Raw genomic sequence first — 57671 nt, 5'->3', positions numbered from 1 at the left:
TCGTCCTGTTGAATCCAACCCCTGTCAATTAAACTGGTAAACGCTGCCCATGTTGCTGCGCCCTCTGGAGATGATGAGATCCCTTGCTTGCCAAGAGACGTTTGCGCTTCTTTAATGTCTTCTTCGGATACCGCGACCGCGGTCCCTCCCGATTCACGAAGAATGGAAAGGATCAGTTCGCCATCCGGGGGATTTGGCACCCGCATACCAGTAGGATTGGAACTGATATCCTGAGTTTGTGCATTAAACGCTGTTCCATTTTCAATCGCATCAACAAGAGGCTGACACCCTTCTTCCTGAACACTGACGATACGCGGCAGGTCTCCTTCGATGAACCCAAGTTCCTTCAATTGGTTCAAGGCATTCCATATTCCGATAACACCAGAACCCCCTCCGGTAGGATATATGATGACATCAGGAAGGGTCCAGTTGAACTGTTCAGCTAATTCCAGCCCCATCGTTTTCTTGCCCTCTGATCTCCCAGGTTCTTTAAGTGTACCGACATTGTACCAGTCTTGTTCTAATTCCCCGTCTTCAATAACTTTTCCGGCGTTATGGATCAGTCCGTCAACTAAATATGTTTGTGCACCATATTGAATACACTCTTCAATAATTAAACCAGGACAATCCTTTGGGACAAAAACATAACTATCCATCCCGGAATTGCTTGCATATGCAGCTAAAGCTGAAGCAGCGTTTCCATTTGAATTGACAGCTACCTTTTTAATGCCATACGCGTTAGCAATTGAAAGGGCCGACGAAAATCCTCGTGCCTTAAAGCTTCCTGTGGGATTTTGCTCCTCTCGTTTTACCCATAGTCTCTTCACAGGATATTTCTGTTCCGCCCTGTGCATCCGAACGAGAGGAGTCCATCCCTCACCTAAGGAAATAATATTTTGCGGATTTTCCACCGGCAGCAGTTCTTTGTATCGCCACATGCTGGTCACTCGATTCTTTAACGATTCCTTCGTGAAGGTATGACCGACGCGTTCCAGATCATATTCAACCTGTAACGTCCCGCCACATGTACATTTGCTTTGCTTTAATTGAAACTCGGTTGCCTTAGCGCACGCTTTACAAACAAACCAAAAGTTCATCCCAAAACCTCCCCGTGCTTAATTTTTAAATGGCACAATCACGTATTAAAAGGTGGCTATGAAAGTTTGCCCTTACACATCAATCGCTGCATGACATCCCCCCAATAATGAGCCTAATTAGAGTATAAGTATTAAGGAAATGTCATATCAATCGGGTAGGAATGTCCGTACCGGTCGTTAAGCATGGACGTATAGGCTATGACATCAGCATCCCATCTAATACTAACTCCCTTAATCGTGGCGAGATACCGTATCTTTCCCCAACAGCATGAAGTTCATCAGCTAGTTCCTTAGTCAAAGGGATTCCGCTCATTCGCCGTTCCTTCTCCCTTTCGTCTTCGATTTCACCGGGCAGGTAAACTCTATCAAAACCTTTGGCTGCCGGTATTTGTTTCATTTCCTTTGCCATGGTATCCATTCGCTTTTTGAACGTATCCATTTCCTCAAATATATCAGCACGTATTACAAAGAAAAATTGGCCCACGTCCTGCACGTCATCCAAATTCTCTGGCCTCCCGACACTCGGCCCGAATGAAGCACCTGTCAGCAATCCGGATAACACATCAGCCAGCAATGCCAGCCCGTATCCTTTGGGGCCGCCAACCGGCAAAACCATCCCGTCCATTGCTTCCTGTGCATCTGTTGTCGGTTCACCATCTTTAGTGATCGCCCAGCCAACGGGAATATCCTCATGATTTTGAATAGCAAGTTTTATTTTGCCTCTAGCGACAATACTTGTTGCCATATCAAAGACAATATTTCCCGCTTCCCCGCCTGGTATGCCATAGGAGATCGGATTTGTGCCGAAGTACCTTTCCTTTCCTCCCCATGGCGCCATATAGGACGGTGCATTTGTTGTGGCTATACAAACACAATCATGCTTAGCAGCATACCCGGTATAATCGGCCAGCATACCGCAATGGTTGGAATGATTAATACCCGCAATGGCGACTCCCGTATTTTTTGCCTTATTAACGGCGAGCTTTATCCCTTCCGTTGCTGGTATAATACCCAATTCATTGGAACCATCGATAAACACGGATGAAGGTGTTTCCTTCGTTACCGACATACTGTGTTCCCAATTGACGACGCCTTGTTCCAGCCGGTCGATATAATTTTTCACACGCGTGACGCCGTGTGAATCAACACCTCTTAAATTGGCAAACACAAGATGTTTTGCAACCGTTGCACTGTGATCCTCCTTCAATCCTGCCTTTTGAAAAATAGCCTTAACATAACTTTCCAAATCTGTATGGTTTATATAAAATGTCATTGTTTCTATCCTTTCTAAAAAAAGCATTTAATTTTCGGGGCTGAATCTATATCCACTAACCAAACAGTAGACCTGTGGGCAACGGAACAAGAAAAACATAACGGAAAAGCACGAAGAATAAGACACTCACACTGATGGAGCCAATGGCGGCATCGGCGATTTTCGCTCTGCCGCTTTTCCCCTGATTATCCCGCTGCAGGTACCAGGTAAGAAATCCGATAAACATCATACTGGCAATTAAAAATCCGACGAGGCCGATTAAAATGACATAACTTATCATGCCCGCACTCATGACTGCCACTTTTCGTTTATCAATACCCTCAAGCAACTTGTTATGTTTAGGCTTGATCAAACTATTAATCAAATAAGCTATACTCAGCAGCAACAGGATAATCCCAATTGTACGGGGGAAAATATAACTCATCTCGGACAAGTCTCTGGTTTCCCATATCGCAATACCCGCGACGATTACTAAAATAAATGCTGAAATGGTGTTATAATTCACTCTTTGCATGTTATGCCCCCATCCTTTCCTGACTGTCTTCATTCTTAGCTGCAAAAAGGTTCCCTAAGACGGGCAGCAATATGGATAGGGCACAAAGTATGATTAACACAATGGAAATCGGCCGGGAAAAGAAGTATCCCCATACATTCCCGGCAGCTTCTCCCAAAAGCATGGATTGAGCCAGACCTCTTTCAGCAATTGGCCCCAGGATAAGACCCAGTACTATCGGAGCAGGGTTGAACCCGGCATTTTTCATTACATATGCCAAAAGACCAAAGCCAATCAGCAATGCAATGTCAAGGAAGTTATTCCGAATCGCGTAAGATCCGATGATCGTCAGAAAGACTATTGAAGGCGCCAGATAAGAAACCGGTATGGAAAGGACTTTTCCAATATACCTGGAACCCATCAGACCAAAAATGATCAGGACTACATTCGCAATAACAAATGCAATTAAAAATGTGTAGACCAAACCGGACTGCTGGCTCATGAGATTAGGCCCGGGAGTAATCCCCTGCATCATTAATGCCCCAAGAATAATAGCAGCAGGCGGAGCACCCGGGATTCCGAGTGACAAAAGCGGAACCAATGACCCGCCAACTTCGGCATTATTAGATGTCTCCGCAGCCACAACACCATCAACATTGCCTTTCCCGAATGACTTTTTATCTTTTGAAAAACGGACCGCAGCATCATATGACAATAGTGATGCAACATTGCCCCCTGCTCCGGGAATAATGCCTGTTATGATGCCAATGAAGGATGAGCGGATGATGAAAAATGGCTTTTTAATAATATTAAAGAAGAGGGTCTTCACGATGCCTTTTTCTCTTCTGACGCTTTTTTGGGATTTGACCTTGTTTTCAATCATCGAAATGACTTCCGGAATACAGAAGAATGCTATTAAAATGACGATTAATTCCAATCCGGATTGCAGTTGGGAGAAACCGAATGTGTACCGCGATTCACCGCCAACCGGAGATATTCCGACAGTTCCCAGCAGCAGGCCGATACATCCGCCAATCAACCCTTTTAACATGGATCCGGAAGATAATGTCGAAATCATGGTCAGCCCTAGTACGGCAACCCAGAAATATTCCGGCGGCCCAAAATTTAACGCCCAACCCGCCAGAACCGGTGTCAGAAACAGAAGCGCCAGACCGCCGATAATACCGCCGATTCCTGAACTGATGGCAGCAGCGGTTAGTGCCTTTGAAGCTTGCCCTTTTTTCGTCATCGGATAACCGTCGAACGTTGTGGCAATCGCTGACGGTGTACCGGGTGTGTTGATAAGTATAGCTGATATGCATCCGCCATAAATGCCGCCAATATATAAGCCACCCATCGTAATCAGTGACGTATCTGATTCCATCGTAAACGTAAATGGAAGCAATAATGCCAATGCCATTGTCGCCGTCAATCCGGGCAACGCGCCCACAATGATCCCGGCCAGTACACCGGTGCATAATAAAATTATATTCAAGGGCTGTGTTAATGAATTCAGTACTTCCGGTAAAGTCTCAAGCATTCCTGTACCCTCCAGGTGCGACACCCTTTTTGGTAATTCCAAAGCAGGGGTATCTTATCTAGTGGTGTTTCATTTGATTGGTTCAAATCGTTACAAGTTACTTTCAACATTTCAAAAATTCTGCTGTACTCTTTCGTTTTCTTTTCAATGTATTCCATGGATTCTTCATGCCCCATTTGCTTGGGTTGAAATCCTTCATTATACATTTCTTCCTTGACTCCCTCTTCATCCAGGATGTCCAAAAATGACTTTTCGAGTGTTTTAATTACTTCCTGGTTTGTCCCGGGCGGTACCGCAACACCACGATCAATCGCTGGCGTCATATCGTAGCCCAACTCCTTGAACGTCGGAACATCCGGCATCGGCTTAAACGTCTCTTCTGATCCAATGGCAAGTATTTTCATGTCATCTTGATACTTAATCAAATCACTGGAGTTTCCAAAAATAACATCTGTTGTCCCGCCAAGAAATGCTTGTATGGATGGTGCAGCGCCATCAAATGGCACATATTGCATGTCAATACCCGCCAAATGCTCCAGCTGCAGCGATGCAATATGGTGGCCTGAGTACGTTCCGGAACCAGCTACAGTTATAGAGCCCGGCGATTCTTTAGCCTTCTTAACGAGGTCTTCGAGTGATTCAATATTACTATCCTCGGAAACCGCTATCCCGATTGGTGTCGCCTGGAAAATAGCCACCGGTACGATATCCTCTGTCTGATACCCTGTATCATCGTTGGCCAGTGGCTGCAGAATAATATGCGGGATATTGATGCCGGAAATAAAATGCCCATCAGGATCCTTATTAATCAATTCACTCCAGCCAACGGATCCGCCTCCACCGGGCTTATATTGAATGAGAATATCCTGTCCTAATGATTCCTCCAAATAAGGCTGCTGTCTTCTAGCTTCGACATCGGATTGACCACCCGGATCAAATGGAATACTGTATGTAATGGATTCCGATGGATAATCTTCCGCACTCCCCGATCCACTGGCATTTGTACCGCAAGAAGCCAATAGGATTACAGACACCATACTTGAAAAAATCAATGCCAACTTTTTCATGGTTTTCCTCCTGATTTAAAAGTCAGACCGGTTGAATTCCGGTACCTTAAAGTGGTCGTTCAAAAGGGAGGATGAAAAGGACCAAGAAGTTCGAGGCAGCGAAGCTTTGAGCAGCGGAAAAGCAAGCTAACGATGAAATTCGATGTGTCATTTTCACCAGACTTTTTGAACAACCTTGTAAAGGCCGATAAGCCCAACCGATCGACTGATCAATTGGACTTAAACTTTTACGTCACCGGGCCAATGCAGGTCATGTTCTTCGATGCCTGTAATCTCATTGTTCTCATCAAAAAACACAACTTTTGGTTTCAGGTTTTCAATTTCCTCCTCTGACATTTGTGCCATGCTTAAGATAATCACGATATCACCAGGTGAAAACAGGTGTGCAGGCGGTCCGTTCAGACAGATTTTTTTCGAACCCTCCGGCGCAGGAAGAGCGTATGTCTTCCATCTAGTGGCATTTTTCAGATTTGTTATTTGCACCATTTCATATGGCTTTATATCCGCTTCTTTCATGAATTTCGAATCAATCGTCACACTGCCGACATAATCAAGATCTGCTTCTGTGACTCTTACTCTGTGAAGTTTGCCTTTGCACATCAATCGTTGCATAAAAAAATTCCTCCTCTGTAATGAACCCTCTCTAAATTATAAGTATTAGAGAATTGCGGATTCAATGAGGTAGGAATGTTCGTACCAGTACATATAAAATTAGTTCATTCTAAAGGCTTTACTATCAATTCTTATAAATTGGCATTTCTAAATATAGATCATATGATTTCAATTGTTGGTATATATTATATATTGAATCTAATTGTTTTACTGGCCAAGTGATATCTACCGGCGATCGTTCATCTTGACATTTGGAATAGGCCATTTGCTTTGGATTCCAGCGAATATTATAAAAGGTATTCCAATTGTTAGTAATCTGATTACCTATAAAAGCGGCACCATTAATTATCGACTTTTCTACGGTATCCCACCCCTCATCGAATGCCATTTTCGCAGCTTTTGAAATTGATTCGGAGCCTTGAATACCATAAACGTTATAAACAAATTTTATAGTCTTTGGAGTCCTTACAGGTATCTCCAGTATCTCATCATTAACTGCTTTTGTTTGTGCATAGGTTATATTTCCATATTTATCGACAGGGATTGCTGAAGCAAATATTGTATTATCATCCATTGCTAATAACGACTGACTAACCAAATACACTTCATTTATATCACAATTATTGCCTGCTCTTATAAATGAATCAGCTTGGTTCATCAAAATTCCTTTGTCACTAAGGTATTGATCAAGAACCAACGAATTGGTAACATTTGGCCGAGTTAAATCCAAAAACTGAAATTTCTTCATCTTGTTATTTAATGCGTTTACTGGATCGAAAGCTGCTTCGACGTCGTTTCTGCTTACATTTTTGTCTAATTGGGATAGATAATTCATTTGAATGCTTATGGCTTCTTCTAAACTTAAATCATAATTAACATATGTTACTTTCTCAGAAAATTTAGCCGCATCATCAATTTCCTTCAGTGTTATTTCATCAACGATACCACTAGTTGGAAGGCCATGATCTTTTTGAAATTGCATTACCTTTTTCTCCAATAATTTTCCGAATTTTTCTGTAACCTTTATGTGCCCATAACCTAGCTTATTAAGTTTCTTTTTTAATTCCTTAATTTTACTGCTGTGGCTATTTAGTTGGAGAGAAGTGGATAACAGCTCATTCATTTTATTTATTGTTTTTGAATCAACTTCCCCAGTAACAGACAATGAATAGAATTGCTGGAATTCCTTTATCCGATTAGTTGTAAAGGAACCAAAATTTTTGGTAACTTCTATACCACCAAAACCAAGTCGATTTAAATTCTTTTTTAACGTAATAATTCGTCTATGACTTGCACCTTGTTTATAAAAATCATTGAACACTTCATTTAATTTGTTCTTTGTCGGTTCATCAATTTTGCCATCAGCAGGCAAACCATATTCCCGTTGAAATTCTTTTACGCGTTCCATGGTGTAATTGCCAAAATAGGTAGTAACTTTAATGCCGTCGTACCCCAGCCAATTTAACATCTGCTTATTAGCAATTAATTCATCATAACGATTCCCCTGCATAAGTACGGGCTGTTGGTTTTTAACAGGAAAAATATTTTTTATTTTTCCTTGAGTTTTCTTAATAACCGTATAATTTACTTTTTCACTGTTTTGCCCAGTATCATCAACAATATTTTCTTGTTTAAGCGCTTCAAGTGACTCCTTCATGATACTCCCCCTTAATATCTGAACATCAAGTCTGTGAATATAATAGTGCTGCTCTCTCTATTTCGTGTTGACACAAAGGTGGCTTAGAAGGTTTGATAAGGGCAGCCAGTATGTTAGTATCGATTCGTGGTCGTTCCCAATTGATCTGCAGTTTATGATTGTTTGCTTTACGTCAAACAAACCCACTATTTTTTTAGGCAGCAAAAGCCTCAAAGTTCAACATCTTCCAACAAAATCTATTATTATATAAACTAACCTTAATTTCAATACCGAGTAATACTTTTTTACTACATAAACAAATATAATAGGTCTAAATCACTATTAATTTTTAAATACTTTGATTATTCATCTATTCAGTTAGCTATCACTTAAACTCTACCGTCTGATTGCATTCTTCACAAACTTGCCCACAGCACGAACCGGCGCAGTCGCCTTCCATGCCCTGCTGTTTTTAATGGCAGTGTATCTTTTCTCATACAGTGCTTTGTCCCGTTTGACTTGCTCCAATTCACGCTTAAGTTGACCTAAATTCGATCCTAAACTGTCCTGAAATTCAGTTGCCGAAGCTTTGTCTATTTTGTTTTCAAGTAAATACAAATAATAATCTGTTCTCAGCATCGCCGCTTTTGCCATGAGGGGAATAGTCGTTGGGGCGCCATTTGATTCAAACAGGTACAGCTTACCATCCTTATCAATCGCTACATCGAATCCGATAGACATAATTGGTGTTTTTTTGATCTCTTCTAATTTATACGGCAATGTTAGCGCCACTTGGTTTATCTTGTCATTAATTTCTTCCCATTTCTCCCCAAAATTCGCCTTCAGGAAGGGGGTCAGATCACTGATGCCGCCGCCCTGATTGACATTTGAGATGACTTTCTGACCAATACCAATCCTGATGAAGTTGCGCGCTACCTGCCACTTCCCCTGTCTATTCTTTTCTACATGTATTCGGCAATCGAAAGGATTTCCATCTTTCGTTCTAGAGGATATATATTTCTGCAAAATATACCGTTTGTTTTCAATGAATTTTTGATAATGCTCGACTAACGCATCCCTGTTAATTCTTCGTTCTTCCTTCTCATATCCCAGAATATAGTCATCTACATCCTTTTTTAGAATATATATCCCTTTGCCCCGTTCACCCGCAACTGGTTTCATAACTATACATGAATACTTTAATAAAAATTCCTCAATATCATCAAAGCTTTTCGCCCTGGTAGTCGGTATGACAAGGTGCTCAAAATTTTCATCTTTTAGTAATTCACGCTGCAGCCGTTCTTTATTTACGGCATTTTTCTTATCATAGGTTAATGTTGCATTCTTTCTAAGATGTTCCATTATTTCCTTATACTTTCTATTAAAGCAGTAAGGTGATATGTCAATTAAAACCGGTAATTCGGTGTGGATTTTTTTCCATCTGTTGTTTACCAGTATTTTACCGGCAACCGTGTTATTCGTTATATTCACATCCCATGGTCTTATATAGATGATATCTATTCCACGAGACTGACAAAACATCGCTGTCACTTTCGCTATAGTTGGTGGATTTATAAAATTTCGCATTAAGCCGACAATCATTATTTTCCCCTCTATTCCCATAGAAGTTTGGATAAATATACCTACAGTATGCCACATTTTGAGGATTCGTATATCCTATGTTAATAATTAATTTACTGTTGATTTACTAGTGGATAAAAAAAAAGCTTGCACAACCTGTCAAGAGGTCATGCAAGCAAAACAAAAATTAATTGTACTGTGGAATTTCCAGGTTTAGTGTTGTAATCCCTAATTGATTATAAAGGTTAAAAATTGTTGATACCTGTTTGGATGCCCAGCCAATATCGGTTGCATACTGGGGCCCAAAACCACCAGTATTATCCATTATCAGAGGATTCCACCGCATTTTATAAAGTGTATTTTGTCCGTCTTTGATATAACTGGTACCAATAAAAGCAGCACCGCCCACGATTGCTTTCTCAGGTGTTGTCCACCCTTCCTGATATGCCCTTTTTGCTCCGCAGGAAAGAGCACAACTATCGTTGGCACCAATACCGAACATATTGTACACCGTAGTGACAGTCTTATTCGTGCTGGCAATTTGGCCGTTTGAATTTCTGGTTATATTGCCATTTTTATCAACAGGAACGCCAGTGGCAAGTGTTGATGTTCCATTACTTGTCTCAAGTCCAGCATGTGAAGCCAGGTAAACATCATTAATGCCATTGATATTGGCAGCTTTAATGAAGGCCTGTCCCTTACCGGCGAGAATGCCTTTATTCTGCAGATAACTATTCAGTTCAGCTGCTGAAGCATTGCTTGGTTTGGCCAAATCCAAAAATTGAAATCGCTGAACCGCATTATCAATGAAATTATCCGGGTTCAGATAATAGCGTACATCATTTGGAGTGGCATTAACCCATTGCTGCCGGTCATTATGTCTTATTACATACCAGCCTTCCACTTCATCAAGAACATCGACTCTTTCTCCGCTGTATAGCGTTCCAATATCCTTATGATGAGTGCCAGGACCCGTTCGTACATTAAGTGCACTCGCTGTTACAACGCCGTCCTCCACCCATGTTTTGGATATATATGCATATGCCTGGTCGGTTTGAGGATTGGCTCTCATTTGTATGTTTAGCGCTTCATTCAGCGATAAGTCATATGATGTGTAACTTGTTCCTTGCAGTGCATTTTTTATAGTGTTCATAGTGACTTCATCGACAATTCCAGTGACATTCAGGTTGTAACTCCTCTGAAGATCCTTTACATTTTTTTCAGTAGCGTCACCATAATAATGTGTCAGCTTCATGCCGTATCCATCAAACCCAAGTTTTATTAAATCTTCTTTGAGGGCAATTGTATCCACATGCCGCTTACCATTACTGAATGGATTCGGGAGAAGAAAGTCAATCTGATCGAAGACCCCTTGGCCAGCAGTGCCTGTTACTTTCTGACGGTAAAAGTCCTGAAAATCGCGAACGTTCTTCTTAGTGCCATCGCCATAATAGTGTGTCAGTTTCATGCCGTAGCCATCAAAGCCTAATTTAATCAAATCTTTCTTGAACTCGATTGTATCCACGTGACGTTTACCATTGCTAAAGGGATTCGGCAGAAGAAAATTAATCTGGTCAAATACTTCCTGTCCGGCGATACCCGTTACTTCCTGTCGATAAAAATTCTGGAAATCACGGACGTTCTTTTCAGTACCCTCGCCATAGAAATGTGTCAGCTTCATACCATAGTTGTCAAAACCGAGTTCGATCAAATCTTTCTTAAACTCGATTGTATCCATGTGACGTTTGCCGTTACTGAACGGGTTCGGCAGCAGAAAGTCAATCTGATCGAATACTTCCTCTCCGGCAACACCCGTTACTTTTTGATGGTAAAAGTCCTGGAAATCGCGGACATTCTTTTCAGTACCCTCGCCGTAGAAATGCGTCAGTTTCATGCCATAGTTGTCAAAGCCCAATTCTATCAAATCTTTCTTGAGCTCAATTGTATCTACATGGCGCCTGCCGTTGCTGAGCGGGTTAGGGAGCAGAAAATCAATCTGATCAAATACTCCCTGTCCGGCAACACCCGTTACTTTTTGACGGTAAAATTCCTGAAAATCCTTAAGATTCTTCTCAGTACCATCGCCAAAATACTTTGTCTGCAACATGCCATATCCGTCAAAACCTAATTTAATGAGGTCCTGTTTCATTTCCAGCACGTTAGAACTTCTGTCACCTTTGCTGAGTACACCGTCATCGTGACGATTATCATCCTTGATCACGGACTCAACCTTATCAAATGTAGCTTTATCAGCGATTCCGGTTACAGGTAGCTGGTAAGCCTTTTGAAAGTCACGGACATTCTTTTCTGTGCCATCTCCGTAGAAGTAAGTCATTAACATTCCGTAATTATCAAAACCAAGCTCAACCAAATCTTTTTTGAACTCAATTGTATCGACATGTCGCTTGCCATTGCTGAATGGATTCGGCAAAAGAAAGTCAATCTGATCGATTACTTCCTGTCCCGCAACACCCGTTACTTTTTGACGGTAAAAGTCCTGAAAATCACGGACGTTTTTCTCCGTGCCCTCACCATAATAATGGGTCAGCTTCATACCATAATCATCAAAACCCAATTCTATCAAGTCTTTTTTGAACTCGATTGTGTCGACATGGCGCCTGCCGTTGCTGAATGAATTCGGCAGAAGAAAGTCGATCTGGTCAAACACTTTCTGATCCGCAACACCAGTCACTTTCTGACGGTAAAAGTCCTGAAAGTCACGGATGTTCTTTTTCGTGCCGTCGCCAAAGTACTTGGTGAGAATCATGCCATATCCATCAAAACCTAATTCTATTAGATCCTTTTTCAGTTCTAGTACTCTAGTACTTCTGACCCCTTTTTGAAGGGAATTGTCACTAACTTTTGCCGTCATATTATTGAGGCTGTTAATTTTGGTACTGGAAGTTGAAGCTTTGGATTCGTTTTGCTTTCCCTGCTGTTCATCGGATTTTTTCTTGTCTGGCTCAGCCGACTTGCTTTTATTTGTATTCTCCTCTGCTTTATCCTCTTTTGCATCTTTTCTTTCATTCTGGTCTGTTTCAGGCTGCTCTTTTGTTTTTTCATTTTGTGAGTTTTGTTGCTCACCTGAACCTTTATCCTGCGGCTCATCTAATTCATCGTTATTTGTCTCTTCTTCAGGTGACTCCTCTGCATTATCTCTCTCTTGACCATTATCAGCTGTATCATCATTTTCTTCTCCTAATGCTCCTGGTTTCTGGTCAGTCGACTGATGATCGGCTGATTTGTCTCGTGATGCTTCTTTTTTAGCCAGATAAGATTCCATAAACTCTTGTCTTTCCGCCTCTGTAAGTGCGTCCTTGTCTAAATAGATAATTTCTCCATCTACTTTTGCATTCCTGGCTCCACTATCCTTCGATTCCTCCTTTTCCTTTTCTGAACATAACTGAGATTCAGATTTATATTTGTCTGCTAAATCTATGTAACTCTGCTCAGTAACACTATCAACCTCGCTCAAACTTATTGCTATACAGCCATCATTTGTATTCTTATGGTTGTCATCAGCTGCATTGGCAATAGGAGTGAAGGCGGCCGACAAGGAAAATAAACCTGCCATCAATAGTAAAAACATTTTTTTCGACACATTTACACCTCCCTATTCAAATAATGTTATTATAGTTCATGATGTATTTAATGTTAAGCTAATTCGCATAATTCCAAGTGTATTATGCTACAAAATTTGACAATTTTATTACAAAAATGCATCACACTTAACATTTTAGCAAAACATTTTTACTTCTGTATAGGTATATTTTAGCTGATTTAGGTTTGCCCGGGTAAAATGGGGGAAATCTAAAGTGTATACCTATTTATATTAAATCTTGAAAGGAAGGAACACATAATGATTGTTGGTTACATGCGGAATATTAAGAAGCCCCAAAAATTTGTAAGACTTGTTGCTAAGGCTACTAAGTACAACGGTATAGATCTGGTCTATTTCACTGCAAACGATGTTGATATGGAGCGGGGAGTCATTAACGGTCTGATGCTTATTGAGAATAAATGGGTGCGTAAAGAAGCCCCGGTACCTGAATTTATCGATATCAATGTCTATTGCTTTAAACATAAAAAAGTTATGAATTTCCTTCGAGCAAGAAGCACTTTATCCTCTGGCAGATTTGCCCCAAAAGATATCGTGAACAAAAGAGTTTTAGAGGATGGAGTGTTCGCTCATTTAGTCATACCATCAGAAAGCATTACAGATTTTAAAACATTCCATAACTTTCTTAAGAAACACGAAACCATCATTATCAAACCGAAACTTGGCCATAGAGGAGAAGGAATTTACATGCTTTCGAAAAATAAGAGTGATTACATACTGACCTACGAAAATCAGGATACAAAATTAAATAAACGCAAACTTAAACAATTCTTTAAAAATGATATCAATCATGAACAATACATCTTTCAAAAGCATATCAACTCAAGAACTAAAAACGGGGAACCGTTTGATTGCAGGATACGACTGGAAAAAAACGGGCTCAATAAATGGCAGGCAGCAGCATATTTAATCAGAATCGGTACGGGGCAAAAAATCGTATCAAATGTTGCACAGGGAGGCAGTGTCAGTGAATTAACACCCTACCTGAAAGCGAACTATGAAAACTGGGAAGCTGTCAGAGACTCTCTTAGGGATATAGGCAATAAATTCCCTTATAAAATGGAGCAAATTTTTAATAAGAAAATAACATCAATGGGTATTGATATAGGAATTGATCAAGATGGGAAGCCATACTTATTTGAGGTCAACACTGCACCTGGCCATGAGTTCGCCATGGGAGATATCGCCTTAATAAAATCAGAGCATTATAAATACAGACTCACCAAAACGAAAAGTAAGGGTAAAATTCAGGGATGTTGACATTGTCAACATCCCTTTTCATACTATTTTCCTCTTAATTTTTCTTAATACGCTAATAGGAAGCTTAATCACTCTAAACACAAAAAATTGCTTTTTCTGTTCCTTCTTTTTCTGCTGCGCGGGTTTTTGCTGTGATGTTTTCTTCCTTGTTTTGTTATTGTTCTTGCTCCCGGCATTTTGTCTTAATTCAAACCCTACTTTAACCGGCTTATTAAACATCATCCCGTTCACATTTGTTACATTGGCCGACTTGGGGGATGATTTCTTTATGACGTCTTTAAACGATTTGACCACATATTCCGACCCTGCAACCACAACAGAAATACTGTTTTTATCAATCGTTCTCACATAGCCATCCAGATTTTTTTCCAATGCCTTCCGCTGCAGCCATTTGTGATATTTTTTATTAAAATTGCTTCCTGTTACAACATAACGCCTCACTGTTTTCAGGCCAGCGGGAATCGACGGTATTTTAATCTCTTTTGCAGTGCCTGCTTCAAAACTGTTAACGACCGTTTTGAAATCAAAAATATATTTAACATCCGTCGCCTTGTCATTCTTAGTCTCCGGAAAGTAATAATCAATGATATGTTTAGGAATATCAATCGCTTTACCCTCGATTGGAAATACGTGGTTGCTAATTTGAGCTCTTGAATTAACCTCGTTAACGACGCCTTCGTTTGTATCAAGGTTGATGAGCATATCAACCCCGGCATGTGGAAGCCCTGGTATCGCATTTACTGCCGATATGGCTATATCCTTCATTTTTTGGGATAGATCATCCGTTACGTTTACTGAATCACGCTGACCAAAATATTCCCCATTGCGCCTCAGAAAAACTCTTTCACCCTTTTTTGGAACATGCGATGAAGCTAAGCCTTTTTCTTGCAGGAAATTTTCCATTGATCGATCAATTTTTATGTTACTGGATGACAGGAACGGACTTTTTTGCCTTTCCTTGTTCTTCTGTTCAAGTAATGTGCTGATGTCCGACTTCCCATCCCCAACAACACTGGCGGCCCTTCTTTGGAAAGCACCTATTACTTTATCTTCGAGAACATAAACTCTAAAGTCATCGCCCGTGAAGAACCTCTCAATAATAATACTTCTTTCATTGGCTCTAACTTTTTTTAAGACTTCCTCAAGCTCATTTTCATTTCTTATATTTGTTTTGACACCGGCGCCACCGCCATCAGAATCACTCGGCTTTACGACTACCGGAAATCCTAGTCTTTTAGCATAACTGATCATAGTTTTGAATGCGGTGCCTTTATCGAAAAATTTACCGCCGGGTGTGGGAACGCCTGCTTTTTCCAAATACTGATTGGTCAGCCCTTTATCCCTGCATATCTCTTTCGCTTCTCTGGAAACATAGTCTCCACGCGAACCGCTAAACACATGTTTCGTTCTTCCGTCACTTAACGAAAAAGATACAGAGCGCAGCAATCCAGATCCTTTTTTCTTAATAAACCTTAGCTCTAACCCTCTGCGCCATCCTTCCAATGCCACCGTATACATACAAGTTCCTTTTCCTTGTGCAGCTTTTGGAACAGCATCTTTTAAATGTGGCAACCATGTATTCTTATAATTCTCCATTGGAATTCACCTTATTTCATTAGTTGATCTCAAGCGATTTAATTTCTTTTCGCATTCGATTGATTACGTCTTCATACACCTGATTAGAGTCAAATACCAATTCCGCAGTTTTTATTTCTTTATTGTCTTTTATCCAATCACGGAAGACGTGAATTTTATAATTTCTTTGCTTTTCATTACTCATGAAAGTCAGTTCATATTTTGGATTTTTGATTTCAATACCTTTGTAGTTTTTTCGTGGCTTTGTAATATCCAATGACAATACCGCACCTATTTGCCTATGTAACCCATTCTGACCTGTAAAGAAATTGCCCAATGAGTAAGCGACAAATGAGTTAGTCCCGCGGGACGTCTCAATCCACTCAGGCGGCTGTAACACATGAGGGTGGTGGCCAATTATAACATCGGCTCCCGCGTCAGCTAATGAAGCAGACATTTCCCTTTGAGTGGATGATGGGTACAGATGATATTCTTCGCCAAAATGCATATTTGCCACAATGACATCAGCAAGTTTGTTCTTTTTAATCCTTCTCAGTGTACTGTATATTTTCAATTCGTTAATTTCTTTGAGAGAGTTAGACAGATATGGCTTGTCATCAGGGATCTTAATAGAGTTTGTGCCTCTTGTGAAAGATACAAAACAAATCCTGAGACCATTTTTCTTAATGATACGCAGCTTGTCCCGGTCCTCAAATGATTTATAGCCACCATCATACTCCAAACCAATTTTCCTTAAATTGTTGATGGATTTCATTAACCCTTCTTCACCGCGGTCCAGCATATGGTTATTGGCAATACTTACAATGTCTACGCCCATATCTTTCAGTGTATAGCCTAATTCCACCGGGCTATTAAACCGTGGATAAGAAGAAAGACCGATTTCTTGGCCAGCAATAATTGTTTCTAAATTTGCAACTGTAATATCCGTTTTGCCCAATAAGTGAGCAGCATTTGCTAATTTCTCATCAAATTTATAATCAGATTCCTTCTTGGTTCCGCCATATACCCTGCCATGGGGTAAGATATCGCCTACAGCTGTCAAAGAAACGTTTTGATTGTTTTTCATACCTTATACCTCTCTGACCTCAGTGTTGTAATGAAAATATCATCTTTTCTTGTGAATTCATACTTGATTAACTCTTCCTGGCCTTATTCATACTCCTAATTTCAAATCCTATTTTAATTTGTTTATCCCAGATGTATTCCTGGATATTGCTGACCTTTGCTTGCTCCGGACCTTCATAGCAAATGTCTTTAAATGCATCAACGTTGCTTTTATCTGTATCGCCAACAACGACAACAAGTTTCCCATTGCGTAAATTTCTTGTATACCCATGTAAGCCTCTGCCGACAGCCTGCTTCTGCAGCCACCTTCTAAAACCTACACCCTGTACTTCTCCCGAGATGACATACCGTTTTGCATACAATTTGCCAACCGGTGCATTTGTAAGTTCCAACACTTTTACAGTTCTGCTTCTGAGCAGTTCCAGAACAGCTTTGTAGTCAAAGTAAATTGTCGTGCTTCCTGCTGCTCCTCCCTTCATTTCAGGAAAATAAAAGTCAACGATTTTTTCTGCTACATTCCGCGCTTCTCCGTATAAGGGAAATGTATGCAGTGAAATGCCGGCAGTAGCGTTAATTTCAATAATCACCGCACCACTTTCATTAACAATTATATCTGTACCAGCGTGAATTAATCCGGGTATAGCTTTTACAGCATTTATTGCAGTGTTTTTAATATCGTCTGACAGTTCTTCTGTCACATCGACCGAATCACCGCCTGAAGAAATATTACTCTGTCCTTTCAAGTAAATGACCGTACCTTCTTTAGGTATATCGGTAAGCTGCAATTTCTGTAGAGACAGGAAATTCTGGATGTTATCATCGACTTTTATCAGCCTTGTTGATGTTTGGGGATTTAATGTTCTTATTTCATTCTTTAACTCAATTAACTCTTCGATTGTGTGTGCGCCATCTCCCGTAACATTGGCTGGAACCCTTTTGGTGGCACAAATCGCCTGATCTCCAATCACATAAACACGGATATCTTCGCCACTAATATGCCTTTCTATAATAAACTCCGTGTATTCAAATTCGGAAAAAACATAAGCTAGACTGTCCCTTAAGCTTTCATCTGATTTAATATTGGTGATGATGCCCTTGCCAAGACTGCCAAAGGTCGGCTTAACAACCAATGGGAACCCGATTTTCTTCGCCGCCTGGATGACGTCTTCCAGATCTTCTTCTTTTGAGAAACTAAAACCTTCAGGAACCGGAACACCCGCTTTTTGAAGATATACCTTTGTTTTTTCTTTACTGGAGCCGATGTCCACAGCATCATTCGCTACCCGATCTCCCCTCGACCTGTAAAAATAATGCGTCCTTTCTTTTGAGCTGAGGGAGAACGTTTTTCCTGTCGGCTCAAACCCGATAAGCTGAAGGTCGGTAACATCGAAATGTTCACTATAAAATGTTAGGGAAAGCCCTCTTCTCCATCCTTCAAGTGCAACCAGAAACGAATCAATATTAAACCTGCGTACACCGTAAAGCATTTGCTTTGAAAGCCAATTAGGATACCCCTCTTCCATCAGCAGCTCTCCCTTAAATATTATTTACTCTTTTTTATTGCACTCCCAATTTTTCTGAAAGGCTCTGTGAATCTCCAGGATGTGCTATCCAAAATTTGCTGGTTATCTTTCTCGATCCGATTCTTCTGTTTCGTCATATGCTTCAGGTCTTTTTCCATTTTTCTTAATGCAAATTGAGCAGATTTCAAACTGGTGGTATTATACACTTCGGCAATTTCAAATCCTACCATCACAGATTCATCATAGTCTTCTTCTTCGATATTTTTAATCTTTGAACTTTGCGGATACTGATCAATCATTTTTTTAAACTCTGTTATCTCTGACTTATTCGTCCCGGCTACGACGATTTCGATTTCATCAAATACCATATTTTTAACATAGCCGTGCAGGTTTCGGTCCAGTGCCTGCTTCTTTAGCCAGCGATGGTAGCTGTGCCGCTGTACAGTTCCAGTCACAACAAACCGCTTCGCATGCAGCTTGCCCATTGGGGCTGACGTAACCTCCACCTCAATCGCAGATCTGTTTTCCAGGGGTTCCAAGACATCAATTAAATCAAAATAAATCTGAGAGTCAGACGTATCCATTCCTTTTGTTTCCGGGAAATAATAATCGATAATCGCACCGGGTATGTTACGTGATTTCCCTTTCAGCGGGTAAAGTATGCCCCCGATTTGTGCGGTTGGGTTCAATTCGATCACCACTGCTTTATTGCCATTAACGATCAGATCGACTCCTCCATGGTATAGCCCTGGAACAGCTTTTAGAGCATTGACAGCGACTTCTTTATAATGCTCAGGCATTTTATCCGTAACATCGATTGGATCACCGCCTGAAGAAATATTGGTTTTCTGTCTGAGAAAGATCTGCTCCCCTTTTTTAGGGATGCTTTCCAATGTGTAACCCGATGACTGAATAAATTCGAGAATTTCCTTATCCATTTCAATCAGGCAGCTGTTTAACCTTGCATTCCTTTTTCGCTCAATATTTTTCAGCTCAATCAGTTCCTCGATATTATGTGTGCCGTCCCCGATAATGTTGGCCGGGACCCTGTTATACGCTCCGATTGCCTTGCCGTCGACAACGTAGACACGATATTCCTTGCCTTCTACATACTGTTCGACAACAACTTCACCATAGCCCAATTCATCTCTAACATACTCAACTGCTTTAATAAATTCTTGTTCATTTTGCAAATTTGTCCTGACACCATTTCCCAAGCTCGCATTGGTCGGCTTGAGTACCAGCGGAAAGCCCAACGTTTTCGCATAATCAATAATCTCATTATCTGTCGCTTCCTCTTCAAAACCTTTCCCCTGTGGGACTGGTACGCCTGCTTTATTAAGCCATTCCTTCGTATCATCTTTCTCGGAGCCGATTTCCACTGCTTCGTTGGTTACTTTGTCTCCCCTTGTTCTAAAGAAATAGTGTGTCCGTTTGTCAGAACTGAGCGAGAATAACCTTCCGGGCGGGTTAACACCGAAAATAACCATGTCATTAAAATGTTCCGAGTCCTTTGTATACCATTTTAATTTAAGCCCTCTGCGCCAGCCTTCCAGTGCCACAGCAAATGCATCGAGCCGTGTCTTACGTGCATTTTTGACAATGTCATTTGTAAGTTGAGGCAGGCTTATTCCCTGTTTCTCTTTCATCCTCATACTCCTCCATTTTTATGACCAGTTTATTTAAATTTCTTAAGCAGGGCACCGGCAAGTCTGATTGGTTTTGTCGCCCGCCATGACATGCTTTCGTAAAACTTCCTGCGCTGCACTTCTGCTCGCTTCATCGCCAATTCGATTACTTCAAAGTCCTGCTTGAATTGCTTTATTTCTTCGCGCTGTGTTTTTAAATCAGCTTTTATTTCAAAACCGACCTTAATTGGCTCATCATAATCATTTACCAGGACTTCCATAACTTGCGCCCGTTCCTCGTCTTCCCATAATCCATTTCTAAAGTCATCAACCATTTCGGGGTCTGTTCCGGCTACAACCACTTCAATATCACCATTTTCCAGATTGAGGACAAATCCATGCAGTTCTCGTTCAAATGCTTGTTTACGCAAGCCGCGATGATAGCCAATATCCTGGACATCCCCGCTAACTGTATATTTTTTGGCATACAGTTTTTGCATAGGTGATGGTGTGACGGTGGTGGAATTAGCGTCCCTTGACTGCAGTGGCTCCAGAACATCCTGAAAATCAAAATACGTCTGCTTTTTGTTAACCTTTAACGCAGCTGTTTCCGGAAAATAATAATCAATAATGGCAGCTGGTATGTCACGGGGCTCTCCTTTGATCGGGTATAGAAGTCCGCCAAGTTGTGCTGTCGGGTTAAGTTCAATGACAAATCCTGCTTCACTTACTGGTCTATCAATGTGAATAATCAAGTCAACCGCTCCATGGGCCAAGCCGGGGACACCTTTGATGGCATTGACTGCCGTATCCTTGATCTCTTTCGGGAGTTCATCCATAACATCAACTGGGTCGCCGCCGAGTGAAATGTTGCTTTTATCACTTAAAAAGACATGTTCATTCAACTCAGGGACAGTTGCCAATGAATAGCCTTTCCGGCCGATATATTCAACCACATCTTCATTTACATTGATTGGGCAACTGACAAGACGGGGGTTTAATTCACGTTCATTATTTTTTAGTTCAATTAAGGATTCGATTGAATTAACGCCGTCACCTGTTACGTTGGGCGGAATCCGGTTCATTGCACCCACTACCTGCTCACCGACGACATAAAGGCGATATTCTTTCCCGGGAATATAATTCTCAATAATGACATCGGGATAATTCAGCTCTGAACGCACGTATGTAAGTGAATATTCCAACTCGCCCGCACTTGTAATATTGGAAATAACACCTCTGCCAAAGCTCCCGTCTGTCGGCTTCAGGACAACAGGATAACCGATTTTTTTCGCATATTCGATGATGGCGTCATTGGTTGCCTCTTCAGTGAATTGCCTGCCCTCCGGGACGGGGACTCCGGCTCTATTTAACGCCTGTTTTGTTTTTTCTTTATCCTTGCCGATTACGACAGCTTCATTGCTGACTTTATCCCCTCTTGTCCGGAAGAAATAGTGTGTCCGGTCTTTGGAGCTTAGGGAAAAAAGCTGTCCGGGGTTATCAACATACCAGGTATACATCTCACTGAATTTTTCTGAATCCTTCACATGCCACCGTAATGTCAGCCCTCTCCGCCAGCCTTCAAGGGCGACAGCGTATGCGTCCAGTAAATTGCCATGTGCCTCTGAGATAATCTCACTGGACAGATGCGGCAGCCATTCTGTGTTGTTCTCTACCATTTAGACTTCCTCCTATAACCCAGCCCGTTTAAAACGTATTTATTTCCAATGATCAGCTAATTCGTTGTAATCGTTAAATTGCTTTCCTTCCAGCAAATCATTGATTAATCGGCCTTCTGCTTCCACAAAATAATCACCAAGCCACTGGTCTGTGGCTTTATCAAACTCGTCGTAATTTCCCGGCTTTGGTGTGAATTCACCGAAAACCAATTCATTTTCGGATCGCAGATAATCTATCCGGATGAACGGTGCCGGGATCTTCTTACTTATATCCGAAGCAGCATCGAGTTCATGCTTGAACACGCCTTTTCCTGTAAACAGATTTTGATCATATTTGCCTGTCCTTACACGTTCACCGGTGGCTGTCCACCAACAATATTTGAGCTCAGGATAACGAACAATCTCCAGGATAAGGCCTATTTTCCCATAAAAACAATAAAATTTGATATCACTTGCAGGCGTCTTATCGCATTCCAAAATGAGTTCTTCAATCACCCATTCATCCAGATTCACCCAGCCGGATTCAAGATCCTGGTTCATGTTTGCTTTCAGTTCATCCCAATTTTCGAGTTTGTTCGATCGTTTCATATCCACTATATCATTAAAATCATTTACAAGATAGACGCCACGTGAACCTGCGCCAGCAGCCGGTTTAATGACTATCCTTTCTTTCGCGGGCAGATTATTGATGCTGTATGTTTCGTCCGATGTCCAAGGTCTTCTGATTCCAATGGCATCTGCAAACGTATAACCAGCTAGCTTATTATCCAATAACCACTCGGGTAGTGAACCCACGAGCTGCATTTGCCGCATGCGCCTATTCAAGCTGGCCCGGAATGAGACGGCCGGCCGCAGTGAGATATCATCCGTCACACCAGATCTGATCATAAATTCGGGGATGTCTTCCATCTTCAGGCCGGTCAATGCACTGGCATAGACCATATTTCGAAAGTCTTCCTGCTCATTCATGAAAAGCCGGGCTGCATACTGTAATGCGCGGTTATAGTTTAGCTCATGCTCCTGCTTTTGCCGGATGAGTTTGCCAAGGTAATCCAGCAGCTTCCCATCATTTTTGGCCTCGCTGATGGCTTTTAGCATTTGGTTGCTGTCCGGCGTGCGGCTATCCATTCTAAGCCGGTTATTCTCTTCTTCCGTATCATGCAAAGCCTGCTGTGTTTCTTTTAGCTTTTCTTCCAAATGCCTAATATATGCGTTTTGCTTTTTCCTGGAACCGGACTGCTTATGCAGAGGCTTCGTGTACTTCCATGTTTTACTGTTTTCAATGTGATTAAGCTGTTTTTTATCATCTTTGATAGACTTATTCGTTTGACCGATTTCTGCTTCCTTTTCCATCAGCTTTTTTGTCAATTCCAATTCCATTTCTTTTTCCGATCGGTACGTATCATTCAAATGGTTATTGTCCGTTATTGTAACCATCCCCTTTTATCCCGCTTCTAAATGCCCGATTCTGTTCTGCTGACATTCAGTGGAAAAAAAGCGTCCCACTAAAGGAAATGTCACTCTGTATACGGGTTCGTGTCAACGAGCCAGTTTTCGAGGAACATTTTATAAGAAATCTGGTTTTCTGTTTGTATTGCCGGCCAGTTATCGTGTGCCAAATAAACAAACCTTAATTCGTCTGCCTTGTTTCTTACTAATGTATCACGGATGGTGTCATTTTTCGCATACCATTTGCCCTTTTTATCAAAATATGTCATCAGCCTCTTTGAAGCTGTCCGAATGTTATAACCACCCGTCCGCTCAATAACTGTAAGTACAGCAGCTGGTTTTATATTAGGGATATACTGCTGTTTTTCCTGTAAAATGGCTGGGTTTTTAACAAGCAGAATATCACACGTGATCGATTCGCCATACACCAGCATTTGAATGTTTTGGCCATCAATCAGTTCGCGAATGTCGGGATTCACTTTTTTGGCGGTATTAAATGTATATTCGGCCATTTGTATTAGACCTGTCCTGAGACCCATCGATTCATGTGTGCGTATTTCATCGATTGTGTCCTTTAGACTGTCAGTTGGCAGACGGAAATCCGCGGCAACAACACTATCAAAATGGCGATTGCCAGCAGGTTTTTCTTGGCGTTTTGGCCACATCGGTTCAGGCACCGGGAAAAAGCGGCTCGATTGCAGTGGCGGATAATATAATGAGTTCGTCCTCTTATGATGGAATTCAAAGCTTTCGACATATTCTTTGCGAACGCCTTTGAAAAATCCGTTGTAGCCAAATGCCGAACTGCCGGTCAGCGATGTGACGGATTGTCGTGGCAGTGATAATGGGCCAGTTTTTAAACCCACAAAATTCTTGCTGCCAAAAACCTTTACGAGTCTACGCTTGAATTCACCATCCGCAGCAAATCGTACACTGTCCCAATAGCCGACCTTTTTTATTACCGGCTCCCGTCTGAACATTAATGAGGACATGTTGGAAAAGATATATTTTCCCGGCGTTCCCCGACGGTAAAATTGGAGTGCTTCGGTCAACCGGGCATGCTCGGATGTATTGGCGATGATTTTTTTGTTTTTTTGCAGGTGCTTAGCCTGTATCTCGATCTTTTCAGCATGTGACCAGTCATCTGAGTCATTAACTGTTACAAAGTCGCCGGTTGCCGCCTTCAAGGCGATGTTTCTGGCAATGTATGGGCCGCTGTTTTCCGGTGTTGATAGCAGGGTTATCCGGGAATCATGTTTCATATGTTCACGAACTACGTCTTTTGTGTTGTCAGAACTGCAGTCGTCAACAACAAGCAGTTCAATATTCTGCCACGTCTGCGAAAGGATGGATTCAATCGCGATTGAGATGCCGTCCCCAGCGTTATAGGCAGGCAGAATAACCGATACTTTTGGACCGTTTTCGATTGTCTTGTCCATCGGCTTTGTGGTGAGATCATCGTATGTGGCCGTCTCGATCGATTCAGGGGCGCTGTCGCACGAGCTCATGAGGTTCTCGCACGAGTTTCTGTTACCGTCGCACGAGTTGCCCCCACTATCGCACGAATTTGTGCTTTCTCCGCACAAGTTGGCGCTGCCCTCGCACGAGTTTCCGTCGTTCCCGCACGAGTCAAAGTGATTGTCGCCCAAGCTTACAGGGTTCGAGTCCGCACCACTCGCAAAATAAACAGGCTGCAGTTTGTATGCCTTCATCACTTTATTCAGCCATGCAGTTCGCGCCTCAATCGTTTCTTCGAGATTCGCATAGGCCAAATATAGATCCGGGTGCTGTTCGCGTTGGAGCGCAACACTAATCACGTGTTTTCCTTTTTCAGGCTCATCCAAAATATCGTGGCATTCTGCTTTGATGATCGCAGCCTTCCGCAATCGTTCTTGATCGTGTTCACTGTTCATTACGGCCGGGAGATAGTTCAAAGCCTTAATCGCACCCTCTTTTGTATACTTACCGGCATGCCATAAGGCGAGTTCCCAGCTGACGGCACGTTTCTGGTAACGGTTTTCCGGCTGTTCGTATATGGCTTCCAAATCGGCCAATGCTCTTTCGATGAATCCTAATTCATATAAATAATAGCGGTACTTTTTCAACTGATTTTCCGCTTTTTTTCGTTTGTATGGTTTGCTGTAAAGTTGTTTTATGTTTCGTCTGCCTAGCAAGTAAGCAGCAGTCGAGCGCATAAACCGGACACAGTTCCGCTTCAGGCGACTTACTGCTTTTAGTTTGCGCTGGATGACGTTGAACTGGGCCTGCCGCTCCATTAATTGCTTCTCTGTCGCTCGGTGGTGAGCCTGCTTCTCAGCAAGCTCCTGTTCGAGTCTAGTCAATTGCTCCTGTTTTTCCTTGTTCCGTTGTTTCAGTTCAGTGAGTTTGTCGTTATTGGCGGGCATTCTCTGAAACCTTCTTCCCGTCCTGAATGATGGTACTGAGATTAAATGCCTCTTTATTACACATTCCGGTCTTTCCGAAATAAGAGCGCATTTGTTTCCGGCAAAATCCGATATCAAGCCCTTCCGGAATGTGGTGTGACCTGACAATTATTTCATCCGCTGCAACATCAGGAACGTATTGCTGCCAATCCACAAGAATGGTTGGATCCATGACCACCAGCATCTTCGCACTGATCTTTTCACCATAAACAAGCATTTGCATCTCGCTGCCATCAATCAATTCGCGAAACAGCCGGCTTATCCCGTGGGTGTTCGCCAAATCATAATGATATATTTGAATGAAACCAATCCGCTTATTATGACCTTTCAGGCTGGTGATTTCCTGAAGTATCTTGTCATTTTCATCTACATTCCGGTAATCAGCTGCTATCACGATATCGAACAGCCGCCTTCCTGATACTTTTTCCTCGCGAACAGGCCACATTGGTTCAGGCACCGGAAACGGCCGCTCAGTTTGCGGGTACGGATAATATAGTGAATCCGCCCGGCTGTGATGGTATTCCAGACTTTCCACATATTCGAGCCGCACACCTTTGAAAAAGCCGTTATAACCAAAGGCCGAGCTGCCTGTCAATGACGCTACCGACTGTCTTGGCAGGGATAGCGGTCCTGACTTCAAATCAACAAACCGCGTTTTCCCGAATGCTTTGATAAGCCGGCGTTTAAATTCCCCGTCTGCCGCAAAACGCACACTGTCCCAGTAACCGATTTTTTTCAGCACTGGTTTCCGTCTGAACATGGTCGAGGACATATTTGGGAAAATATATCTGCCGGGCGTTCCGCGCCGATACAGTTTCAGCTCTTCTGTCAGCCGTGCATGCTCGGATGTATTGGCCATGACTTTCTTGTTACTTTGCAGGTGTTTTGCTTGAATTTCGATTTTTTCCGCATGTGACCAATCATCGGAGTCGTTGATGGTCACAAAGTCACCGGCAGCTGCCTTCAAGGCAATGTTTCGTGCGACATATGGACCGCTGTTTTCCGGCGTGGACAGCAGCGTAATCCGGGCGTCATTTTTCATGTATTCACGTACAACGTCTTTTGTATTGTCAGGACTGCAGTCATCAACGATGAGCAGTTCAATATTCTGCCATGTCTGGTTTTGAATCGATTCAATCGCTGTCGAGATACCATCTTCAGCTTTGAAGGCCGGTAAGATGATCGAAACTTTCGGACCTTTATTGACTTTTTTATCGATCGGCTTTGTCGTTAAATCATCATACGATACAGCACCATTTGCCGATTGAAAAGTAATGGGCTGTAAATGGTAAGCTTCCATTGCTTTATTGATCCAAGTGGTGCTTTTCTCAACTGTTTCTTCAAGATTAGCATATCCCAGATATAGATCAGGGTGCTCCTGCTTTTGGAGCGCCTTATCAATCACATCTTTGGCCGCATCCATTTCATTCAGCATATCGTAACACTCCGCTTTAATGATTGCTGCGCGGCGTAATTGATCCTGATCCGTCTCGCCGTCTGTGACCGCCGGAAGATACGCAAGTGCCTGACGTGCGCCTTCCTTGGTATATTTGTTAGCGTGCCATTGTGTGAGCTCCCAAGCCGCCATCCGCTTCAAGTAGGCATCAGTCGTATTTAGATAAATGTCTTCGAGTTCAGATAGTGCCCTATTCGTAAAGCCCAATGTATAAAGGTGGTGCCGCAATTGTTTCAGCAGCTGCTTTTGCTCATGTTTTTTGCCATGGCGTGTCAGTCTCCGCAGTATATTCTTTTGCTTATCCGACAACAAATTGGAAATGGCTTTTTTCTTTTTCTCATCCAAGACCGTATATAACGCCCAATCAACGAATTTGCTGATTGCTTTTTTAATAAACTTGATCAAACCATTCACCACCTAATCATGGACTCTATCTGATCTGTGTTTTGCTGGTTTTAATTTTTTGCGGCTTTCTTCGGGTTAGCTTTTTTGACGGCCTGTTTCTTGTTATTTAAACCGATCGATTCACGGTATTTAGCGACGGCATCTTCTGCCCCACCGTCAAAACGAACCTGTCCCTGCTCCATCCAAAGCGCTCGCGTGCAGACTTTTTCAACAAAATTCATATTATGGGAGACGATGATTACCGCTTTGGCACTTTCAATCATATCCTGAATCCGTTCACTGGCCTTTTCCTGAAACGCCATATCACCGGTCGACAGCGCTTCGTCGATAATAAAAATATCCGGTTTGAGTGTTGCCGCAATACTAAAGCCGAGCCGCGATTTCATGCCGCTGGAATATTCTTTGACGGGTTTATCGATTGCTCCCTTTATCCCCGAAAATTCCACGATTTCATCATACTTTTCATCAACGCGCTTTTTCGGAATTCCGAGCAACATCGCATTTAAATAAATGTTATCGCTGCCTGTTAGCTGCGGGTTAAAGCCTGTACCATACCCCAACAGTGCCGATGTCTCACCGTTCAGTTCGATTTGCCCTTCATCGGGCTGATATATCTTCGTGAGCACTTTGCATAACGTACTTTTCCCGGCACCATTATGGCCAATAATCCCGACAACTTCTCCGACTTTAATTTCAAAGTCCAGGTTCCGGAGTGCCCAAAATTTCCCTTTATTTTTCAGCTGGAACGAAACACCGACATTCTCCGCTTTAATCACAGTATTGTCCTGTATCGTTGTTTCAGTTTTATCAAGCTGCAGCAGGCGTCGTTTCCGTGGTGGACGCTTCGGCATTGTCGCTTTATAATGGGCAATGACTTCTGTCGGATCACCATCTTCCCGGATGACACCGCCATCGACCCAGATCAGCCGGTCACAATTCCGCTCGGCATACGGCAGGCTGTGCGTCACGATAATCACCATTTTTGCGCGTTTGACGAGCTCCTTCATTTTTTGTGCTGCCTTCTGACTGAACTTCGCATCCCCGGTGTTCAGCGCTTCATCAAGAATAAGGATTTCCGGTTCGAGATGTGCTGCAACACTGAAGCCGAGCCGCGCTTTCATGCCGCTCGAATAATATTTCATCGGTTGATCCATAAAATCGCCAAGATCGGAAAATGCATGAATGTCATCAATGTATTGATTGATCAATTCCTTATCAATTCCGAGCATCATCCCGTTCAAATAGACGTTTTCCCGGCCGGTCAGCTCTTTGTTGAAGCCCATGCCGAATGAAAACAGTGCCGTCACTTTACCACCGACACGCATATCGCCTTTGTCCTGACGGAGAATACCGGTAATGATTTTACTGAGCGTGGTCTTGCCTGCGCCGTTAGAACCGATAATTCCGAGGATCTCTCCCTGAAGTCCTTCAAAGTTAATATCTTTAAGCGGCCAGACCTCCTTTGGCTTTTCCACTCTGCCACGGTTTTTGAAGAAGCGGAATACCTTTGATTTATAATCATCCTGCTGCTTGCCGCTTTGGAATGACACACCAATATTCTTCGCTTTGATTACTTTTTCTTCTGTTGTCGGATGCTGTTGGTCAGCCATACTAAAACCTCTTTTTTACAAAGCTTTAATGATTTTGTGTTCGTTCTTGCTGTAGTGATACAGGGTTATGACAACTGCGACAATCGAGATAGCCGTAATGATCCCCAAACTCATAAAATCAGGGGTGATCTGACGCATCAGAATGTCCCGATAGGCAGTTACGATAATCGCAACCGGGTTGAGATCCACAAAAATACTGTATTCAGGTGGCAACCGCCCGCCTCGCCAGATGATTGGGGAAGCATAGAAAAATAACCGTGTGACATATGTCAGGATATTGTCAATGTCCCGGACGAATACAGTGACATAGGCTAATATAAAGCCGACTGCCATAAGAAATATCATCGTAATCACTACAAGCACCGGCAAATAGACAATGTGCCAGTCAGGCATAATACCATAGATTGCCAGGAACATGGCGATGACAATTAAACCAAATAAGAAGTTAAACATCTGTGAAATCGTAAATGACAATGGAAAAATCGATTTCGGCAAATAGACCTGATTGATAATCGAACTATAGCGCAAAATTGATTTCGCCGATGAATTCACCGCCGAGCTGATCCATCTCCAGACAACGAGCCCGATAACAAGGAAGACCGGGTAATTCTCGCCGCCTCTTTGCAAAATAATCACGACTAAAAAGTAATACACCATGACGTTCAATAACGGGTCAAGCAGCCACCAGAAGTAGCCCAGATAGCTATTGCGGTGCTCTGCTTTCAGCCCGGATTTCACCAAATAAAATAATAAATCTTTTCGTCTTAGTATTTCCTGTAGATATGTTTTCATAACTTAACATGACACCGCCTGATTCATACATTTAACTGTTACGAGCTGATAATTTATATTTAATCGTATTTTTAATCCCTTTCAGAGCATAATGGAAAAAATACCATAGGCTTTTCAGGATGTTCTGATGTTCAACTTGCCGGTAAACATACCATTGCCGTTTCGCAGCTTTTACTTTGTTGCTGGAAATCGAATTTTCTACTGATCTGTATTTAGCCAAAACTTCCGGGAGCCCATACGCTCGGAAGCCTTTTTTCGTTACGGCGAGCCAATAGGCGTAATCCTGGCGCGTCCGGATATTGACCATTTTCAGATGACCGACTTTATCCCTGTCAATCATCACCGTGAGACAGCCGATCACACAATGCTTCAGCAGATCGCTGTATCCGACAGACACCGGCGCTTTGGACACCGTGTCTGTCATAGTGCCGTCCTGTGTGATTCGCACATATTTCGTGAACGAAAAGGCAATATCTTTCTCCTGCATGAAGCGCAGCTGGTTCTCCAGCTTTTCCGGAAACCAGAGATCATCACTGTCCAGAAAAGCAATATAATGCCCGCGCGCTTTCTCCATGGCTGTATTGCGGGCAATTGCAGAGCCGCTGTTTTCCTCAAGTTCGACCAATTTAATACGGTCATCCTGTTTTTCATACGTTTTTACATCTGTGACCGTTCCATCTGAGGAACGATCATCCACGATAATCATTTCCCAATTGGAATAGGTTTGGGCAAGAACTGATTCAATCGTCTCGTTGATAAATTCCTCCGCATTATAAGCAGGTGTAATGACTGAAATGAGCGGGTTCGCTTCCTGATTCGTATGTTTGCTTGCCATATTATCACCTATTTAACGTTTTGCAGTCAATTGCTCATACCAATCAATGAGCTTCTCTTCTTCTGCGTGCCAGTTCAGCTTGTCCATGACAGCTTTTTTGCCGTTTTCTCCCATACGCTTTGCCTCCTCAGGGTTGTTCCGCAAATAGTCAATTGCTTCCCTGATTCGCGATTCATCGTAAGGGTCAACAGCGAGTCCGCATTCATACGTCTCGACGAAGTTTTTCCACACAGGGAAATTCGAGCATAGAATCGGCAACCCCGCATTCATATACTCAAAAAACTTCGTGAGTTCTTTTTTCTTATAATGCTCGGTCGGCGGGAATAGCGCAATCCCGGCAAGCCAGTTACGGCTGAGATACCTTGCTTCGATATCCTCTTTCTCAATAAACTGGTCGATTCCTTCCAGTTCGAGCCGCTCTTTTTGATCACCGGCAATATCATACATTTCTTCCGCTAAGTCACCCGGGCATTTTCCGACAAAATGAACCGACACCTGATCATGAATCAGCGGGATTTTCGCGTGAATCTGCGCCCCCCGCACATACGACACATTCCCAGTATACAACAATTTATCTTCCAGTGGTTCATGATTCCGCTCGTGTTGAACAAACGTTTGATTAACTGTTGGATAATTCAGTATGCAGTATCCCCTCGGGTAAATATCTTTATAATACTTTTCCGCGAGACACAGTTCCATCTTCCGGGAAAAGAATTTCTCCATATATCTATACGCAGCAGCCGTTAATTTTCTAATGGGCCTGTTCAGATAATCTTTCTGCATAATACTGGTGGTATAATCTTCATGTATATCATAAATAACGGTATTATGGTTCTTTTTCAGGAGCCATCCGACCGGCAAAAGTTCCGGGTCATGAAAATGGTAGACGTCCGCACCCAGCGCTTTTGCTTTCTTATAGGCCTTCATCGCTCCGAAAATCATGCGTTTCAGCCTGCTTTTATACGTTCTGACAGGAATATGACTGATTGGGTTTTCTTTTTGCGCTTCATTTTCAGCCTCCCGGGCAATCAATGTCACATCATAGCCAGCATTTTTCAGTGACTTGCATTCTTTATGATAGATTCTTGGATCATACGGATGATGGACGGTCGTTAAATGCACGACACGCTTTTCGGTACTCACACTTGGTCAACTCCTGTCGCTTTGGCCGATTGTTTGCATGAACGCCTCTTCATACTGTTTGGCAATCTGCCTTGCATCAAACGCTCTTGCACGTTCTTTACCTCTATCGACCATTTGCATCAATTGTTCGTTATCCATTATCAGAGTTTGATACAGTTTCAGAGCTATATCCTCAGCATCTCCGACATCACACATCACACCAAATTCCCCGTCGTTCAACACCTCGCGGGCACCTGGCCTGCAATTGGTGGAAACGACCGGAATTCCTGTTGCCAGCGCTTCAGCCAGCACATGGCCAAAACCCTCATGAAGCGATGACAGTACAAACAGATCGGCATGCTTAAAATAAATATAAGGATTGCGCTGAAAGCCGAGAAAATGGACGCTATCGGCTATCTTCAGTTCTTCTGCCTTTCGTTTTAATGTAGCTTCCAGTTCTCCCTCGCCCAAAATCACAAGCTTCGTATTTAACCGATCTTTAAGCATGGCAAACGCGTGAAGCAGTGTTTCGTGATCTTTGTCTTTGACCAGTCTGCCGGCTGTGATGATGACTTTCGCGTCACCCGCAAATATGTGTTTATGGTCTTCGGCAATTTGCCCGTTATCGATAAGATGCTCGATACCATCCACGTCGACCGGGTTGTAAATCACCTGGATTTTTCCCGGCTTCACTTTGTAGCGCCTGACGATATTTTCCTTAACACCGTTAGACAACGCGATGACCTTGCTGGAAAATCGATATAATAATCCATAGGCTCTCAATTTCATATTTGCTGAAAAGTCACCGCCTAAATAAGCTGCCTCTCGGACAATGCTTTTCGCTGATGTGAATGACAATAACTTTGCCAATATAGCAATGGTATTATAGTTCGGAATCGTACTGAACACGATAGCCGCCTTTTCATGTCTGATGACTTTTGCCAATGGGAAAATGGCTGATCGTAATCGTTTTGTTTCCAGTTTAATAAAATTAATATCCGATTTCAGATAGTCTTCATAACTTCCATTATAATTCAGAGTGACCAGCACTGGGTCAATTTTTGTCCTGTCCAGATTATTGATGATGTTCAGCATTGTTCTGGCTGCTCCGCCGGCACCCATTTGATAAATGAAGAAAAGCACTTTTTTCTTTTTCACGGTATTCAGCCTTCCCTGATAAGGTCCATCATTTATTGCTTCCTATTAATCTCAACGCATTATACCATAGCAGCGCAAAATAATAAATTGTCAAAATAGATCGATACACGTCAGAATGACCGCTTTAAAATGAAAAAGGAGTCGGCCTTGTGCCAACTTCCTTTTTCACGTTAACTATACACAGTGGGCCGACCAATTGAATGATATTCCACACTGCTTCCGACCAGCTGGTCTAAGTCAAAGCAGTTTCTGCCGTCGAAAATGACTGGATTGTTCATGTATTGCTTGTAGTCGCTTAGTGGAAATGCTTTTATCTCATTCCACTCCGTCAATATTAATGCCAGGTCAGCTCCGTTTACGGCTTCTTTTACACTTGAGGCGTAAGTGATTTTGTCCGACAGTATTTGTCTGGCGTTATCTGCTGCAACCGGGTCATAGGCATGGACTTCTGCGCCCTGTTCAAGGAGGTTTTCAGTCACAAAAATGGATGGTGCTTCCCGCATATCATCGGTGTTCGGTTTAAACGCCAATCCCAAAACAGCAACCTTTTTACCTTGAATGTCTTTGAACCGTTCCATCACTTTGTCGACGAGGATGACCTTTTGTCGCTCATTAACACCGACCACATTTTCGAGCAGCTGCATATCGTAGTCAGCATCTTTTCCAACTGATATGACAGCTCTTGTATCTTTCGGAAAACACGATCCGCCATAGCCGATGCCGGCATTCAGAAATGAGCTTCCAATTCGTTTGTCCATGCCCATCCCATCAGATACATTATCAATATTCGCTCCCAGCTTTTCACACAGGTTAGCCATCTCATTAATGAAACTGAGCTTCGTTGCCAGAAATGCATTTGAAGCATACTTAATCATTTCCGCGCTCCGCAGATCCGTTCTGACGATAGGGAGATCGAAGCCGGCGTTAACCTTTTCCAAAATATCAAGCGTTTGTTTATCGTCTGAACCAATAATGATTCTATCCCCGTTAAACGTATCATGTACGGCTGATCCCTGACGCAGAAATTCAGGGTTGGAGGCGACATTAATGGTTACATGCACAGGCAAGCCCGATTGGATAGTTTCTTTGATATGTTCATTCGTCCCAACCGGCACTGTACTTTTTGTCACAATGATGGCATTATGATCAAGTGTTTCTGCAATCGATGCACATGCTTTATCGACATACGTTAGGTCAGCGGCGCCATCTTCGCCCTGTGGGGTTCCGACAGCTATATAAATCAAGTCTTTGTTGGCCAGGCCTTCTTTATAATCGGTTGTAAAGTGAAGGCGTCCTTCTCCGATATTTTTCTGGAGAAGTTCGGGCAGGCCTTTTTCATAGATGGGACTTTTGCCTTCCTTCAGCATAGCGATTTTTTCGTCATCTATATCGATACAGGTGACTTGGTTGTCTGTTTCAGCCAGGCAAACGCCGGTTACAAGCCCTACATAACCGGTGCCGATTACTGCGATATTCATTTTCTGCCCTCCTGGCTATTAAGGTTGTTGAGTGTTTTTTCCATATAATCTTTAATATCGTTGTGCAGATCTCCCCGTTTCAATGCAAAGTCGATCGTTGCCTGTACGAACCCAAATTTATTACCGATATCATACCGTTCGCCTGCAAAATCATACGCTAAAACCTGCTCTTGCTCATTCAATGTTTCAATGGCGTCGGTCAGCTGGATTTCATCACCTTTCCCCGGTTCCTGATTTTCCAGGATATCAAAAATGGATGGACTTAAAATATACCGTCCCATAACCGCCAAGTTGGAAGGTGCATCTTCAATGGACGGCTTTTCCATCAGTGACTCGATGGCCCGCACGTTTGGCCCGTAATCCTGATCGCCCGGCTGCACGATTCCATATTTCGAAACGTCTTCTTCCGGTACACTGTGCACGCCGACAACTGACAGTTGATTGTATTCGTAGACGTCGATGAGCTGTTTCAGGCATGGCTCGTTCGCTTCGACGATATCATCGCCCAAAAGAACGGCAAAAGGTTCATTCCCGACAAAGCTGCTGGCACAAGAAATCGCATGACCAAGCCCTTTAGGTTCTTTTTGCCTTATGTAATGAATGTTTGCCAGATTAGAAATGGATTGGACCACCTCCAGCATTTCCGTCTTACCCTTATTGGCTAACTTTTCCTCTAATTCATAGGAAATATCAAAATGGTCTTCAATCGCTCGTTTGCCTCTGCCAGAGATAATGATAATGTCTTCAATCCCCGAAGCTACAGCCTCTTCAACAATGTATTGGATGGTTGGTTTATCAACAATCGGCAGCATTTCTTTCGGTTGGGCTTTGGTTGCCGGCAAAAACCTGGTCCCGAGACCGGCAGCAGGTATAATCGCTTTTTTGACTTCCATGTTTGTTTTCTCCTTTGATTATGCGCTAGTTGGTTTAAATAATTCCTCTTGGTATATACGTTAAAACATTATTCGGTGACATTCATTACAAGTTTATCACTGGGCCTTTCGGTAATCAATCGACAGTATTTTATGTGGCTATAAAGCAAACAACCTGGTGTTAGTCCACGGACACCTCCAAAAAATGGATTGCTCTTATCGTTTAAAAATTTGTCAAAAATTATATTGAATAGCGTACTTTTACCGAAAATAATAAGCGTGTTTTTGTGTTATATTGTAACTTAGAATTGATGTGGGAGGTTGATAAAGTGTCAGCAAAGCGATTTCTCGGACTGATCGGTATTTGTTCTTTTATTCTATTTGCAATTGCCAGACCAAAACGAGCTATAGCACCAGCGTCAAACAGGAAAATCAAAGGCGTACCGCTCTATTATCAATATCCGGAGCTTCCGACCGGGTGTGAGGCAACATCACTGGCAATGCTGTTAAGCTGGGGGCTTAATATACCGGTCAGCAAATATACAGTCGCGGATGCGCTGCCGAAAGGGCCCAAAGTACATCACGTTGACGGCGAATGGAAAGGTGCTCATCCGAATAAAGCGTTTGTCGGGGATCCGTATACCGATTCAGATGACGGAAGCTTTGGTGTCTTTGAGGGTCCAACCCTGACAACACTTGAGAAGTTCATGCCGGGTCGTGGTGTGGATTTGACGGGAGAGCCGTTTGAAACAATCCTGAAGATTCTCCGCTCGGGAAATCCTGTTATGGCCTGGACCACGCTTGAACAGCGGGAAACATTTTACGGAAAGACATGGACAGATGACGACGGGGATGTAATCGACTGGTACCAGAATGAACATGCCGTTGTGCTGACGGGAGTCGATAGTAATGATGTGATCGCGCACGACCCGCATACCGGTAAAGTGGAACGCTATGACAGGGAGCTCTTTGAGAAGAATTGGATATCTCTGGGCGGACGTGCTGTAACGCTTAGGAAAAAAGACTGAATCTCCCATTGTATTTTTTTCCGGGTTTGGTACTATTATCTTAAGTATCTAATCGTCACTCGATAAAGGGAGAGGAAAAATTTGATGAAAAAGGATTTTGTTTTGGGGTTTCTAGTAATATCCGTCTGTTTTTTACTTGTTGCATGCGGTTCAGATGAGCAGACAGCTTCAAGTGAAGAAAAGCAGGAATCCAAGCAATCTGAAGAAGGGAAAACGAAAGAAGTAAAGGAAAGCCCCGAGGAGGACTTTGAAGTCGCAACAACCATCGAAGAAATCATCGAGCAGGATCCGGGGAAATATGCAGGTAATAAGTACAATGAAGCAGTAGTCCACCGCGCATTGGATGAGAAGAACTTCCAGGACAAGGACAGCTTTCAGGTTTTTGCCCATTTACTAAGTCTGGTAAGTGAATCCGGCCAATATAAAGCGTTTCACTCATTTGCTGAAGAATTTAACCCGCAGATCGAAACGGCTGTGTCCGAGACACCTGGCAGCATGGAACTTGATAACGGTGAGACCGTAAATGGAACGGCGAATATTGCCATACTTCTTGATGCAAGCGGCAGCATGGCACAAAAAATCAACGGGACAACCAAAATGAAGCTGGCTAAAGAAGCCATTAATGATTTTGTCGCTTCCTTGCCTGAAGCGGCCAACGTATCCTTAAGAGTCTACGGTCATAAAGGGAGCAATGCTGACAGCGATAAGGAAGTCTCATGCGACAGCTCGGAACTGGTTTATGAATTACAATCCTATGATAAAGGCAAGTTCCAGGATGCACTTGATAAATTTGAGCCGACTGGATGGACCCCCATTGCAAACTCCATCTCTTTGGCCAAAGAAGATTTTGAAACCGCGGAAAGCGCCAGCCAAAATACCATATACATTGTAAGCGACGGTGTGGAAACGTGCGATGGTAATCCGGTAGAAGCTGCCAAAGAACTCCACGATTCCAATATCGAAGCAGTCGTCAACATTATAGGTTTTGATGTTGACTCCAATGGTCAAAAGGAACTGCTGGAAGTTGCCGAAGCAGGCGGCGGTGAGTTTAAAACCGTTGATTCAGGAGAGGATTTTCAGGAAGTCTGGGAAGATGAACGCGTTCGGTTATACAATGAATGGAGCTCCTGGAATGCCGACAATTATAATAATGTATCCGGTGAACAGACTGATAAAAAGAATGAATTGTACGGGAAAAAGTCGGATTTCATGAATTTGACCTATGATGAGGAAAGCCATCTTAAAGATGCAGTGTATTATCTCGAGGACAACGAGCAAATCAGTGATGAAGCCGGCGATGAACTGATGAGTCTGATTGATCAGCGCCAGGGTATACTGGCAGATTATGAGGAAACATTCAATTCACTGCTGGAGACGGTTGATGAAGAAGGCGATCAATTAAAAGATGACATTAATGAAAAAGGCGATGAAATGAAGGAAAAGTATGATAATGATTAAATGGAAAAATCCCGGAACTTTACTGTCAGTTCCGGGATTTTCTTCATTTCCTAGCCACGGTTCTTCGCTTCAATTTTCTTATTGCCCAAAATCAGATAGTTGAGTTCTTCTTTTGGTATGTTCTTCAGCTCTTTGCGGTTTGCCATATAGAATGCCACACCAAGGGCAACCCAGATAACGAGCGCGATAAATGATTCAAATCCCAGCGCTGCCGGTGACCCCGGGATAAGCAGCAGACCAAGGAATGTGACACTCGCTACCATACCAAACCCTGCGAGGGTCTTCTTCCCGGGTGCAACGACGTGTTTTTTCGGATTGAAATTCTTATCCCTGGACCCTTTGAATAATGTAAATGCCGTGTAACAGGTATAAAAATAAGCAATGGTTACACCGACAGATGACATGTCAACCACCCATGTCAGCGCCTGGCGGCCGAACCATGGTGCCAGCATCGCAACGACGACAGTAAAAATGATGCCGACATACGGTGTTTTATATTTCGGGTGTATTTTCGAAAAGGCCGCCGGAATAATTTTGGCCCGGGACATGGCAAATAACAGTCGGCTTGATGAAATCGTAAAGCCATTTAATCCTGTAAAAATGCCCATGGTAAGCGCGGTCACCAAGACAATCAACCCCATATTACCGAGCAGTCCTTGAATTGCCGCGCCCGTTCCCCATGTTTCTTCCTGAGCAACGAGTGACTGCCATGGTTCAATCATTGACGTGGTGATGATCATCATGCTATAAAGCAGTGCAGCAAAGAAAATGGCTAGAATGATTAATGTGAAAGCTTTTCTGGATGAAAAGTGAAATTCTTCCGCTGCCTGCGGGACATTATCAAATCCGACATATGCCCACGGTGCAATCGCAACAATTGAAATGATTGCCGCAAATGCGGTTGTGTCAGTCGGAAACAGTGGCGCGACATTGGAAAGGCCCGCCCCCGGCTGTGCACCGACCATGAACGTAATCGCTATAACGCCAATGACCATGACCGTACAAAATACAAACTGCATGCGGCCTGACAGGCTTGACCCTCTTACATTGAAATAACCAAAAACGCCTAATAATACAGAGGCGATAATTACTTCGGTAAAATAAACATCCCATCCCGCAATGGTATACATGTGCATGTTTTCAAGCAGTGACGGGAAAACAAATTTAACCATTAATGCAAATGCGGATGCGTTTAACGCAACAATACATAAGTAGCCAAGCGTCAAAAACCATCCGCTGATGAACGCGTGCGTGCGTCCTAAACTGATATACGAATAAGCGAATTCTCCGCCTGATACCGGAAAACTTTTAATGAGAAATCCATAGCTCACAGCGATCAGCATCATCAACAGCGCCCCTATGCTAAAGCCCAGGATAACACCCAGAGGGCCCGCTGTAGACATCCAGGTCGTCGGCTGTACAAACGCTCCCCAGCCAATCGAGGAACCAAGCGCAATCGCCCAGACCCAGTGCGGCTTCAATGATTTCTTCAATGTTGTTCGCTCTTCCATGCTTCGTCTCCTTTATTGGTATCTTTTGTTATACCCCTCTTTTATATCAAAATTCGGGTGTTTTCGCAAAATTCATTTGGATAGGCAAATGTATGAGATTTGCTATGAATCCAGAGCAAATGACTTTTGTTGTGATAGTGAGTAGAAATTACGGACCATTTTGGGTGGATTTCGGGAATTCTGTATTTATTGCCGAGGTACAGTTGTTGACTTTGGATGGCTGCCGCGCGAGTTTGATGGTATCCCCGCACAAGTTTGTGACGTTATTGCACGAGTTTGTGGTGCCTTCGCACAAGCTTCGGGGGCTACTGCACAAGTTTACGGCGCTCCCGCACAAGTTTACGGCACCCCCGCACGAGTTGGTGACGCTGCTGCACAAGTTCATGTGACCTTCGCACGCACCAATGGCTTCCTATAACAGAAAATTTTCGGCGGCTGCCGAAAATCTCCTCAACTATATCTTAAGTCGCATCTGTTTTACTATGACCCATTTCTTCCTCCAGCTTATTCAAATATGCCATCAGTGGCTCACGCAAATCACCACGCGACAACGCAATCTCAATAGTGGTTTGAATAAAGCCAAGCTGTTCCCCGACGTCATAGCGTCTGCCGTCAATCTCAAGCGCAAACACACGCTGTATTTTGTTCAATTCCTGAATCGCATCGGTCAGCTGGATTTCCCCGCCGGCGCCGATTTTTTGCTGTTCAAGGAAATCAAATATTTCCGGTGTCAGAATGTACCGGCCAATAATCGCCATGTCGGATGGTGCGGTGCCCCGCTCCGGCTTTTCGACAAAGGTCTTCACCTGATGCAGATTGCCGGATTTTTCAAGCGGATCGATAATCCCGTAACGATGCGTTTCATCTTCCGGCACTTTATGTACACCGATAATCGAGCTTTGTGCTTTTTCATATTCAGAAATCATCTGACTCAATCCCGGTGTATCACTTTGAATGATATCATCGCCCAGCAGCACGGCAAACGGCTCATTGCCAATGAACTTGCGCGCACACCAGATGGCATGTCCCAATCCTTTTGGCTCTTTTTGCCGGATGTAATGGATATCAACATTTGCTGATTTTTTAATCCGCTCCAGCAGCTCAAACTTTTCCTTTTTCATCAAATTGTCTTCCAATTCAAGCGAGTGGTCAAAATGATCCTCGATTGCCCGCTTTCCTTTACCGGTTACGATAATGATATCTTCAATGCCTGACTTGATTGCTTCTTCAACAATATATTCAATAGTGGGCTTGTCCACGATCGGCAGCATTTCTTTCGGCATCGCTTTCGTTGCCGGGAGAAACCTTGTCCCAAGCCCTGCTGCAGGTATAATCGCTTTTTTGATTTGCTGCATGATTGTACCTCCTTGCCTCGTTCTATTGTAGCGTAAATTTCTTGTGATTGCATTGTTTTAATGGCAGTGGTTCTTTTAAAACGCTCCAGGACATATAGGCGCGCGAGCACTTGCATAACAAGCGGCTGCCCCAGCCACAAAATCCACTTTCTCCATAAGCCGATTAATTTCTGCTACCGCTCCCTGTCCCGTTTCCGAAACACTCTCCCAACCGAATCAAGGATTGGCCTTTTGCCGCCCATGACCAGGCCGCCGGTTTCGGCAAAAATATGCAGCAGGAGCAGAACCAGAAACGTGATCACAAGCGCTGTTGTCAGACTGGCGTAAGAAAATAGAATAGCCATTGTGCCAAACAGGACGCTGAATGCGTAGATGATCATCACTGTTTTCCGGTGGCTGAACCCGGCACTAATCAACCGATAATGAATGTGCTTATTATCCGGCATCATGATCGGCTCGTTATTGTACGCACGGCGCAGGATGGCAAACAGCGTGTCAAAGATCGGCACCGCCAGCACGATGACCGGAATGATAAAGCTGAACAGGGCAATGTTTTTGAACAGACCAACGATTGAGACAATCGCGATCATATAGCCCAAAAAGTTTGATCCTGTGTCGCCCATGTAGATTTTGGCCGGGTAAAAATTATGGTATAAAAAGCCAAGGTTCGCGCCAATTAGAACGATGCATAAATATGCCGCCAATATCTGAACATCAATCAATGCCATGATAAACATGCTCGTGAGCGCAATTGTTGTGACGCCTGTTGCAAGCCCGTCCAGTCCGTCAATTAGATTAATCGCGTTGGTGATACCGACGATCCAGAGCACGGTAATCAAGACGCTCATAAACCCGAGGTCGACCATCCCGATAATCGGGAGTGTAATCCGATCGATGATCAACCCGGATGAAATGAGAAATGATGCGGCAATCAGCTGACCAGTGAGTTTGATGACGGGCCTGATGGCAAAGCGGTCGTCCAGTGCACCGGTGATGAGGATGATAATTCCGCCAAGCATAATTTCGGGCAGGTGCGGATGATGCGGCTGCAAATAAAGCCCGCCCAAAAAGACACCGGCAAATATCGCCAGACCGCCCAGTCTCGGGGTTACGTTTTTATGGATTTTACGATAATTGGGCAAGTCAACTGCTTTTATTTTGATGGCCAGTTTTTTGACGGGAAACGTCAGCAGAAAACTTGATATGAGGGCAATAAAAAAAGCAATCGCCAACTCGGTATAATTAAACATGATTGTTCTCCTTGAAATGCTGAATGTCGAACGATGCAGTGATTGGTTAAATTATAGCGGAACATAGGAGGTTGGGGCAAATTAATACTATCAGTTCCTGCTCGCTTTCGGTTCTGGATAATTAAATCATAAACAACCTGCAGGCATCATAAGTATTATTGGACAAAAGTTTCGATAACAGGAGGCTGGATCATGCAATTTTATTACGGCAGTCAGATGCCGCTTCGGGTGCTGGATGAAACGGAATTCTGGAAACAGCAAGAAGCAGAGCATACAGTCGTCATGCGGGAACTGGTGACAAATTTGGAAGAGGCGTATGTAGATGCTCTAAAGCGCTGGGAGTCGGAACTTGATCAGTCACATCAGCACGTCAAACGGTTCATCGAGTCAGTTATCAGGAGTCATCATACCATTTCGCCCACACTCCATCAGCAAGTGCTCGATCTCGTGTCATTCTGTCTGCAGGAGTCAGTGGCTTTTATCCAGTTTTGCAGACAGGTCAAAAACGAGAGCTCTGCCGTTTCGGGAAACCAGACAGCCAAAGTCGTGATTGATCACATTATTGATGAGTCGGAATATTTTATTGGCATCGCACAGACGATTTTGTACGAGCAGACCTGAATTACGGGGTGGGGGAGGTTTGTTAGCATGCGTTTAAGGTCGGTGCTGCACGAGTTGGGGACTCTCCTGCACAAGTTACGACTGGTTCGCTCGAGTTTGAAGCTCTCCTGCACAAGTTATGGCTGCTCCCGCACGAATTGGGAGCACTTCTGCACAAGGTGCGGCTGCTCCCGCTCGAGTTTGAAGCTCTCCTGCACAAGTTGCGGCTGTTCTTGCTCGAATTTGAAGCTCTCCTGCACAAGTTACGGCTGTTCTTGCTCGAGTTGGGAGCACTTCTGCACAAGTTACGACTGCTCCCGCACAAGCTCGGAGGGAAAGCAATCACGGCCCCCGTCCCAATGGGAAAGAAAAACGCTGCGTCATAGCATGGCTTTAATGCTTATGAGTCGCAGCGTCGATTAGTAATATAATTGCGGTAATAATGTGCATGATCATGCCGACAATTGGAATAACGCCAATGAACGAGGTGACCATGCCAAGCACGCTCCCCGCTATGCTCCCCTTTTGGCTGCGTGCGATAAGCAGCGTAACAAGATGCAGGATGAACATGACTAGCAAGGCTCCCCATGATGTACTGAGAATGAACGATCCGCCAATCAATGGGATCCCGAGAAATGCCTCACATCCGCCAGTCACCCATTTCATAATTCTGGATAACGACATAAATTTGCCTCCATTCGATACTATACTTATCATACCATATTTTTATGGTGGCATTCGATCTTGGAAGTACAAAGTAGCGGCGCTCTCACTCGATTTCGTGGCGCTCTCGCGCGATATTCAGTAAGCGTCGCGCGATTTCATGACTCCCTCGCGCGATATTCAGTAAGCGTCGCGTGATTTCGGGCCATTCTCGCGCGATATTCAGTGATTGCCGCGCGATCGGGTGCCTCCTTCAAGTGAAATACTGCGGATGCCTCACAACGCCACTAACCATGAACTTAACAGGTTTTTGGATTCTTAACCCAGTATTTGTACTTTTTCAGATATATTAAGTCGCTCTTTTGCAGAATTCTAGTCGCGGTACTCCTTGAGGTCAAACCGAGGAACCACATGCATTCCGTATTTGTTATAGACCCGTTTAACAACACATACCCATAAATATCTTTTAAATGAGCGTTATGGCTTTTCTGTCTGCAATTTTTGCAAATCCAACCTCCATGAATGCGTTTCATTCCGCGCATTCCGCATTCAGGGCAAAAGACGCCCGGAAGTAATTCCCCGCATGTGATACCATATTGTTTCATAATATTCATATCATATACGCCACATTCACGTAAGATCATTTTGCCCACTTTATAATCCTGAATCTTCGCTTTTCCTGCTTGAGCAAGTTCTTGATCCTTCTCCATGATCATCCCGGGGACCCGTGATGCATGTGCAACTACTTTGGAAATTTCCTCACGATTCCCGTCCACCTTGATGATAGTTGAGGGATCCGCTACGGCGATAAAATAGTAAATGGGAATATGTGCGAGCTTATGTTTTAAAAGCCAATTATGAAGGTGAAATTTCTGATTTTCCACTTGGGTGATGGGGTATTCAAAGCCTGACTCAATATTGCCGTCATTCCGGATGAGTTGTTTGAGGATTGGATCGAATGTAATAGTGCCCATATAATGTTTTGCATCGACTATGAAAATGGCATGATTAGCAACAACGAGAGAATCAATTTGGAAGTTCTTACCGTTAATATGAAGATAGACATCATCGAGAAGCGTGTACCGGCTTGCTAAACTTTCGAGGTAATAATCAACTTTCATTTCGCCTGAGTAACCGCGCCCCTGCCTTTTAGCGTCTTCTTTTATCTCGGTGAACCGCGGAAATTGTGAAGATAATCTTGGAATGATCACATCAAGCTTTCGGAGTGGGAGGGGTTTCGAACGGTTTTTAATCTTCATAAAAAGCTCCTTTATTTAGTTTTTGGTGGTCAATATAAATATAGCACATTATCAAGGGGATTATATATTCAATTTGAAGATTTTCGGCAACTGCCGAAAATCAACATTATAGAAAAATTGTGCCGCGCGATTTTGTGGGGATGTCGCGCGAAGTCAGGGATGTATCGCGCGATTTCATGTGACCCTCGCGCGAAATCCTGAGAGTGTCGCGCGATTTCATGACATCCTCGCGCGAAATCCTGAGAGTGTCGCGCAATTTCATGACTCCCTCGCGCGAAATCCTGTAAGTGTCGCGCGATTTCATGCCATCCTCGCGCGTAATCCTGAGAGTGTCGCGCGATCTCATGACTCCCTCGCGCGTAATCCTGTAAGTGTCGCGCGATTTCATGCCATCCTCGCGCGAAATCGATCCTCGAGCGCCACATCCCCCGAATCCGCGGAACGGTAAAAGCTCCCTGCCGCAGCAGGGAGCTTTTTCAATCAAAATCTATTCAGCTTTCTTCCGGCGGCGTGTGATTTTTGCTGCCAAATCATCAAATAATGTGTACACGACTGGTATCAGCAATAATGTAAAGATACTCGAGATGGTGAGGCCGAATATGATCGTCACAGCTAGTGGCTGCTGCATTTCGGCGCCTTCACCTAACGCAAGGCCGAGCGGCACCATGGCGAGAATCGTCGTCAGCGTCGTCATCAAAATCGGACGCAACCGGCTTGGGCCTGCTTCAAGTATCGCTTCATAACGGTCCTTGCCTTTTTCCCGTACAATGTTGATGTAGTCAACGAGCACGATTGAGTTGTTGACGACAATACCTGCGAGCATAATCACCCCGATAAATGCCGGGATACTTAGCGGAAGACCGGTGACAAACAATCCGGCCAGAACACCGACAATTGTTGCCGGCAGCGAGAACATAATGATGAGCGGGAACAGGAAGTTTTCAAACTGTACCGCCATAACGGCATATACCAAGAATATCGAGAAAACAAGGGCAATGGATAAATCCGTAAATGATTCAGCCATGTCCTGTGCCTGCCCGCCAATTTCATAGCTGTATCCTTCAGGCATGCTCATCTGATTCAATTTCTGTTCAACATCACCAACAACGCTTCCCAAATCTCGGTCGATAATTTCCGAGGTCACGTTCACTTGCGGCTGCTGGTTTTCGCGCTGAAGCGATACCGGCCCTTGAACCTCCTCCAATGTGACCAGTGATGACAGTGGAACCGCAGTACCGCTCTGGGACTGGATGGTCATGTTTTCCACATCACTAATTGTGCTCCGCTCCTCTTCTGGATACATCAATGTGACGTCCATTTCATTGCCTTCTTCTCGGTACTGAGCTGCCGTCTGTCCTGTAAATTGAAGCTGGATTTGACTCGTAATTTGCTGCTCGGTCAGTCCGTACATGGCGGCTTTTTCCGAGTCGACTTTAATACTCATCTGCGGGACACCCTCATCAGCTGATGATGTCGCATTATGCACGCCATCAACTTCAGAAATGGCGCTTGTCACGTCATCGGCCAATTCACGGAGGACTTCGTGTTCGGGGCCATTCAGACTGATTTGCACCGGGTCCCCTGTACCTGCTGCACTATCCGTTGCAACGACGGATATCTCAGCCCCTGGAACGGAAGATAAATCTTCACTAATACCTTCCACCACATCGTCTGTATTCTGTGACCGCTCAGATGCGGGTATCAGCTGCAGCATATATGTGGCCTGGTTGCCTGACGATCCCATTGCCGGACCGCCGCCACCGCTACTTCCGACATTTAAATAACGCGTTTCCATTACATCATCGTACGCTTCTAATTTGTCACTGACTTGTTCAGTAACACCCTGTGTATGCTCCAGTGAACTTCCGGGAGCCGTTTCGACTGTTATCTGCAGCTGTCCTTGATCTGATGACGGGATAAACGATGCGCCGATCATCGGAATGAGCGCTAAGCTTCCAGCAATAATGGCAAGCGTTCCAAATACGGTCGTTTTCCGGTGACCGAGCACCCATTTCAACACACCGCGATAGCCATTGTTCACACGGTCCAGCAGCCGGTTGAACCAATAACGCCGTCCGCTCTCCTGTGTTGCTTTGGCAAGCAGCTTGGATGACAGCATCGGTACCAGCGTCACGGCGACAACGAGTGATGCAATCAGTGAAAATGATACAGCCAGTGCCAATGGTGTAAACATATCGGAAGCGATGCCCTCAACAAAGACCATCGGCAGAAATACAACCAATGTCGTTGTTGTCGATGCGATAACGGCAGGCGCCAGCTCAGAGGCACCTTTAATAGCCGATTCAACCAATGTATGTCCCCGCTGTCTGTACGTATAAATATGTTCGAGTATAACAATCGAACTGTCGACCATCATACCAAGTCCGAGCGCAAGTCCCCCGAGTGTCAGTACGTTCAGGGTCTCCCCGGTAAAGTACATCAACGTGAACGTGGAAATGATGGCAATCGGAATCGATAGACCGATAACAATCGTTGCCCGCAAACTCTTCAGAAACAGCAATAGAATCAGGAATGAAATAATACCGCCGATTAAAATGTTTTGCACAACTGAGCTGATTGACATTTTAATGTATTCAGATGTATCAATGATCACATCTGATTCAATATCGGAGGGCAGTTCCCCTTCCAGTTCTTCCATGCTGTCATTAATATTGTTGGCCACTTCGACCGTGTTGGCATCCGTTTTTTTCATGATGGACAATACAACTGCGGATTCACCATTTACCAGTGTTTCCCCTGATGATTCCTTGTACGTATCCTTTACCTCGGCAAGTTCATTAACATGAACGGTTCCGCCTGACTCCGTTTGGACAATCGTCTGCTTTATATCATCAACCGACTCAAATTCGCCGGTCACCCTAAGCTGCAGGTCTTTGTTTCCTTTTTCAACCTGACCGACTGATGCCGATTGGTTCGAACTGTTCAAGGCTTGGGAGATCGTTTGTGTCGTCACACCATACTGGTTCATTTTTGCCTGATCAAGAACAATCTGGATTTCCCGTTCTTTTGACCCTTCAACGGTGACAGATGCGACACCGCTCTGGCGTTCAAAAAACGGCACAATCTGATCGTCAGCCACTTTCGTCAGTTCAGCAGCTTTATCGCCGGTCAGACCAACCCACATGACAGGCAGCTGATCAGGACTGAATCGCATAATACTCGGGTCGCCAGCTCCATCCGGCAGCATCCCTTTTACCTGATCAACACTTTCACGCACATTGAGCAAAGCCTGATCGAGGTCGGTTCCATTATTGAACATCATCATCACAAGTGAAGATCCTGACTGTGACTGTGACTGAACCGTCTGGATGCCTTCCACCGAACTGACCGACGATTCAATTGGGCGGCTGACTAAATTTTCGACTTCCTGTGGCGCGGCATCTTGATACGATGTTGCGACAACCGCGATCGGCAAATCGATTTTCGGAAACAAATCGACATTCAGATTGCGCAGTGAGACCGTCCCAAGGGCGATGATCGCCAGGACGATCATGATGACACCGACAGGCCGTTTGACAGATGTATTGACGAGCTTCAAGAGTTATCCCCCTCTTCGGTGACGTTGACTTCCATGCCATCCGACAGGGTCAATAAGCCATTAACAACGACCTGATCGCCTTCAGCGACATCACCTTTGACAGCTGTCTCTTCAGATTGGCTTTCCTGAACTGTTACGTTCGTTTTCACCGCCTGATTGTCTTTTACAACATAAACAAATGACGCACCGCTTTCGGTGACAACCGCTTCAGTCGGCAGGATAATCGTATCATTCACCCGATTTTCCGGTACATTCATACTGGCAACAACGCCCGTCAAAATATTGCTGCCTTCGTTACTGACTTCCGCCTCAACCGGATAAAGTCCGGTATCATCAGGCATCGAGCTGACAGATGTGACCTCAGCTTCGTATTCCTGATCATCAATCATAACCGGATATGTATCCCCTGTTTCCAATAAATCAAGTGTTTCAGCGGCCACTGTCAGATTGATCGTCATTGGATCAAAATCAGCAATAACCATTAGCGGACCGGAATCAGGTGACGCCATCGACCCTTCCTCTGCCGTCAATTGGGCAATTTCACCCGCTTTCCGCGCATAGATATTTTGGCTGCCGGCAGCCGTTTGAATGGTTGCTAAATGATCATCCTCTTCCACTGTATCGCCGTTTTCGACTTCAAGTTCAGTGATTTCCCCGGCAGACTGCAGCGTCACCGGTATTGTGCTGCTTGGCTCGGTACGACCGTATAAGGATTTTTCAATGACCAAATCACCACTTGTCGCTTCGGCTGTTTCGACTGCGGTAACCTGTTCTTCCTGTTCCTCGCTGTTGTCTTCGTTCTGACTGCATGCAGCAAGCATACCTATCAGCACAATCGCCGCAGCCGGTAAAAATAATTTTCGCATGGCTATGAGACTCCCCTCTCTCGTTTTATACAATGGCTGGTTTCTTAAAGATTGCTCTTTGTGAGATCAAAGTCGCTGCAGACGTTACTTTCTACTCTTTCAAATCAGCAATCACATCAAAAATAGCCTATCTAATCAAGCAAATCCATATGTAAGAGACGTGCGATGTCCTTGCATTCCGTTGCAAATTCCGGCATGCGCTGAAAATGAACCAGGAGTCCCTGAATAACCACCTTTTGCGGCTGTTCTTTTCCCGCTTCACTTTGTATAATTTTAAGGACTTCTCTCAGTTCATCCGCCTTTTCTCCAGCCAAATCCAGTGTTTCGATTTTAGCCTTCATGGTGTTTAACACCTCAACAACGGAGCCCTCTTCCCGATAAACGTCAGGGATGTCAGCTGCCGTGACCAACGGTGCCTCATTTCGCTCCAGCAAGCCGCTGACGATATCATCCATCCTTCGTACGATATAAGCACCCAATTGGTTTCTTTTAATACTGATTCCATCAATAATAATCCATTTGAAATAGACGTTGATCAGTCCTTCAAGCTGAATGATAATATCAGGGTCGTACGGTTCTACCTGGTCACCGTAAATAGTGATAACGTTTTGCCGCAGCCAGTGAAAATTTTGCGCATTCATTTCTTTGATGAATGCATCTGTATTTTCTCCGATTGAAATGTTTTGATAAAAATGCATCATGAGAAAATCTTTATACTCATAAATGTATGTTGTCACCACGTCGATTTGTTTGGCAAAACTGTCGCGTGGCGGGAGATTTTCGCTTTTGACATGTTCAATCCTGCCGGCAATCTCCTCATGATAATAGTGAATCGCCGTCATGATGAAGTCTTTTTTGGATTCGAAATGCAAATAAAAGGCGCCTTTGGAGACGCCTGCACCATCCGCAATCGCTTCAACCGAAGTCATATGGTAGCCTTTCTCGGCAAATAACTTCATTCCGGCTTCGATTAATTTTATTTTTTTTGCATTCAATTTAAACACCCGATTTCGAGTTTATCGCGCCTTAACGGGCATCAAATTCCCTTTTATGAAAGCTACGTGGGATCAGCTGCCCGGTATATTCCGATTCTATTTTACTTACATTCAGGGTAAAAACACCCCGTTGCTTACGTTACTAACCAGTCAGTCACTTTTTCATTTTACACGCTGCAGTTTTTAAAAGCAAGATAAAGAAGCACGTTTTGAGGCTGGCTTTTATTCTAAAAACGCCTGCGCCAGAATGGACCGCCGCCAAAAAAGAATGACCGGTTCAGTTTGGCAATGAGCTGGCTTGTCCGTTTATATTGCATATCAAATGTTGTTTCTGACGCATTAACGAACAATCCGGTTCCATCATGAAACGATACATATGTGCCGTTATCGCGCTGTTCAAAAGAATCGATGTGGTAAAAGGAGAACCAGACATTGTCCTTGTTCTTGGAAGCGCAGGTCGGCAGCATGTATATGCCCTTTTCAGGAATGACCGGTATCGGTACTTTACTGTTCAATTTCAGCAGACCTTTCACTGAATCACGCCGGCCTTGCAATGTTGAACCGTATAATATACACGTGTTATCGATAATTTTCTCGGGACTGAGCACAGTATTCCGCTCCTGTGACTCCTCTAAGATCCGTGAGCGGTAATAAGCAGACTCTTTCGTTAATATAGCTTTCGTATGTTCGGTAATTATGTATATTGGTGATGCAAAATCTCCCTCCATTGACTCCCCCCTTAATGCCAAATTGTGACAATTTTACGGCCTGAGACTATTGTACTACTAACCCCCGGGAATAGCTATTGAAAAATGGAAAAATTTATAAATACTTATGAGGCACTTTCTCAATTTTATTGTATGAACTGCTCATTCTGCCTGTTTATCCATAGAAAAATCCCCTCATCAGTGAGCAAGGGGATTTTAATGCCATAACTTTTAATTATTGTCTTCTTCGTCACGCGGGTTGTCGGTATTGCCGTCATTCGGGACGCCATCATTGTCCATATTATCGTTGCCGTTCATGCCATCTTGGTTTGTATCTGTTCCATCTTCATTTGTACCATTATTGTTGCCATTATCCTGCTGCGGATCATCCTGGTTATCGCCATTCATATCCGGGCTATCTTCTTCCTGATTCAGTGGAGCCTCATCTTCGTTTTCGCCCGCCGGATCTTGCTGCTCGTCATTTCCACAAGCGGCAACCAGTGACAACGCCAAGATTGGAGCACCAATCTTTATAAGCCATTTACGTTGCATCGTAATATCCCTCCTTTACAGTTCACTTTCGCCTATAGCCTAACCATTTTTTTTAATGTGATACTTATTGTTTAGAAATTATTGTGGCATGAAGAAAAAAAATTCCCCACAACTGAGGTGGAGAATCGAATGAAGTATTATTTTATCCCGCATAAAACTGGCAGTACATGCCCGATTCTGTTCAACTAACAATCAGCGGGGAAAAGCACCCCGCTGATTGAAGTTTCACTTTTCCCCGCATCTAAAGGACAATAAGCCGCCAAAGTACGGCGGCTAACTGTCCCTAAATGCCCGATTTGTTCAACTAACAATCAGCGGGGAAAAGCGCCCCGCTGATTGAAGTTTCACTTTATCGCAAAGGTGATGTCGCCTTCAGCAGCCACTTCACCCTCAACGGTTGCAACACCTTTTCCTTTGCCAACGGGGCCTTTTAAGCGAGTGATCTCAACTTCCAGTCGCAGCTGATCGCCCGGTTTTACCTGACGTTTAAACCGGCATTTTTCAAGCCCTGCGAGAAAGCCGATTTTGCCCTGATTTTCCTCGATGCCAAGCACACAAATCGCGCCGGCCTGTGCCAATGCTTCCACAATCAGCACACCTGGCATGACCGGATAGTCAGGAAAATGTCCCTGGAAAAATGGCTCGTTTGCTGTCACATTTTTTACGGCAGCTACCCGCTTGCCCTCTTCAATTTCGGTTACTTTGTCAACCAGTAAAAACGGATAGCGGTGTGGGATAGTATCTTTAATTTGGTCGATATCCATCCAATCTCTCCTTTATGATAGGCTGTTTTTAACTCGTTATTTCTTTAAAAGCAACAATCTCTCTGAAAACAGCCTGATGATATGTAAGATGCATTCATTATAACAGATGCCCGCCGTTTGCCGAAGATTTAAATAAAGAAACATGCCCGTTTTCAGCGGACATGCTTCTCAACCAACAGTCAACAGGGGAAAACGCCCCCTGATTGACGTTTCACTTTACCTTTCTTTGACTACGATATCGATAATATGCTGCCATGTTTCCCATTTTAACGCGTCAATTGGATTGCCGTCTCCAATAATGCCATAGCCAACCATTAGACCCACTAACAGGGCGATTGCCGAAAGAACGAGGACGACGATGATCCGCAGCCAAATTGGAAAAATGCGGCGGCGCGGCCTTTTGTTTTGACGTTTCTCCTGTCTCCGCTTTTTCTTTTGTTCTTTCCGCAGTGCTTTATCTGTTGACGTTTCCTGCTGCTGCTCCTGCTCTCTGCGCGTCACTGTATCCGGAGTCGTTTCCTGTTGTTGTTCTTTTTCCTGTTCTGCCGCTTGATCGCGCTGTTCTGTTTTTTCTTTCTGGTCTATAGGCATGGCTTCTTTCTCCTTACTTCTGTTGTTGCATGTGAATTCTTGATGCCGGATGTTTTCGAGTTGTATCAGAGTGCTTCCGTATCGATTTTCATGGGATTGATTTGGGGATCTCCCAAATTTGACACATCATAGCATTTATCCAATTATGTCTAGTAATCTTAGTCGAAAAGCTTCATTGATTGTCAGATTTCCGTCATTTTTATTTACATTACCACGTTAACCATCATTTTGTCCATTACGCTGAATGGTTCTTGTTATGCCATCACAGTTGACATACATCACACTTTCCGAGCTTTCCGCTGAAGGACAAGATAGCCTCGTGTATGTCAACCGCACGCTCTTAGATCAAATAATCTTTTTCCGTTCAACTTTACCAATGTTTTCTAGCATGATACCTGTCCCTTTGGCAACACAGTCCATCGGGTCTTCAGACAGGAGGACAGGGACTTTCAGCTCGTCAGCGAGAAGCTGATCGATTCCGTGCGTCAATGCACCGCCTCCAGTAAGAATCACACCGCGATCGATGATATCAGCCGACAATTCAGGCGGGGTCTTCTCCAGCACCTGTTTCGCCGCGTGGACAATAATCGAAGCCGGCTCCCGAAGTGCTTTTTCAATTTCCTCTGAGCGAACCGTTATGGTACGCGGCAAACCAGTCATCATATCACGGCCGCGAATTTCCATTTCCTCATTGCGTGAACCTTCCCAGACGGTGGCCACATTAATTTTAATATCCTCAGCTGTCCGTTCGCCGATCAACAGTTTGTATTCCTTTTTGATGTATTGAAGAATTTCCGCATCAAATTTGTCGCCGGCCATTTTCACGGTTTCAGCCGTTACGATGTTCCCCATCGACAGTACCGCCGCATCCGTTGTGCCACCGCCGATGTCCACGATCATGTTCCCGCTCGGCTGATAAATCTCCATACCAGCGCCGACTGCAGCCACTTTGGGCTCTTCCTCCAGATAAACTTTTTTGCCGCCGGATTTCTCAGCCGCTTCCTTGATCGCCTTTTGCTCAACCTTGGTAATATTTGTCGGACAGCAAATCAGCATTGTCGGTTTGGAAAAAAATCCTTTAACATTAATTTTATCAATAAAATGCCGCAGCATCGCTTCAGTCATATCAAAATCGGCAATCACACCGTCTTTTAATGGACGAATCGCATCGATATTACCAGGCGTCCGTCCAACCATGCGGCGCGCCGCTTCCCCGACCTCAAGCACACGGCCGGTATTTTTATCGATCGCCACAACGGAGGGTTCATTCAAAACAATCCCTTTTCCTTTCAAGTGGATCAACACATTGGCAGTTCCCAGGTCAATCCCGATATCCCTCGAAAACATTCATTTAATCCTCCCTAGCTATCAAATACTTTAGTCGTATCCATATGTAAACACATTATCGCTAATATTATATTTTACCACAAAACATAATATATAACTTCTATTTGAATAAAAAAGCTCAGGAAAAATTCACTATGCGGCGAACGCTCTTGGTGTTGAAGTGATGGGGATCAGGGTGGTGTTTATGACTTCGTGCCATGTCCTCGTTTTTGCGCTCGAGAGCATGTTTGCGATCTTGCGCTCATGCCCACCTGTGAACTTTAAAGTTTTTTAAAAATATGATTGTATTTTAGAAGGAATTTGTAGGTGTATGTCGAATACTAATCCTGAGAATTCAAAATTTAATAAGGAGTGATGATTATTTGTTCCCGACAATAGTATTGCAGCGAAAGAAACCGCACGAGCTGCTGGCTTATGAAGCGCTCTTTAGATGTATTTTGGAGAAATACCGGCAGCACGAAGCCATCGTTTCGGAATACAAACGGGCAAAGGCAGGCTATGACGGCGAGAAAAATGTTGACTACAAGCTTTCCACTTATCCGCACAAAGATTTCTTCGTTTTTCAAGGCATCCGGTTGGAAAACCCTCCATTCAATTTTCAAATGGATACACTTATCCTGACAAACAAAGTGATTTACATTCTCGAAACCAAAAACCAGAAAGGAACATTTAAATATAATTCCGAGCAGCGGCAATTAACGCAGGTCGTAAACGGAGAGGTGACATCCTACAAAGATCCCATTTTACAGGCCGAGGCGCAAAAAACACATTTGCGGGCATGGCTTGCGCGGCATGGCGTTTTCAATATCCCGATTGAGACCCTCGTTGTCGTTGCGTATCCTACAACCATCATTGAAAATGTCACACAAGATCCAGATGCTTATAAGAAGATTATTCATAACGAAAGCCTCCATCAGCACCTTGACAGGTTAAACGACAGCTACACAACGAACATCCTCACCAATGCAGATATCAAAAAATTATGCAGTACCATATTAAGGGAAAATGTACCGCTCAGGACTAGCATCATACAACAACACAACATTAACGAACAACATCTGATAAAAGGCGTTCCTTGTGAAAAGTGCTATAAATATCCGATGAAACGTCTGTACAAAAGATGGCAATGTCCATACTGTTCTGCTATTAGTTACAACGCCCACGAACGTTTTATCCTTGACTATTTTCTCCTCCATGGCACCACGATCACTAATAAACAGTGCCGTGAACTTTTACAGGTTGCTTCTCCCAAAACAGCGTACGTCATAATGAATTCGATGAATCTAAGAAAGACCGGAAACACCAGCGCCAGGGTGTACTTCTCACCTCCAATTAATGACTTCCCGCAAAATTCCATCATCCCAGTTAGATTTAAAAACGATTTTGCAAAACAAAGGCTGGATTAGTTACTGATCTCACCTCGAGAAGAAGATATTCGTTTCGAGCTGAAGTTTCTGCTCTCGGGCTGAAATTTTCTCGCTCGGGATGAAGTTTCCGATCTCGAGCTGAAGTTTCTCCGCTCGGGATGAAGTTTCCTCGCTCGAGCTGAAGTTTCCTCGCTCGGGATGAAGTTTCCTCGCTCGAGCTGAAGTTTCTCCACTCGGGATGAAGTTTCCTCGCTCGAGCTGAAGTTTCTGCTCTCGAGCTGAACAGCTCGATCTCGCGCTGAAGTTCACGCATCAGAGAAAAACTCTCTATAACTGCATCCACCCCAAAAACCCGGCCGCATCTGGGCCGGGTTTTCTGACAATCGGCTGCACCTCCTCCTGATGTATGGATAGCGGTGCTGTGGTGTTACCACCTCCTTTAGTGGCAATGAATGACTTACATCATCCTACTGGCTTGAAGGTGGAGTTTTCTGTCCTATTGTCGTCCCTGTATTTGTTACGGGTTGCTTCGCCTCCACGGAGATGGCGGATTGATTTGTGGTAGGTGAGTACATCTTTGACCTGATTATAGAGTTCGGGATTTATTTCCGGCAAGCGTTCTGTTAAATCTTTGTGGACTGTGCTTTTGGAGACACCAAATTCTTTAGCGATCAATCGGACAGTTTTCTTCGTCTCCACAACATATTTGCCTATCCTGATTGTCCTTTCTTTGATGTAATCGTGCACACCGTTCGCCTCCCTAAGTTGGATATTTCCGAGGTGTGGTTTGAGACAAGGTGATACATGTTACACTGTTCACTTATCTTCTGGACAATTCTTGTGTGCAGCTCTGGCTGTATTTTATTTATTGGATCAACTGAAGAAAAACCCCTTCGCATATGACATTTGTATGTATTAGATGAAAATTCGGATGGCTGGATGGAAAGCTACACAAGCTCTCACCTCAGACTTTTCTGAATGCTTGGTTTGTAATATTTTATTAACGTTTAGGGAGGATTATGATTAAAATTGCATGTTAGGTGAAATGGGGACAAGAAATATTGTTCTCTCAATCGGTAGGTTATTAAAAAAGAAAATAGGGCAGTGGCTTTGGCTGCTGAATTTTCAGCTTATGTCACGCTTAAGTCCTTTTCGGTCCTGTCTCTGCTCTCATAAATTCTAATTCAAAAAATGTAGCCGGAAATTAATCCACGTCGCCTAAGTCTGGGTCATAATTTACTGTAGGCCCATCGCCTGCTGTACCTGCCGCATCAATTGGCACAATGCCGAACAGCAATACAGTAAAGAGACCTAATGAAACAATTAGTTTTCTCATGGTCTTCCTCCTCTCATGAATATATACTGGCAGCCACGCCCTATTTCCAATTACAGCGGTTAACAAGACGGATGAGTGCCACCCGCAGCGGCACTATCCGGTCATTTTCCGGAGCGCATTCAGCGGCAGCCGGCTGAAGAAGTAGTCGCTCCGTTTTTCAATAAAATCATTGTATGACTGCAGGAGAATCCTTTCATCCTGCTTGGCCATGCCCAGGTAGTACAGTTTGAATGGGCTGTTGATTTCAATCTCGCTCAGAAGGGCCTCTGCTTTGGCATAGTTCCCTTTGGCTATCTCGATATGGGCTTGTTCACTTATGTCGGTTGATGTAATGCCTTCTAATTGGTTGAAGTGTGCGGATAAAAACGGAATGTTCCGTTGTTCGATGTTCTCGACTTCTGTCTGGAGGTTTTCTTTCTTTGCAAGTTTCAGTGCTTCGGTCAGATGATAGATGCCTTGCAAATAGGTGTCGTGCATATACGATAATCCAAGACGGATATGCAAGCTGATTTTTGTTATCGGGCTTGTTGCTTCCTTTAGAGCGCGAAACGCATACTTGCGGGCAATAATGGCTTCATTTCGGACGAGATAGTACACGAATAAGTTCTGATCCAGCCGGTTATGGAAAAATGCCAGCATAAAGCAGTCAGTCACTTTTTCGAATAGCTGCTGCTGTTTTTCAAGGATATTGCCTAACATCCCGTATTCATGTCTGCTAAAGTAAACTGCCAGCTTGATGAATTCGATCAGACATTTCAACTCGGTCTCATCCGTCCGAAACTTACTGGCTTTTCGTAAAACGTCATTTGCCGGGTATCGCCTTTGCTTGCGATCCAGAGTCAGCTGATAAACTTCAGCCCATTTGCGATTGGAGGGAGATTCCGATGATCTGTTTTTGGTGATCAGCCGCTGCAGGTCGTCATAATAGCCATACATATATAAAAATTCCATGCCTTTTTTTCTGATTTCCTCGGAGGTCGTTTCATGGCAAAATTTTCGCATTAGCTGATGGACAGCATGCTCATCGTAATCCTGCCGCAATATCAGTAAAATTTGTTCTATTTTCAGCTCGTCGTCAGTGGACAAGGCTGCGATCGAATCAGGCATCAAATTAAACCTAAAGCCGGACATGAATACACCTCCTTATCAAAATTGGCATGGGTCACCTGTATA

46 protein-coding genes (1 of these 46 only partly in view) are annotated in these 57671 nt (G+C 43.7%); 6 read left to right on the top strand and 40 right to left on the bottom strand.

Features of this window, described 5'->3' with window-relative positions; genetic code table 11:
- The 9 genes from ON01_RS13770 to ON01_RS18595 all read right to left on the bottom strand — a co-directional run.
- A protein-coding gene (locus ON01_RS13770; RefSeq protein ID WP_010531647.1) for a threonine synthase crosses the window boundary here: on the bottom strand, positions 1-1097 show its 5' portion. The gene continues 115 nt to the left of window position 1, outside the view; 1097 of the gene's 1212 nt are visible here — the first part of the coding sequence; it begins with the start codon at positions 1095-1097; its stop codon lies beyond the left edge, outside the window.
- 196 nt (positions 1098-1293) lie between these two features.
- Entirely contained in the window at positions 1294-2370 is a 1077-nt protein-coding gene (locus tag ON01_RS13765) for an Ldh family oxidoreductase (protein ID WP_010531646.1), read from the bottom strand.
- 55 nt (positions 2371-2425) lie between these two features.
- A complete protein-coding gene (locus tag ON01_RS13760) occupies positions 2426-2884 on the bottom strand; it encodes a tripartite tricarboxylate transporter TctB family protein (protein WP_010531645.1) in 459 nt (152 codons plus the stop codon).
- A 1-nt stretch (position 2885) separates the two neighbouring features.
- The gene (locus tag ON01_RS13755; protein WP_010531644.1) at positions 2886-4403 is read right to left on the bottom strand and encodes a tripartite tricarboxylate transporter permease; all 1518 of its coding nucleotides are present in this window, start codon (positions 4401-4403) and stop codon (positions 2886-2888) included.
- Positions 4376-5470 carry a tripartite tricarboxylate transporter substrate binding protein gene (locus ON01_RS13750; RefSeq protein ID WP_010531643.1) on the bottom strand — a complete coding sequence of 365 codons (1095 nt, stop codon included), beginning with the start codon at positions 5468-5470 and terminating at the stop codon, positions 4376-4378. Before ON01_RS13750 ends, ON01_RS13755 begins: the two co-directional genes overlap by 28 nt.
- 219 nt (positions 5471-5689) lie before the next feature.
- Entirely contained in the window at positions 5690-6082 is a 393-nt protein-coding gene (gene panD / locus ON01_RS13745) for an aspartate 1-decarboxylase (protein WP_010531642.1), read from the bottom strand.
- A gap of 124 nt (positions 6083-6206) precedes the next feature.
- A complete protein-coding gene (locus tag ON01_RS13740) occupies positions 6207-7739 on the bottom strand; it encodes a peptidoglycan-binding protein (RefSeq protein ID WP_010531641.1) in 1533 nt (510 codons plus the stop codon).
- Between the two features lie 375 nt (positions 7740-8114).
- On the bottom strand, positions 8115-9320 hold the full coding sequence (locus tag ON01_RS13735; protein ID WP_010531640.1) for a YheC/YheD family protein: 1206 nt from the start codon (positions 9318-9320) through the stop codon (positions 8115-8117).
- A 166-nt stretch (positions 9321-9486) separates the two neighbouring features.
- Entirely contained in the window at positions 9487-12900 is a 3414-nt protein-coding gene (locus ON01_RS18595; RefSeq protein ID WP_010531639.1) for a peptidoglycan-binding protein, read from the bottom strand.
- Positions 12901-13158: 258 nt separating this feature from the next.
- Between ON01_RS18595 and ON01_RS13725 the strand changes: the two genes are divergently transcribed.
- Positions 13159-14178 carry a YheC/YheD family protein gene (locus ON01_RS13725; protein WP_010531638.1) on the top strand — a complete coding sequence of 340 codons (1020 nt, stop codon included), beginning with the start codon at positions 13159-13161 and terminating at the stop codon, positions 14176-14178.
- Positions 14179-14196: 18 nt separating this feature from the next.
- Here the strand turns inward: ON01_RS13725 and ON01_RS13720 are convergent, their stop codons facing one another.
- From ON01_RS13720 to galU (ON01_RS13650), 15 genes are all read right to left on the bottom strand, one after another.
- Positions 14197-15774: an ATP-binding protein gene (locus ON01_RS13720; protein WP_010531637.1), complete on the bottom strand. Its 1578-nt coding sequence runs from the start codon at positions 15772-15774 to the stop codon at positions 14197-14199.
- 19 nt (positions 15775-15793) lie between these two features.
- Entirely contained in the window at positions 15794-16840 is a 1047-nt protein-coding gene (locus tag ON01_RS13715; RefSeq protein ID WP_010531636.1) for a CapA family protein, read from the bottom strand.
- A 67-nt stretch (positions 16841-16907) separates the two neighbouring features.
- A complete protein-coding gene (locus ON01_RS13710; RefSeq protein WP_010531635.1) occupies positions 16908-18362 on the bottom strand; it encodes an acylphosphatase in 1455 nt (484 codons plus the stop codon).
- Between the two features lie 20 nt (positions 18363-18382).
- Positions 18383-20011 (bottom strand): acylphosphatase, encoded by a 1629-nt coding sequence (locus tag ON01_RS13705; RefSeq protein WP_010531634.1) that lies wholly within the window; start codon positions 20009-20011, stop codon positions 18383-18385.
- Positions 20012-20040: 29 nt separating this feature from the next.
- Positions 20041-21669, bottom strand: a complete 1629-nt coding sequence (locus ON01_RS13700; RefSeq protein WP_010531633.1) for an acylphosphatase — start codon at positions 21667-21669, stop codon at positions 20041-20043.
- Positions 21670-21708: 39 nt separating this feature from the next.
- Positions 21709-23106 carry an ATP-grasp fold amidoligase family protein gene (locus ON01_RS13695; protein WP_010531632.1) on the bottom strand — a complete coding sequence of 466 codons (1398 nt, stop codon included), beginning with the start codon at positions 23104-23106 and terminating at the stop codon, positions 21709-21711.
- Between the two features lie 80 nt (positions 23107-23186).
- Entirely contained in the window at positions 23187-25523 is a 2337-nt protein-coding gene (locus ON01_RS18590; protein WP_010531631.1) for a glycosyltransferase, read from the bottom strand.
- Entirely contained in the window at positions 25510-27432 is a 1923-nt protein-coding gene (locus tag ON01_RS13685; protein ID WP_425357509.1) for a glycosyltransferase family 2 protein, read from the bottom strand. The genes ON01_RS18590 and ON01_RS13685 overlap by 14 nt, the downstream gene beginning before the upstream one ends.
- Positions 27433-27473: 41 nt before the next feature.
- Positions 27474-29033 carry an ABC transporter ATP-binding protein gene (locus ON01_RS13680; protein WP_010531629.1) on the bottom strand — a complete coding sequence of 520 codons (1560 nt, stop codon included), beginning with the start codon at positions 29031-29033 and terminating at the stop codon, positions 27474-27476.
- Positions 29034-29048: 15 nt separating this feature from the next.
- Positions 29049-29825 (bottom strand): ABC transporter permease, encoded by a 777-nt coding sequence (locus ON01_RS13675; protein WP_010531628.1) that lies wholly within the window; start codon positions 29823-29825, stop codon positions 29049-29051.
- Between the two features lie 31 nt (positions 29826-29856).
- Positions 29857-30660, bottom strand: coding sequence for a glycosyltransferase family 2 protein (locus tag ON01_RS13670; protein WP_010531627.1), 804 nt, complete (start codon positions 30658-30660; stop codon positions 29857-29859).
- A gap of 12 nt (positions 30661-30672) precedes the next feature.
- Entirely contained in the window at positions 30673-31803 is a 1131-nt protein-coding gene (locus ON01_RS13665; protein WP_010531626.1) for a glycosyltransferase, read from the bottom strand.
- Between the two features lie 6 nt (positions 31804-31809).
- Positions 31810-32940 (bottom strand): glycosyltransferase, encoded by a 1131-nt coding sequence (locus tag ON01_RS13660; protein WP_010531625.1) that lies wholly within the window; start codon positions 32938-32940, stop codon positions 31810-31812.
- 170 nt (positions 32941-33110) lie between these two features.
- Positions 33111-34418, bottom strand: a complete 1308-nt coding sequence (locus tag ON01_RS13655; RefSeq protein WP_010531624.1) for a UDP-glucose dehydrogenase family protein — start codon at positions 34416-34418, stop codon at positions 33111-33113.
- The gene (galU, locus tag ON01_RS13650) at positions 34415-35311 is read right to left on the bottom strand and encodes a UTP--glucose-1-phosphate uridylyltransferase GalU (protein WP_010531623.1); all 897 of its coding nucleotides are present in this window, start codon (positions 35309-35311) and stop codon (positions 34415-34417) included. Before galU (ON01_RS13650) ends, ON01_RS13655 begins: the two co-directional genes overlap by 4 nt.
- A gap of 308 nt (positions 35312-35619) precedes the next feature.
- Here galU (ON01_RS13650) and ON01_RS13645 point away from each other — a divergent pair, with 308 nt between their 5' ends.
- Together ON01_RS13645 and ON01_RS13640 are read left to right on the top strand one after the other, a co-directional pair.
- The gene (locus tag ON01_RS13645) at positions 35620-36318 is read left to right on the top strand and encodes a C39 family peptidase (protein WP_010531622.1); all 699 of its coding nucleotides are present in this window, start codon (positions 35620-35622) and stop codon (positions 36316-36318) included.
- 84 nt (positions 36319-36402) lie between these two features.
- Positions 36403-37776 (top strand): vWA domain-containing protein, encoded by a 1374-nt coding sequence (locus tag ON01_RS13640; protein WP_010531621.1) that lies wholly within the window; start codon positions 36403-36405, stop codon positions 37774-37776.
- Between the two features lie 50 nt (positions 37777-37826).
- Here the strand turns inward: ON01_RS13640 and ON01_RS13635 are convergent, their stop codons facing one another.
- Entirely contained in the window at positions 37827-39287 is a 1461-nt protein-coding gene (locus ON01_RS13635; protein WP_010531620.1) for an APC family permease, read from the bottom strand.
- 104 nt (positions 39288-39391) lie between these two features.
- On the opposite strand from ON01_RS13635, the gene ON01_RS13630 reads away from it, so the two are divergent.
- Entirely contained in the window at positions 39392-39676 is a 285-nt protein-coding gene (locus ON01_RS13630; RefSeq protein ID WP_138919791.1) for a hypothetical protein, read from the top strand.
- 72 nt (positions 39677-39748) lie between these two features.
- Here the strand turns inward: ON01_RS13630 and galU (ON01_RS13625) are convergent, their stop codons facing one another.
- Together galU (ON01_RS13625) and ON01_RS13620 are read right to left on the bottom strand one after the other, a co-directional pair.
- Positions 39749-40642 (bottom strand): UTP--glucose-1-phosphate uridylyltransferase GalU, encoded by an 894-nt coding sequence (galU, locus tag ON01_RS13625; protein WP_010531618.1) that lies wholly within the window; start codon positions 40640-40642, stop codon positions 39749-39751.
- Between the two features lie 173 nt (positions 40643-40815).
- The gene (locus ON01_RS13620; protein WP_010531617.1) at positions 40816-41892 is read right to left on the bottom strand and encodes a glycosyltransferase family 4 protein; all 1077 of its coding nucleotides are present in this window, start codon (positions 41890-41892) and stop codon (positions 40816-40818) included.
- Positions 41893-42084: 192 nt separating this feature from the next.
- Here ON01_RS13620 and ON01_RS13615 point away from each other — a divergent pair, with 192 nt between their 5' ends.
- Complete coding sequence (locus ON01_RS13615; RefSeq protein WP_010531616.1) at positions 42085-42513, top strand: DUF2935 domain-containing protein; 429 nt, start codon at positions 42085-42087, stop codon at positions 42511-42513.
- Positions 42514-42885: 372 nt separating this feature from the next.
- Here the strand turns inward: ON01_RS13615 and ON01_RS13605 are convergent, their stop codons facing one another.
- The 10 genes from ON01_RS13605 to mreB all read right to left on the bottom strand — a co-directional run bounded on the left by ON01_RS13605 (position 42886) and on the right by mreB (position 53795).
- Positions 42886-43176 (bottom strand): hypothetical protein, encoded by a 291-nt coding sequence (locus tag ON01_RS13605; protein WP_010531614.1) that lies wholly within the window; start codon positions 43174-43176, stop codon positions 42886-42888.
- Between the two features lie 278 nt (positions 43177-43454).
- A complete protein-coding gene (locus ON01_RS13600) occupies positions 43455-44414 on the bottom strand; it encodes a nuclease-related domain-containing protein (RefSeq protein WP_010531613.1) in 960 nt (319 codons plus the stop codon).
- Between the two features lie 487 nt (positions 44415-44901).
- The gene (locus ON01_RS13595) at positions 44902-47973 is read right to left on the bottom strand and encodes an efflux RND transporter permease subunit (RefSeq protein ID WP_010531612.1); all 3072 of its coding nucleotides are present in this window, start codon (positions 47971-47973) and stop codon (positions 44902-44904) included.
- Complete coding sequence (locus ON01_RS13590; protein ID WP_010531611.1) at positions 47970-48839, bottom strand: efflux RND transporter periplasmic adaptor subunit; 870 nt, start codon at positions 48837-48839, stop codon at positions 47970-47972. The genes ON01_RS13595 and ON01_RS13590 overlap by 4 nt, the downstream gene beginning before the upstream one ends.
- Before the next feature lie 131 nt (positions 48840-48970).
- Positions 48971-49834 (bottom strand): TetR/AcrR family transcriptional regulator, encoded by an 864-nt coding sequence (locus ON01_RS13585; RefSeq protein ID WP_010531610.1) that lies wholly within the window; start codon positions 49832-49834, stop codon positions 48971-48973.
- A 227-nt stretch (positions 49835-50061) separates the two neighbouring features.
- Complete coding sequence (locus ON01_RS13580) at positions 50062-50562, bottom strand: competence protein ComK (RefSeq protein WP_010531609.1); 501 nt, start codon at positions 50560-50562, stop codon at positions 50062-50064.
- A gap of 210 nt (positions 50563-50772) precedes the next feature.
- Entirely contained in the window at positions 50773-51093 is a 321-nt protein-coding gene (locus ON01_RS13575; protein WP_010531608.1) for a hypothetical protein, read from the bottom strand.
- Between the two features lie 344 nt (positions 51094-51437).
- Positions 51438-51857, bottom strand: coding sequence for a 3-hydroxyacyl-ACP dehydratase FabZ (fabZ, locus tag ON01_RS13570; RefSeq protein WP_010531607.1), 420 nt, complete (start codon positions 51855-51857; stop codon positions 51438-51440).
- A gap of 216 nt (positions 51858-52073) precedes the next feature.
- Positions 52074-52448 (bottom strand): DNA-directed RNA polymerase subunit beta, encoded by a 375-nt coding sequence (locus tag ON01_RS13565; RefSeq protein WP_010531606.1) that lies wholly within the window; start codon positions 52446-52448, stop codon positions 52074-52076.
- Between the two features lie 345 nt (positions 52449-52793).
- Positions 52794-53795 carry a rod shape-determining protein gene (mreB, locus tag ON01_RS13560; RefSeq protein ID WP_010531605.1) on the bottom strand — a complete coding sequence of 334 codons (1002 nt, stop codon included), beginning with the start codon at positions 53793-53795 and terminating at the stop codon, positions 52794-52796.
- 362 nt (positions 53796-54157) lie between these two features.
- On the opposite strand from mreB, the gene ON01_RS13555 reads away from it, so the two are divergent.
- The gene (locus ON01_RS13555) at positions 54158-55201 is read left to right on the top strand and encodes a nuclease-related domain-containing protein (protein WP_010531604.1); all 1044 of its coding nucleotides are present in this window, start codon (positions 54158-54160) and stop codon (positions 55199-55201) included.
- Positions 55202-55624: 423 nt separating this feature from the next.
- Here ON01_RS13555 and spoIIID read toward each other — a convergent pair whose 3' ends face one another.
- The 3 genes from spoIIID to ON01_RS13545 form a co-directional block, all read right to left on the bottom strand.
- A complete protein-coding gene (gene spoIIID / locus ON01_RS13550) occupies positions 55625-55909 on the bottom strand; it encodes a sporulation transcriptional regulator SpoIIID (RefSeq protein WP_010531603.1) in 285 nt (94 codons plus the stop codon).
- Between the two features lie 457 nt (positions 55910-56366).
- Positions 56367-56498, bottom strand: a complete 132-nt coding sequence (locus ON01_RS20095; protein ID WP_280990988.1) for a hypothetical protein — start codon at positions 56496-56498, stop codon at positions 56367-56369.
- A gap of 93 nt (positions 56499-56591) precedes the next feature.
- Entirely contained in the window at positions 56592-57629 is a 1038-nt protein-coding gene (locus ON01_RS13545; protein WP_010531602.1) for an AimR family lysis-lysogeny pheromone receptor, read from the bottom strand.
- Positions 57630-57671: the final 42 nt, after the last annotated feature.

This window comes from Lentibacillus jeotgali (assembly GCF_000224785.1).
In the GTDB taxonomy this organism is placed as follows: domain Bacteria; phylum Bacillota; class Bacilli; order Bacillales; family Amphibacillaceae; genus Lentibacillus; species Lentibacillus jeotgali.
This window is presented reverse-complemented; position numbering and strand designations above follow the sequence as displayed.

Excerpts from the sequence above, each read along its gene's own strand:
- ON01_RS13715 (WP_010531636.1), bottom strand. The coding sequence starts at position 16,840 with ATGAAAAACAATCAAAACGTTTCTTTGACAGCTGTAGGCGATATCTTA.
- ON01_RS13615 (WP_010531616.1), top strand. The coding sequence starts at position 42,085 with ATGCAATTTTATTACGGCAGTCAGATGCCGCTTCGGGTGCTGGATGAA.
- ON01_RS20095 (WP_280990988.1), bottom strand. The coding sequence starts at position 56,498 with ATGAGAAAACTAATTGTTTCATTAGGTCTCTTTACTGTATTGCTGTTC.
- ON01_RS13760 (WP_010531645.1), bottom strand. The coding sequence starts at position 2,884 with ATGCAAAGAGTGAATTATAACACCATTTCAGCATTTATTTTAGTAATC.
- ON01_RS13705 (WP_010531634.1), bottom strand. The coding sequence starts at position 20,011 with ATGAAAGAGAAACAGGGAATAAGCCTGCCTCAACTTACAAATGACATT.
- ON01_RS13620 (WP_010531617.1), bottom strand. The coding sequence starts at position 41,892 with ATGTTTAATTATACCGAGTTGGCGATTGCTTTTTTTATTGCCCTCATA.
- ON01_RS13605 (WP_010531614.1), bottom strand. The coding sequence starts at position 43,176 with ATGTCGTTATCCAGAATTATGAAATGGGTGACTGGCGGATGTGAGGCA.
- ON01_RS13680 (WP_010531629.1), bottom strand. The coding sequence starts at position 29,033 with ATGGCTGACCAACAGCATCCGACAACAGAAGAAAAAGTAATCAAAGCG.
- ON01_RS13545 (WP_010531602.1), bottom strand. The coding sequence starts at position 57,629 with ATGTCCGGCTTTAGGTTTAATTTGATGCCTGATTCGATCGCAGCCTTG.
- panD (WP_010531642.1), bottom strand. The coding sequence starts at position 6,082 with ATGCAACGATTGATGTGCAAAGGCAAACTTCACAGAGTAAGAGTCACA.
- ON01_RS13590 (WP_010531611.1), bottom strand. The coding sequence starts at position 48,839 with ATGCGAAAATTATTTTTACCGGCTGCGGCGATTGTGCTGATAGGTATG.
- galU (WP_010531623.1), bottom strand. The coding sequence starts at position 35,311 with ATGGAAGTCAAAAAAGCGATTATACCTGCTGCCGGTCTCGGGACCAGG.
- ON01_RS13695 (WP_010531632.1), bottom strand. The coding sequence starts at position 23,106 with ATGGTTACAATAACGGACAATAACCATTTGAATGATACGTACCGATCG.
- ON01_RS13635 (WP_010531620.1), bottom strand. The coding sequence starts at position 39,287 with ATGGAAGAGCGAACAACATTGAAGAAATCATTGAAGCCGCACTGGGTC.
- ON01_RS13710 (WP_010531635.1), bottom strand. The coding sequence starts at position 18,362 with ATGGAAGAGGGGTATCCTAATTGGCTTTCAAAGCAAATGCTTTACGGT.
- ON01_RS18590 (WP_010531631.1), bottom strand. The coding sequence starts at position 25,523 with ATGCCCGCCAATAACGACAAACTCACTGAACTGAAACAACGGAACAAG.
- ON01_RS13565 (WP_010531606.1), bottom strand. The coding sequence starts at position 52,448 with ATGCCTATAGACCAGAAAGAAAAAACAGAACAGCGCGATCAAGCGGCA.
- ON01_RS13740 (WP_010531641.1), bottom strand. The coding sequence starts at position 7,739 with ATGAAGGAGTCACTTGAAGCGCTTAAACAAGAAAATATTGTTGATGAT.
- ON01_RS13580 (WP_010531609.1), bottom strand. The coding sequence starts at position 50,562 with ATGGAGGGAGATTTTGCATCACCAATATACATAATTACCGAACATACG.
- ON01_RS13720 (WP_010531637.1), bottom strand. The coding sequence starts at position 15,774 with ATGGAGAATTATAAGAATACATGGTTGCCACATTTAAAAGATGCTGTT.
- ON01_RS13670 (WP_010531627.1), bottom strand. The coding sequence starts at position 30,660 with ATGGCAAGCAAACATACGAATCAGGAAGCGAACCCGCTCATTTCAGTC.
- ON01_RS13750 (WP_010531643.1), bottom strand. The coding sequence starts at position 5,470 with ATGAAAAAGTTGGCATTGATTTTTTCAAGTATGGTGTCTGTAATCCTA.
- ON01_RS13575 (WP_010531608.1), bottom strand. The coding sequence starts at position 51,093 with ATGCAACGTAAATGGCTTATAAAGATTGGTGCTCCAATCTTGGCGTTG.
- fabZ (WP_010531607.1), bottom strand. The coding sequence starts at position 51,857 with ATGGATATCGACCAAATTAAAGATACTATCCCACACCGCTATCCGTTT.
- ON01_RS13600 (WP_010531613.1), bottom strand. The coding sequence starts at position 44,414 with ATGAAGATTAAAAACCGTTCGAAACCCCTCCCACTCCGAAAGCTTGAT.
- ON01_RS13640 (WP_010531621.1), top strand. The coding sequence starts at position 36,403 with ATGAAAAAGGATTTTGTTTTGGGGTTTCTAGTAATATCCGTCTGTTTT.
- ON01_RS13630 (WP_138919791.1), top strand. The coding sequence starts at position 39,392 with ATGAATCCAGAGCAAATGACTTTTGTTGTGATAGTGAGTAGAAATTAC.
- ON01_RS13675 (WP_010531628.1), bottom strand. The coding sequence starts at position 29,825 with ATGAAAACATATCTACAGGAAATACTAAGACGAAAAGATTTATTATTT.
- ON01_RS13655 (WP_010531624.1), bottom strand. The coding sequence starts at position 34,418 with ATGAATATCGCAGTAATCGGCACCGGTTATGTAGGGCTTGTAACCGGC.
- ON01_RS13755 (WP_010531644.1), bottom strand. The coding sequence starts at position 4,403 with ATGCTTGAGACTTTACCGGAAGTACTGAATTCATTAACACAGCCCTTG.
- ON01_RS13765 (WP_010531646.1), bottom strand. The coding sequence starts at position 2,370 with ATGACATTTTATATAAACCATACAGATTTGGAAAGTTATGTTAAGGCT.
- mreB (WP_010531605.1), bottom strand. The coding sequence starts at position 53,795 with ATGTTTTCGAGGGATATCGGGATTGACCTGGGAACTGCCAATGTGTTG.
- galU (WP_010531618.1), bottom strand. The coding sequence starts at position 40,642 with ATGCAGCAAATCAAAAAAGCGATTATACCTGCAGCAGGGCTTGGGACA.
- ON01_RS13735 (WP_010531640.1), bottom strand. The coding sequence starts at position 9,320 with ATGATTGTCGGCTTAATGCGAAATTTTATAAATCCACCAACTATAGCG.
- ON01_RS13725 (WP_010531638.1), top strand. The coding sequence starts at position 13,159 with ATGATTGTTGGTTACATGCGGAATATTAAGAAGCCCCAAAAATTTGTA.
- ON01_RS13700 (WP_010531633.1), bottom strand. The coding sequence starts at position 21,669 with ATGGTAGAGAACAACACAGAATGGCTGCCGCATCTGTCCAGTGAGATT.